The 57671-nt window shown below is 58.9% G+C and carries 53 protein-coding genes (1 of these 53 running past the window's edge); 29 read left to right on the top strand and 24 right to left on the bottom strand.

The annotated features are described in order from the left end of the window. The 3 genes from cobA to BLU28_RS20850 all read left to right on the top strand — a co-directional run. Positions 1–598: the 3' portion of a uroporphyrinogen-III C-methyltransferase gene (gene cobA, locus BLU28_RS20860; RefSeq protein WP_077987138.1), read on the top strand. 191 nt of this gene lie to the left of the window's left edge; only the last 598 of its 789 coding nucleotides appear in the window; the start codon falls outside the window, past its left edge; it ends in the stop codon at positions 596–598. Next, positions 595–1911 carry a cobyrinic acid a,c-diamide synthase CobB gene (locus BLU28_RS20855; protein ID WP_077987137.1) on the top strand — a complete coding sequence of 439 codons (1317 nt, stop codon included), beginning with the start codon at positions 595–597 and terminating at the stop codon, positions 1909–1911. The genes cobA and BLU28_RS20855 overlap by 4 nt, the downstream gene beginning before the upstream one ends. A gap of 199 nt (positions 1912–2110) precedes the next feature. Beyond that, positions 2111–3358, top strand: coding sequence for a cytochrome-c peroxidase (locus tag BLU28_RS20850; RefSeq protein ID WP_092651382.1), 1248 nt, complete (start codon positions 2111–2113; stop codon positions 3356–3358). On the opposite strand, the gene leuB is transcribed toward BLU28_RS20850, so the two are convergent. The 3 genes from leuB to BLU28_RS20835 form a co-directional block, all read right to left on the bottom strand. Beyond that, positions 3339–4451, bottom strand: coding sequence for a 3-isopropylmalate dehydrogenase (gene leuB / locus BLU28_RS20845; RefSeq protein WP_035208013.1), 1113 nt, complete (start codon positions 4449–4451; stop codon positions 3339–3341). The genes BLU28_RS20850 and leuB overlap by 20 nt on opposite strands. Before the next feature lie 264 nt (positions 4452–4715). Further along, positions 4716–5321 (bottom strand): 3-isopropylmalate dehydratase small subunit, encoded by a 606-nt coding sequence (gene leuD, locus BLU28_RS20840; protein ID WP_006698323.1) that lies wholly within the window; start codon positions 5319–5321, stop codon positions 4716–4718. Between the two features lie 161 nt (positions 5322–5482). Further along, entirely contained in the window at positions 5483–5713 is a 231-nt protein-coding gene (locus BLU28_RS20835; RefSeq protein WP_077987136.1) for a hypothetical protein, read from the bottom strand. Between the two features lie 110 nt (positions 5714–5823). Between BLU28_RS20835 and BLU28_RS20830 the strand changes: the two genes are divergently transcribed. Both BLU28_RS20830 and BLU28_RS20825 read left to right on the top strand, forming a co-directional pair. Further along, entirely contained in the window at positions 5824–6735 is a 912-nt protein-coding gene (locus tag BLU28_RS20830; protein WP_035208012.1) for an HpcH/HpaI aldolase/citrate lyase family protein, read from the top strand. Beyond that, positions 6732–6938 (top strand): DUF1737 domain-containing protein, encoded by a 207-nt coding sequence (locus BLU28_RS20825; RefSeq protein ID WP_003505258.1) that lies wholly within the window; start codon positions 6732–6734, stop codon positions 6936–6938. The genes BLU28_RS20830 and BLU28_RS20825 overlap by 4 nt, the downstream gene beginning before the upstream one ends. 19 nt (positions 6939–6957) lie before the next feature. On the opposite strand, the gene BLU28_RS20820 is transcribed toward BLU28_RS20825, so the two are convergent. Continuing rightward, the gene (locus BLU28_RS20820) at positions 6958–7398 is read right to left on the bottom strand and encodes a metallopeptidase family protein (protein ID WP_003520258.1); all 441 of its coding nucleotides are present in this window, start codon (positions 7396–7398) and stop codon (positions 6958–6960) included. A 333-nt stretch (positions 7399–7731) separates the two neighbouring features. Here BLU28_RS20820 and rplU point away from each other — a divergent pair, with 333 nt between their 5' ends. From rplU to BLU28_RS20750, 14 genes are all read left to right on the top strand, one after another. After that, positions 7732–8046: a 50S ribosomal protein L21 gene (rplU, locus tag BLU28_RS20815; protein ID WP_003492690.1), complete on the top strand. Its 315-nt coding sequence runs from the start codon at positions 7732–7734 to the stop codon at positions 8044–8046. 40 nt (positions 8047–8086) lie between these two features. Further along, the gene (rpmA, locus tag BLU28_RS20810; RefSeq protein WP_004444127.1) at positions 8087–8356 is read left to right on the top strand and encodes a 50S ribosomal protein L27; all 270 of its coding nucleotides are present in this window, start codon (positions 8087–8089) and stop codon (positions 8354–8356) included. 131 nt (positions 8357–8487) lie between these two features. After that, positions 8488–9120 (top strand): GNAT family N-acetyltransferase, encoded by a 633-nt coding sequence (locus BLU28_RS20805; RefSeq protein WP_004444125.1) that lies wholly within the window; start codon positions 8488–8490, stop codon positions 9118–9120. After that, the gene (locus BLU28_RS20800) at positions 9117–9710 is read left to right on the top strand and encodes a GNAT family N-acetyltransferase (RefSeq protein WP_004444123.1); all 594 of its coding nucleotides are present in this window, start codon (positions 9117–9119) and stop codon (positions 9708–9710) included. Before BLU28_RS20805 ends, BLU28_RS20800 begins: the two co-directional genes overlap by 4 nt. Before the next feature lie 169 nt (positions 9711–9879). Continuing rightward, the gene (gene obgE / locus BLU28_RS20795) at positions 9880–10947 is read left to right on the top strand and encodes a GTPase ObgE (protein WP_004444121.1); all 1068 of its coding nucleotides are present in this window, start codon (positions 9880–9882) and stop codon (positions 10945–10947) included. Continuing rightward, complete coding sequence (gene proB / locus BLU28_RS20790; protein WP_077987135.1) at positions 10944–12113, top strand: glutamate 5-kinase; 1170 nt, start codon at positions 10944–10946, stop codon at positions 12111–12113. The genes obgE and proB overlap by 4 nt, the downstream gene beginning before the upstream one ends. Beyond that, positions 12106–13392, top strand: a complete 1287-nt coding sequence (locus BLU28_RS20785; RefSeq protein WP_162699298.1) for a glutamate-5-semialdehyde dehydrogenase — start codon at positions 12106–12108, stop codon at positions 13390–13392. Before proB ends, BLU28_RS20785 begins: the two co-directional genes overlap by 8 nt. A 42-nt stretch (positions 13393–13434) precedes the next feature. After that, entirely contained in the window at positions 13435–14019 is a 585-nt protein-coding gene (locus BLU28_RS20780) for a nicotinate-nucleotide adenylyltransferase (protein WP_077987177.1), read from the top strand. Between the two features lie 69 nt (positions 14020–14088). After that, a complete protein-coding gene (gene rsfS / locus BLU28_RS20775; protein ID WP_006698315.1) occupies positions 14089–14577 on the top strand; it encodes a ribosome silencing factor in 489 nt (162 codons plus the stop codon). A gap of 157 nt (positions 14578–14734) precedes the next feature. Next, positions 14735–15217 (top strand): 23S rRNA (pseudouridine(1915)-N(3))-methyltransferase RlmH, encoded by a 483-nt coding sequence (gene rlmH, locus BLU28_RS20770; protein WP_004444109.1) that lies wholly within the window; start codon positions 14735–14737, stop codon positions 15215–15217. Between the two features lie 156 nt (positions 15218–15373). Further along, positions 15374–16771 (top strand): murein hydrolase activator EnvC family protein, encoded by a 1398-nt coding sequence (locus tag BLU28_RS20765; RefSeq protein WP_077987134.1) that lies wholly within the window; start codon positions 15374–15376, stop codon positions 16769–16771. After that, positions 16761–18089 carry a S41 family peptidase gene (locus tag BLU28_RS20760; RefSeq protein ID WP_004444102.1) on the top strand — a complete coding sequence of 443 codons (1329 nt, stop codon included), beginning with the start codon at positions 16761–16763 and terminating at the stop codon, positions 18087–18089. The genes BLU28_RS20765 and BLU28_RS20760 overlap by 11 nt, the downstream gene beginning before the upstream one ends. Before the next feature lie 62 nt (positions 18090–18151). Further along, the gene (locus tag BLU28_RS20755) at positions 18152–19345 is read left to right on the top strand and encodes a divergent polysaccharide deacetylase family protein (RefSeq protein ID WP_077987133.1); all 1194 of its coding nucleotides are present in this window, start codon (positions 18152–18154) and stop codon (positions 19343–19345) included. Positions 19346–19400: 55 nt separating this feature from the next. Next, positions 19401–19913: an RNA pyrophosphohydrolase gene (locus BLU28_RS20750; RefSeq protein WP_022557006.1), complete on the top strand. Its 513-nt coding sequence runs from the start codon at positions 19401–19403 to the stop codon at positions 19911–19913. A 32-nt stretch (positions 19914–19945) separates the two neighbouring features. Here BLU28_RS20750 and bfr read toward each other — a convergent pair whose 3' ends face one another. From bfr to BLU28_RS20730, 4 genes are all read right to left on the bottom strand, one after another. After that, complete coding sequence (gene bfr, locus BLU28_RS20745; protein ID WP_004444094.1) at positions 19946–20437, bottom strand: bacterioferritin; 492 nt, start codon at positions 20435–20437, stop codon at positions 19946–19948. After that, positions 20403–20714 (bottom strand): (2Fe-2S)-binding protein, encoded by a 312-nt coding sequence (locus BLU28_RS20740; RefSeq protein WP_004444092.1) that lies wholly within the window; start codon positions 20712–20714, stop codon positions 20403–20405. The genes bfr and BLU28_RS20740 overlap by 35 nt, the downstream gene beginning before the upstream one ends. Positions 20715–20980: 266 nt before the next feature. Then, positions 20981–21706, bottom strand: a complete 726-nt coding sequence (phbB, locus tag BLU28_RS20735) for an acetoacetyl-CoA reductase (RefSeq protein WP_022557005.1) — start codon at positions 21704–21706, stop codon at positions 20981–20983. Between the two features lie 157 nt (positions 21707–21863). Next, a complete protein-coding gene (locus tag BLU28_RS20730) occupies positions 21864–23045 on the bottom strand; it encodes an acetyl-CoA C-acetyltransferase (RefSeq protein ID WP_035207995.1) in 1182 nt (393 codons plus the stop codon). 243 nt (positions 23046–23288) lie between these two features. On the opposite strand from BLU28_RS20730, the gene phaR reads away from it, so the two are divergent. Further along, positions 23289–23864, top strand: a complete 576-nt coding sequence (gene phaR / locus BLU28_RS20725) for a polyhydroxyalkanoate synthesis repressor PhaR (RefSeq protein WP_004444083.1) — start codon at positions 23289–23291, stop codon at positions 23862–23864. A 61-nt stretch (positions 23865–23925) separates the two neighbouring features. Here phaR and BLU28_RS20720 read toward each other — a convergent pair whose 3' ends face one another. Together BLU28_RS20720 and BLU28_RS20715 are read right to left on the bottom strand one after the other, a co-directional pair. Beyond that, positions 23926–25302, bottom strand: a complete 1377-nt coding sequence (locus tag BLU28_RS20720) for an MFS transporter (protein WP_077987132.1) — start codon at positions 25300–25302, stop codon at positions 23926–23928. Positions 25303–25408: 106 nt separating this feature from the next. Further along, positions 25409–30169: an NAD-glutamate dehydrogenase gene (locus BLU28_RS20715; RefSeq protein ID WP_060942440.1), complete on the bottom strand. Its 4761-nt coding sequence runs from the start codon at positions 30167–30169 to the stop codon at positions 25409–25411. Positions 30170–30710: 541 nt separating this feature from the next. On the opposite strand from BLU28_RS20715, the gene BLU28_RS20710 reads away from it, so the two are divergent. Continuing rightward, positions 30711–31280 (top strand): CarD family transcriptional regulator, encoded by a 570-nt coding sequence (locus tag BLU28_RS20710; RefSeq protein ID WP_004444078.1) that lies wholly within the window; start codon positions 30711–30713, stop codon positions 31278–31280. Positions 31281–31350: 70 nt separating this feature from the next. On the opposite strand, the gene BLU28_RS20705 is transcribed toward BLU28_RS20710, so the two are convergent. Continuing rightward, on the bottom strand, positions 31351–31854 hold the full coding sequence (locus tag BLU28_RS20705; protein WP_035208077.1) for a L,D-transpeptidase family protein: 504 nt from the start codon (positions 31852–31854) through the stop codon (positions 31351–31353). A 183-nt stretch (positions 31855–32037) separates the two neighbouring features. Here BLU28_RS20705 and BLU28_RS20700 point away from each other — a divergent pair, with 183 nt between their 5' ends. Next, the gene (locus BLU28_RS20700) at positions 32038–32721 is read left to right on the top strand and encodes a response regulator transcription factor (protein WP_004444073.1); all 684 of its coding nucleotides are present in this window, start codon (positions 32038–32040) and stop codon (positions 32719–32721) included. Between the two features lie 123 nt (positions 32722–32844). Then, on the top strand, positions 32845–33300 hold the full coding sequence (locus BLU28_RS20695; RefSeq protein ID WP_077987131.1) for a cyclic nucleotide-binding domain-containing protein: 456 nt from the start codon (positions 32845–32847) through the stop codon (positions 33298–33300). Between the two features lie 32 nt (positions 33301–33332). Here the strand turns inward: BLU28_RS20695 and BLU28_RS20690 are convergent, their stop codons facing one another. The 6 genes from BLU28_RS20690 to tesB all read right to left on the bottom strand — a co-directional run bounded on the left by BLU28_RS20690 (position 33333) and on the right by tesB (position 40827). After that, a complete protein-coding gene (locus tag BLU28_RS20690; RefSeq protein WP_004444069.1) occupies positions 33333–34136 on the bottom strand; it encodes an exodeoxyribonuclease III in 804 nt (267 codons plus the stop codon). A 158-nt stretch (positions 34137–34294) separates the two neighbouring features. Beyond that, a complete protein-coding gene (locus BLU28_RS20685; protein ID WP_051634373.1) occupies positions 34295–35020 on the bottom strand; it encodes a LolA family protein in 726 nt (241 codons plus the stop codon). A 47-nt stretch (positions 35021–35067) separates the two neighbouring features. Further along, complete coding sequence (locus tag BLU28_RS20680; protein WP_037090121.1) at positions 35068–37731, bottom strand: DNA translocase FtsK; 2664 nt, start codon at positions 37729–37731, stop codon at positions 35068–35070. Positions 37732–38004: 273 nt separating this feature from the next. Next, entirely contained in the window at positions 38005–39351 is a 1347-nt protein-coding gene (locus tag BLU28_RS20675; protein ID WP_004444059.1) for an ammonium transporter, read from the bottom strand. Between the two features lie 29 nt (positions 39352–39380). After that, positions 39381–39731, bottom strand: a complete 351-nt coding sequence (locus tag BLU28_RS20670) for a P-II family nitrogen regulator (protein WP_004444057.1) — start codon at positions 39729–39731, stop codon at positions 39381–39383. Between the two features lie 211 nt (positions 39732–39942). Continuing rightward, positions 39943–40827, bottom strand: coding sequence for an acyl-CoA thioesterase II (gene tesB / locus BLU28_RS20665; protein ID WP_004444049.1), 885 nt, complete (start codon positions 40825–40827; stop codon positions 39943–39945). On the opposite strand from tesB, the gene BLU28_RS20660 reads away from it, so the two are divergent. The 4 genes from BLU28_RS20660 (at position 40791) to fdxA (ending at position 46588) form a co-directional block, all read left to right on the top strand. After that, a complete protein-coding gene (locus BLU28_RS20660; RefSeq protein ID WP_376779245.1) occupies positions 40791–42128 on the top strand; it encodes a ubiquinone biosynthesis hydroxylase in 1338 nt (445 codons plus the stop codon). The two genes, tesB and BLU28_RS20660, sit on opposite strands and share 37 nt — an antisense overlap. A gap of 458 nt (positions 42129–42586) precedes the next feature. Next, positions 42587–45670 (top strand): helicase-related protein, encoded by a 3084-nt coding sequence (locus tag BLU28_RS20650; RefSeq protein ID WP_077987129.1) that lies wholly within the window; start codon positions 42587–42589, stop codon positions 45668–45670. 4 nt (positions 45671–45674) lie between these two features. Continuing rightward, positions 45675–46091: an RNA-binding S4 domain-containing protein gene (locus BLU28_RS20645; RefSeq protein ID WP_077987128.1), complete on the top strand. Its 417-nt coding sequence runs from the start codon at positions 45675–45677 to the stop codon at positions 46089–46091. A 158-nt stretch (positions 46092–46249) separates the two neighbouring features. Next, positions 46250–46588, top strand: a complete 339-nt coding sequence (gene fdxA, locus BLU28_RS20640) for a ferredoxin FdxA (RefSeq protein WP_004444038.1) — start codon at positions 46250–46252, stop codon at positions 46586–46588. 64 nt (positions 46589–46652) lie between these two features. Here fdxA and holA read toward each other — a convergent pair whose 3' ends face one another. Genes holA through leuS form a run of 3 tightly spaced genes read right to left on the bottom strand, consistent with a single transcriptional unit; the run spans position 46653 to position 50870 of the window. Then, positions 46653–47690: a DNA polymerase III subunit delta gene (gene holA / locus BLU28_RS20635; RefSeq protein WP_004444036.1), complete on the bottom strand. Its 1038-nt coding sequence runs from the start codon at positions 47688–47690 to the stop codon at positions 46653–46655. Between the two features lie 11 nt (positions 47691–47701). Further along, the gene (gene lptE, locus BLU28_RS20630; protein WP_006698300.1) at positions 47702–48247 is read right to left on the bottom strand and encodes an LPS assembly lipoprotein LptE; all 546 of its coding nucleotides are present in this window, start codon (positions 48245–48247) and stop codon (positions 47702–47704) included. Further along, complete coding sequence (gene leuS / locus BLU28_RS20625) at positions 48240–50870, bottom strand: leucine--tRNA ligase (protein ID WP_077987127.1); 2631 nt, start codon at positions 50868–50870, stop codon at positions 48240–48242. Before leuS ends, lptE begins: the two co-directional genes overlap by 8 nt. Positions 50871–51061: 191 nt before the next feature. Between leuS and BLU28_RS20620 the strand changes: the two genes are divergently transcribed. Beyond that, entirely contained in the window at positions 51062–51721 is a 660-nt protein-coding gene (locus BLU28_RS20620) for a YggS family pyridoxal phosphate-dependent enzyme (protein WP_045533431.1), read from the top strand. Between the two features lie 57 nt (positions 51722–51778). On the opposite strand, the gene BLU28_RS20615 is transcribed toward BLU28_RS20620, so the two are convergent. Next, entirely contained in the window at positions 51779–52480 is a 702-nt protein-coding gene (locus BLU28_RS20615; protein ID WP_045533429.1) for a DUF1013 domain-containing protein, read from the bottom strand. 230 nt (positions 52481–52710) lie between these two features. Here BLU28_RS20615 and acs point away from each other — a divergent pair, with 230 nt between their 5' ends. After that, a complete protein-coding gene (gene acs / locus BLU28_RS20610; protein WP_004444026.1) occupies positions 52711–54663 on the top strand; it encodes an acetate--CoA ligase in 1953 nt (650 codons plus the stop codon). A 101-nt stretch (positions 54664–54764) separates the two neighbouring features. On the opposite strand, the gene BLU28_RS20605 is transcribed toward acs, so the two are convergent. The 3 genes from BLU28_RS20605 to BLU28_RS20595 are packed head-to-tail and all read right to left on the bottom strand — an operon-like array spanning position 54765 to position 57624. Continuing rightward, positions 54765–55772 carry a TRAP transporter substrate-binding protein gene (locus BLU28_RS20605; RefSeq protein WP_004444024.1) on the bottom strand — a complete coding sequence of 336 codons (1008 nt, stop codon included), beginning with the start codon at positions 55770–55772 and terminating at the stop codon, positions 54765–54767. Between the two features lie 39 nt (positions 55773–55811). After that, positions 55812–57089, bottom strand: a complete 1278-nt coding sequence (locus tag BLU28_RS20600) for a TRAP transporter large permease (protein WP_045533426.1) — start codon at positions 57087–57089, stop codon at positions 55812–55814. A gap of 4 nt (positions 57090–57093) precedes the next feature. Next, positions 57094–57624 (bottom strand): TRAP transporter small permease, encoded by a 531-nt coding sequence (locus BLU28_RS20595; RefSeq protein ID WP_004444021.1) that lies wholly within the window; start codon positions 57622–57624, stop codon positions 57094–57096. Positions 57625–57671 lie beyond the last annotated feature (47 nt).

The following is a 57671-nucleotide window of genomic DNA, read 5'->3' as shown; positions in this document are numbered from 1 at the left end:
CCAGGCGGAGATCGTCTTTGCCGGCAAGCGCGGTGGCAAGCCCTCTGCGACGCAGGACGATATTACCGCCTCGCTGATCGATTTCGCCCGGCAGGGAAAAAAGGTCCTGCGGCTGAAGGGCGGCGATCCCTTCATTTTTGGCCGTGGCGGCGAAGAAGCGGAGGCGCTGGTCCGTGCCGGCGTTCCGTTTCGCATATTGCCGGGCATGACATCTTCGCTGGCGGCGCTGGCTTCTGCGCGTATTCCAGCCACGATGCGTGGGATCAGTCGCGCCGTGACGCTCGCCACCGGTCATGCGGCTGGCACGGAGGAGGACCTGGACTGGCTGGCGCTGGCAAAAACACAGGAGCCCATCGTCGTTTATATGGGTCTGAAGAATATCGGCGCGATTGCAAAGCTTCTGGTGCAGGGCGGACGTGCGGCGACGACGCCGGTCGCTGTCATCATGTCGGCGACAACTGAACAAGAGCGCATTTTTATCAGCAAGCTGGAAAGTATAGCTGGCGATGCAATGCGGGAAAATTTCGAAGCGCCGGCCTTGATCGTCATCGGAGAGATTGTGTCGATGCGCGAGCGGCTGGGAGTTTCGCAGGCATGACGGCGCGGGCGATCATCATCGGCGCAGCGCGCTCGGGATCCGGCAAGACCAGCGTGACTATCGGCCTGCTGCGGGCTTTCGCCAGACGCGGTATCAAGGTACGCGGCATCAAGACGGGACCCGATTACATAGACCCGGGTTTCCATGCCTTCGCCACCGGCTCATCAGGTCTTAATCTGGATAGCTGGGCAATGAGGCCAGAGCTGCTGCGGCACCTGTTTTCACAGCACACGCAGGATGCCGATCTCATTCTGATCGAGAGCGCGATGGGCCTGTTCGACGGCATTCCGGTGGCGGAAAACCGTACCGGTTCGGCTGCGGATCTGGCACGGCTATTCGGCATTCCCGTGCTGCTGGTCCTCGATGTGTCCGGTCAGTCGCAGACCGCCGCCGCGGTTGCTCACGGTTTTGCCCATTACGATCCCGCCGTAATCATGGCGGCGGTGGTGCTGAACCGGGCCGGCAGCGAAAGGCACAGGCTCCTGTGTACGGAAGCCATCGAAAAAATCGGATTGCGGGTTGCCGGATGCGTGCTGCGCGACCCCTCCCTCATCCTGCCGGAACGTCACCTGGGTCTCGTGCAGGCGAGCGAACATCCGGAAATCGATGCACATATCGAAAGGCTCGCGGACGCAATGGAAAAATCCATCGATCTCGATGCCGTGTTGTCTCTTGCTGCACCGGTCGAGCTGCCTCCGGGTTCGAAAGCAGCAGCCATCGCGCCGCCCGGCCAGCGCATCGCGCTGGCGGAAGATGCAGCTTTTACCTTCCTTTACCCGCATCTCAAGAAGCACTGGCATGCATCCGGCGCCGAAATCGTGCCTTTTTCTCCGCTCGCCGATGAGGCTCCGGATGGGAGTTGTGATATCTGCTGGCTGCCCGGCGGGTATCCCGAGCTTTTTGCCGGAAAAGTTGCGAATGCCGCGGTTTTCAAGGCCGGCATCACCCGCTTTGCCGCGACAAAGCCCGTGCATGGCGAGTGTGGCGGTTACATGGTGATGGGGGCGACGCTGGAGGATGCCGATGGGGTGACCCATGCCATGACAGGTCTGTTGTCGCATGCCACCAGCTTTGCCACGCGCAAGATGAATCTCGGCTACCGGCAGGCAACAATTGCGGTGAATGGTCCGCTCGGATCGGCAGGGGAAGTTCTGCGCGGCCATGAATTCCATTATGCGCGGGTCATCGACCCCGGCCAAGACGGGCCTTTTGCTGAGATAGCCGACGGGCAGGGTCGCCCGCTCGGGCCATCGGGCGGCAGGCGAGGCCTCGTTTCGGGCACGTTTTTCCACGCCATTGCCCGGGGCGTTTGATCCCGGTGCGGCAAAGTGGAGCAAGCTGTGAAAGTTTGTAGGCTCCGACCGTTAGAAAGTGTTATAGGGTCCTCTCAGAGGGCATGGAAAGACGGAAATACTTCCGGCGCTCCATGTTCCGTGAAGTCCGGGCCGGAAGCCGTTCTGTCTGCCGCGGCCCGGATCTGCTATCGCGCATTTATCTCGAGCGTGCCTACCGATGACGAAACCCGGATTTTTTCTCTCCGCCGCTCTGGCTGCATCCGTTCTGCTCGCTCCTTTCGGTGTCGGGTTCGATGGTGTGGCTGCTCATGGCGGCGAAGATTATGCGACGCTGGAAAAGCTCGGTGCGGCGCTCTTTGACGATCCCAATCTTTCCATGAACCGAACGATGGCCTGTTCCACCTGCCATATGCAGGCGGCCGGTTTTTCCGATGGACGGGAAAACGACAAGGTTGGGCGCGATGTTTCGCTCGGCGATGACGGTTTCTCACTGGGCGACCGCAACGCGCCGACCGCGGCCTACGCCCGGTTCTCACCGCCTTTCGGCAGGAATGCGGCGGGAGAGTATGTGGGTGGCCAGTTCTGGGACGGCCGCGCCTCGCTGCTGGAGGATCAGGCAGGTGGACCGCCGCTCAACCCCGTCGAAATGGGTATGCCGGACAAGCCCTCGGTCGTGAAGCGACTCAAGGAGAATCCGGATTATGTCGCGGCGTTCGGCACGCAGTTCGGCAAGGATGTTTTTGAGAACGACGACACCGCCTATGCCGCAATGACGAAGGCGCTGGCGAGCTTTGAGCGATCGGACGAGTTCTCGACCTTCGATTCCAGATATGACCGCTTCCTGCGTGGCGAGGAAAAGCTGACTGATCAGGAAGAGCTGGGGCGGGTTCTTATCTCCTCGACGCAATTCACCAATTGCAATACCTGCCACGAAATCCGGGGCGCCAAGGGTCTGGAAGACGGCCTCTTCACCAACCACAAATATTTCAACATCGGTGTGCCCGCCAATACACCTGTCCGGGCCGTAAATGGCTCGAAGCCGGACGCAGTCGATCTCGGTCTTGCGCAGAATCCGATCGTCGCCGGTGATCCGGCCGAGCGCGGCAAATTCAAGGTGCCGACGCTGCGCAACGTCGCCGTGACCGGCCCTTACATGCACAATGGCGTGTTCAAGGATCTGCGCACCGTCGTGCTGTTTTACGTGAAATATAAGAGCAAGAAGCCGAGCCGTCAGATCAATCCTGAAACCGGCAGGGCCTGGGACGCGCCTGAGGTGCCTGAGAATATCGCCATGGCGGAACTGACATCAGCGCCGGCGCTGGACGACAAGCGGGTGGACGCCATTGTCGCGTTTCTGAAGACACTGACCGACAGGCGCTACGAGCATCTTCTTACGAAGGAAAACGGGCAGACGGCTATGCCGCCTGCCCAGCCTGTATCAAGCCTTACGCCGAAAGCGCCTTGAATTCGGCAAGAACCGCATCACCCATTTCGGACGTGCCGACCTGGCGGCTGCCTTCTGCCATGATGTCGGCGGTGCGGATGCCCTGGTCGAGCACGTTTGCAATTGCTGTCTCGAGTTTCGTTGCCTCATCCACCATGTTGAACGAGTAGCGAAGGCACATGGCGAAGGACGCGATCATGGCGATGGGGTTAGCGATGCCCTTGCCGGCAATGTCAGGCGCCGAGCCGTGGACCGGCTCGTACATCGCCTTGCGTTTGCCGGTCTTGGCGTCCGGTGCGCCAAGCGAGGCAGAAGGCAGCATGCCAAGCGAGCCAGTGAGCATGGCGGCGACGTCGGAAAGCATGTCGCCGAAGAGATTGTCGGTGACGATAACGTCGAACTGCTTGGGTTTGCGCACCAGCTGCATGCCGCCGGCATCCGCCAGCATATGCTCCAGCTGAACATCCCTGTACTTTGCGGCATGGGTTTCGGTGACCACCTGGTTCCACAGCACGCCCGACTTCATCACGTTGCGCTTTTCCATCGAGCAGACGCGGTTGTCGCGGGTGCGGGCCAGCTCGAAAGCGACACTGGCGATACGCTCGATCTCGAAGGTGTCATAGATCTGGGTGTCGATACCGCGCTTCTGGCCGTTGCCGAGGTCGATGATCTGCTTTGGTTCACCGAAATAAACGCCGCCGGTCAGCTCGCGAACGATGAGGATATCGAGACCTTCGACAAGTTCCGGCTTCAGCGAGGAAGCGGCGGCGAGTGCCGGGTAGCAGATGGCGGGGCGCAGATTGGCGAAAAGTTCAAGATCCTTGCGCAGGCGAAGAAGGCCGGCTTCCGGGCGATGCTCATAGGGAACGCCATCCCATTTCGGGCCGCCTACGGCGCCGAACAGGATAGCATCGGCAGCGAGCGCCTTTTCCATGTCCGCATCGGAAATCGCAACGCCATGGGCGTCATAGGCGGAACCCCCGACCAAGCCTTCGGAGACTGTGAAACCGGCACCTTCAGCGCTGTTCATATAGTCGATCAGCTTGCGGACTTCGGCCATGGCCTCAGGGCCGATACCATCACCGGGCAGAAGGAAAAGCGAACGAACTGTCATAGGAACCCTCCTTGGGCGGCGCGCCGGAAAACATCCAGAAGGGATGATGGCGAGCGCGGCGTCAAACTCATTCCGTCCTGCATCTGCAAGGTCTTATTGCAACCGGACGGGATCGGGGGCTTCTTATCTCTGCCTCAGGGGCTTTTCAAGCAAAGCAAAAGCCGATCCGGTACGGTTTTGTACGGGATCGGCTTTTTAGTCTTTTACCGTGACGCATTTCCTGACAGGCCCCGCTTGTGCGAATGCCCGGCGTAGAAAGTGGGATCAGGCCCAGGGCCGCGCGGAGGCGTTGGTCTTTTCGAAGGTATCGATTGCGCCGCGATGTTCCAGCGTCAGGCCAATATCGTCGAGGCCATTCAGCATGCAGTGACGCTTGAACTCATCGATCTCAAAACTGATCGTACCGCCGTCGGGACCGCTGATCTCCTGACGTTCAAGATCGATGGAAAGAACGGCGTTTGATCCGCGCGATGCGTCGTCCAGCAGCTTTTCCAGGTTCTCCGGGCTGACGACAACCGGAAGAATGCCGTTCTTGAAACAGTTATTGTAAAAAATATCCGCAAAGCTGGTGGAGATCACGCAGCGGATGCCAAAATCGAGCAGCGCCCAGGGTGCGTGTTCGCGCGATGAGCCGCAGCCGAAATTATCGCCAGCGACGAGGATCTGGGCGTTCTGGTAGGCGGGCTTGTTCAGCACGAAATCGGGATTGGGCGAACCGTCTTCGAGATACCGGGATTCAGCAAAAAGGCCCTTGCCGAGACCGGTGCGCTTGATGGTCTTCAGATAATCTTTCGGAATGATCATATCCGTGTCGATATTGACGACCGGCATGGGCGCGGCAACGCCTGTCAGCTTGGTGAATTTTTCCATCTGTCGCTTCCCGTGTTTCCCTGAACAAAATCTGGCGCTGGCTAAAGCCGGCCGGAGTTAACTGGGGAAATACTGCAAAAAGGGTCGATTTAGAAGCGCAAACCCGCATTCATCGGTACGCCTTGCGCGCACCGCCGGTGCTTTTTCCGAATTCATCGACCTCAGAGATCGATAATCGTACCCTTGCCGTCGTTCCAGACGCGCATGTCGTGCTGGCTGCGGGGCTTCACAGGGATCGGAGCCGGCTTCAGACGCGCGGACAGGAGGCGGGCTGCGCTAAGAACCGCGAGCACGCCAATGAAAGCGACCGTAAGCGACGCCGTGAAAAGAGCGGCCATGGCCAGAATTGCAATGCCGGATGCGGCGATGAAAAACGAACGTATGCCTTGCATGATCCAAACCTTTCTTTCCAGACGAATGTGGGCCTTCTTCTTCCGGCTTGCAAGAGGATTCAGTGGATTGTCGGCTTGCAGATGTCACAAAAGCTTGACACAAGTGCGGCATGGTCAGTTTTTCCGAAAATATTCCTGTCCGACCGCGCCGTTCGCTGCTTTCTGTCCCCGCGATCAACGTCCGGGCGCTGGAAAAAATTCGCGATCTCGATTGTGACGGGGTGATCCTCGATCTGGAAGATTCGGTAGCGCCCGACATGAAGGGCAAGGCGCGGGAGAATCTGAAAACCTTGTTTTCGGAAGCCCCTTTTTTCGGCGGCGAGACCATTATTCGCATCAATCCCCTCTCCACACCTGAGGGGAAGGCGGATCTGCAGCTTGTTCTTTCCTGTCGGCCGAACGCAGTCCTGCTGCCGAAGGTGGAACAGCCGGCGGATATCAATGACGTGGCCGATCTTCTGGCCGAAGCAGATGCGCCCGAAGCCCTGAAAATCTGGGCGATGATCGAGACGCCGCTCGGTGTCCTGAACGCCGCCTCGATTGCAGACGCGGCCCACACGCCGGATGCACGGCTGGCGGCTTTTGTCATCGGACTGAACGACCTCCGCAAGGAAACGCGCGTTCCAGCGCTGACAGACCGCATGTATCTCGTACCCTGGATGATGCAGGTTGTGCTTGCCGCCCGTGCGTACCGTCTGGAAGTCATCGACAGCGTTTCAAACGACTTTCGTGACATCGAGGCCTTCGAAGCTGAATGCGAACAGGGGCGCGCCATGGGGTTCGATGGCAAGATGTTGATCCATCCTGCTCAGATCGAGCCGGCTAACCGGCGTTTCGCCCCGGACGAGACTGCGGTCGCGGAAGCGCGTGAGATCATTGCGGCTTTCGCAAAACCGGAATATGCGAAATTGAATGTCATCAACATGAATGGTCGGATGATAGAACGGCTGCATGTAAACCAGGCCGAAAGACTGGTCGCCATGGCCGATATCATCGCACAAAGAAAGGCAAATAAGACGTGAAGGTCTATCGTTTCATCACCGGACCGGACGACGCGAAATTCTGTCACCGGGTTACCGAGGCGCTGAACAAAGGCTGGGAACTCGCGGGTTCGCCAAGCTATGCCTTTAATGCGGCAAGTGGCGTCATGCATTGCGGCCAGGCCGTGACCAAGGTGGTCGAGGGCAAGGAATACCATCCCGACATGAAGCTCGGCGAGCAGTAAGCAGTCATGGCCGCCCCGATCAGCGATCGGCGGCGGCCTCGTCGGCGCTTTCTTCAATCCGCTCCATGTCGTCATCAGACAGGCCGAAATGATGGCCAATCTCGTGGATGAGGACATGAGTGATGATATCACCCAGCGTTTCCTCGTTCTCGGCCCAGTAGTCTAGAATGGGACGTCGATAAAGCGTGATACGGTTTACCATCTCGCCCGTTTCCATGGTGAAACGTTCGGAGATGCCCCGGCCCTCGAAAAGCCCCAAGAGATCGAAAGGCGTTTCGAGCGCCATGTCTTCGAAGACATCGTCGGTCGGGAAATCGGCGATCTCGATGATGAGATCTTTCGTCAGTGCGCGAAATTCTTCCGGCAGGTGGCCATAGGCCTCGATCGCAAGCGATTCGAAGGCGGAAAGTGTCGGCGCATGGCGGTCCCGCCAATCGTCGGTCTGGTCTATGCGGGCCATTTCTGCTCCTTGTTGGAAGGCCCATATAAACACTTGCTGGGCAAATTTCGAGACCTGACTGCCGCGCCTGCCGAAAAAGCATGAAATTCTTGGCGTTACAGTTACTTTTCAAGCCGTCTTCATCTTGACATAAACCGGCGTCTCGCGTAATCGGCACCCAAATTGATGGCGTAGTGCGCCTTCTTTTAAATACCGCCCTCAAAAAGGCGGCTTCACCGGCAGACATTCAAAGGGACATCCTGTCCCGACGGGTTTCTACCAAATTCCGACTGATAAAAAGACGGCCAGCTTGCTTAGGCGGGCAGAGCCGGAACGAACATGAAAGGATAAAAAATGTTCGCAGTCATCAAGACCGGCGGTAAGCAGTACCGCGTAGCGGCCGACGCCGTGCTGACCATCGAAAAGCTGGAAGCAGAGGCAGGCGCAACTGTAGAATTCACCGAAGTTCTCGTTGTTGGCGAAGGTGCCGACGCCAAGTTCGGTGCTCCCTTCGTCAAGGGTGCCATCGTCAAGGCGGAAGTTGTCGAGCACAACCGCGGCAAGAAGGTCATCGCCTTCAAGAAGCGTCGTCGTCAGAACTCCAAGCGTTCGCGCGGCCATCGTCAGCATCACACTGTCGTCCGCATCACGGACATCGTTGCTGCCTGATCGGCGCGACACGGGAAACAAGGTTTAAAGGAGAACTCCAATGGCACACAAAAAAGCTGGCGGTTCCTCGCGTAACGGTCGCGATTCCGAATCCAAGCGCCTTGGCGTAAAGAAGTTCGGCGGCGAAGCTGTCATTCCAGGCAACATTATTCTGCGTCAGCGCGGCACGCAGTGGCATCCCGGCGCCAATGTTGGCATGGGCAAGGACCACACGATTTTCGCACTGACCGCAGGTAACGTGAACTTCCGTACGAAGGCCAATGGCCGCGTATTCGTATCCGTGGCACCGAAAGCGGAAGCCGCAGAATAAGCCGGTAAGCGTCATATGCAGCCGGTGTCCCATCGACCCGGCTGAGGCGTATCAGGTTCAGTCAAGAAAACAGGGGAGATGGGGCACCACCCAACTCCCCTTTTTCTTTAACCCCAAGGAGGGACTGAACCATGCAAGCTGAATTGTTGAGGGTTGACCAATCACGGTCACCCGAGGAACGGCCGAGGCCCGATCGGTCGAGGAGCGATTGCCCCGTTTTACTGTCGCAGAGGCTGGTTTTGCGCAAGCCTCACGAAGAAGACATCGACGCCCTTGCCCATCTTGCCAACAATGCCAATATCGCGACCATGGTATCGCGTATGCCGCACCCCTACACGGCCAAAGACGCCGCGGATTTTGTGCGACGCTCCAAAGCTGGCGAGATTGGCAAGTGCGTCTATGCGATTACCCGCATGGACAATGGCGAGTTTCTGGGCTGCTGCGCGCTCGAACCCCAGGAAGACGAAAAGACGCTGGAGATCGGTTACTGGCTGGGGGAACCCTACTGGAACCGGGGATACATGACCGAAGCGGCGCATGCGCTGATCGACATGGCCTTTCGTACGCGTGAAATCGACCAGATCGATGCCCGTTGCCGGGTCACCAACATCCCGTCGCGCCGTGTCATCCAGAAGTGCGGTTTCCAGTTCCAGGGCTCCGGCATGGTCGGTTCGCTGGCGCTCGGTGGCATGGTGCCGGTCGAATGGTACAGGCTGGACCGCAAGACCTGGGTTTCGCTGAAGAGCTGGGGGGACATGGGATGAGCACGCTCGAACTGAGCCGCCGCCGGGCGGCCCCTGCGATAGCGCCGCCAGGCCCCTGCCCCGTGATCGAGACATCGCGTCTGGTGCTGCGCCCACAGCGCCTTTCCGATGCCGGCAGCATTGCGGAATCGCTTGGCGATTTTGCGGTAACGAAAATGCTGGCCCGCGTTCCCGCGCCTTACCACAAGCAGGATGCGCTGGAGTGGCTGGTGTTGCGCACCTCCGGCACCCTGCCTGACTGGGATTTCGCCATCACCAGCGGTGACGACACGCTGATTGGCGTCGTCTCGGTGGAATTGCGGCATGGCGAATGGCATTTGGGCTACTGGCTCAACCGCTTCTACTGGGGCAAGGGTTACATGACCGAGGCGGTGGCCGCCGTCGTCGAGCGGTTCTTTCGCCGCATGCCGGGAGTGACCCTTCACTCCGGCGTGTTTGCGGATAACCCCGCCTCGCTGCGTGTGCAGGAGAAGCTCGGCTTCCGGGTGACCGGTTGTCACCAGATCTACGCCACGGCGCGTGCCGCCATGGTGGCGCATATCGACACGATGGTCACGGCTGAAGATTTCATTAAGCCGCATCGCATTTGAGGAGCATTACAAGGCCGGTTTGATCCAGACCGGCCTTGTCTCGCGCATGAGCTTCCCGCACGATAGTCTTTGACCTTGTGAAGAAGCGCTTGTATTCGAAACGACGATATTTTTGTTTGGCGCAGCACGATTGGTTGCGGTGCCCGCAAACCGACAGAACGGCAGTCCGATGAAATTTCTCGATGAAGCAAAAGTCTATATCAAGTCCGGTGATGGCGGCGCGGGTGCCGTGTCGTTCCGGCGTGAAAAATTCATCGAATTCGGCGGCCCCGATGGTGGCGATGGCGGACGCGGCGGCGACGTCTGGGTTGAGGTGGTCAACGGTCTCAACACGCTGATCGACTTCCGTTTCCAGCAGCATTTCAAGGCCTCGATCGGCCAGCACGGCATGGGCAAGACCCGCACCGGCGCCAAGGGTTCCGACGTGGTGCTGCGGGTGCCTGTTGGCACGCAGATTTTTGAGGAAGACAACGAGACGCTGATCGTCGACCTCACCAAGGAGGGCCAGCGCTTTCGCCTGGCCGCGGGCGGCAATGGCGGTTTCGGCAATGCCTATTTCAAATCGTCCACCAATCAGGCGCCGACGCACGCCAATCCGGGTCTTCCGGGTGAAGAAAAGACGGTCTGGCTTCGTTTGAAGCTGATTGCCGACGCTGGTCTCGTTGGCCTGCCTAATGCGGGCAAGTCTACATTCCTTGCAACCGTGACGCGCGCGCGGCCAAAGATTGCCAACTATCCGTTCACCACGCTGCATCCGAACCTTGGTGTCGCGACCATCGATGGCCGTGAATTCGTGCTGGCGGATATTCCCGGGTTGATTGAAGGCGCGCATGAGGGGGTCGGCATCGGTGACCGTTTCCTCGGCCATGTCGAGCGCACCCGCGTGCTTCTGCATCTCGTTTCCGCGCAGGAAGAGAAGGTCGGCAAGGCCTACAAGACCGTCAAAGCTGAACTCGATGCCTATGGTGGCGGACTGACAGACAAGCCGGAAATCGTCGCGCTGTCACAGATCGACGTGCTGGATGAAAAGGAACTGAAAAAGAAGGCCAAGGAACTGGAAAAGGCCTGCGGCCGTCCGCCGCTTCTTCTGTCCGCTGCCGCGCATATCGGCATGACGGAAGCCCTTCGCGCCCTTCGCGACATCATCGTGTCGGCAAGCAATGGCGGCGAAACCGCCCTTCCCGATCGGTCCATGCCGCATGAGAGCGAGGTCGAGGAAGAGGACGACCGCCTATGAGCCTGACGCGCAAGCCGCTGGGCAGCCACCACCAGATCGTCATCAAGATCGGATCGGCGCTTCTGGTGGACCGCAAAAGCGGCCTGAAGAAAGACTGGTTGGATGCCATCTGCGAGGACATCGCGGCGCTGAAGAAAAACGGTGCGGATGTTCAGGTGGTGTCTTCGGGCGCTATCGCTCTTGGCCGCACCGTGCTCGGCCTGCCTTCGGGCGCGTTGAAGCTGGAGGAAAGCCAGGCGGCGGCGGCTGTCGGCCAGATTGCGCTGGCGCGGGCATGGTCGGAGAGCCTGTCGCGGCATGACATTGTTGCCGGCCAGATTTTGCTGACGCTCTCCGACACCGAAGAGCGTCGCCGTTATCTCAATGCGCGCGCCACCATCAACCAGCTTCTGAAGATCGGCGCTATTCCGATCATCAATGAAAACGACACGGTTGCGACTACCGAAATTCGTTATGGCGATAATGATCGTCTGGCGGCGCGCGTGGCGACCATGACGGGTGCCGATTTGCTGGTTCTGCTGTCGGATATTGACGGCTTGTACACAGCTCCGCCGCATCTCGATCCAGACGCCAAATTCCTTGACACGATTGCGGACATCACCCCCGAAATCGAAGCCATGGCGGGCGGCGCAGCTTCCGAGCTTTCGCGCGGCGGCATGCGCACCAAGATCGATGCGGGCAAGATTGCCACCGCTGCCGGCTGTGGCATGATCATCGCGTCAGGCAAGACGCTCAACCCGCTCAAGGCAATCGAAAACGGTGCGCGCTCCTCATGGTTCGCGCCATCCGGGACTCCGGTGACGGCACGCAAGACCTGGATTGCCGGGCAGTTGCAGCCCGCTGGCGAAATCCATGTAGATGCCGGCGCGGAAAAGGCCCTTTATGCCGGTAAAAGCCTGCTTCCCGCTGGCGTGCGGCAGGTCAAGGGCAATTTCGGGCGCGGCGATGCCGTTGCCATCATCGGCGCGCAAGGCCGTGAGGTCGCGCGCGGTCTCGCGGGTTACGATGCGGAAGAGGCGCGTCTCATCATCGGCCATAAGTCCAATGAGATCGAGGCGATCCTCGGTTATGTCGGACGGGCGGCGATGATCCATCGCGACGACCTCGTCATGACCGGGGCCGCCGTGAAAGTTAAGAGTGCAGAGAAGGATGAGGTCCATGCCTGAACAGGCCGTGAAGCAGAGCCATGATATTGACGCGCTGATGATGACCATCGGCGCTCAGGCGAAAGCTGCTTCACGACCGTTGTCCATCGCCGGCGCGGACCAGAAGAACCGTGCGCTGCTTGCCATGGCCTCCGCCATTGAAGCCTCGAAAGAGGCGATCCTTGCTGCTAACCGCAAAGATCTAGCCGCGGCGGATCAGGCTGGTCTTGCGCCCTCCTTCATCGACAGGCTGACGCTCAATGATGACCGGATTGCCGGTATCGCTGAAGGCATTCGTTCCGTCGCGGCGCTGCCCGATCCGGTCGGCGAAGTCATCGCCGCATGGGACAGGCCCAATGGCCTGAAGATCGAGCGCGTGCGCACGCCGCTTGGCGTCATCGGTGTGATTTACGAAAGCCGCCCGAACGTGACGGCGGATGCCGGCGCGCTATGTCTCAAGGCGGGTAATGCCGTGATCCTGCGCGGCGGCTCGGATTCGCAACATTCATCGCGTGCTATCCATGCCTGCCTCGTGGAAGGTCTGAAGATCGCGGGTCTTCCCGAGCATGCCGTTCAACTGGTACCGGTGACCGACCGCGCCGCCGTCGGCGCGCTTCTCAGCGGCCTGAATGGCACGGTTGACGTTATCGTGCCGCGCGGCGGCAAGAGCCTCGTGGCCCGGGTACAGTCGGAGGCCCGCGTGCCGGTTTTCGCGCATCTTGAGGGGATCTGCCACATCTATGTCGATAAATCCGCTGATCTCGACATGGCGAAACGCATCGTTGTCAACGCCAAGATGCGCCGTACCGGCATTTGCGGGGCGGCCGAAACGCTGCTGGTGGATGCTGCTGCCGTTTCCACGCATTTGGAGCCGCTCGTCAAGGCTCTGATGGAAGTCGGTTGTGAAGTGCGCGGTTCGCGGGCCGTACGCGAAGTGATGGCGGGTCTCGCGCCGGCAACGGAAGAGGACTGGCGCACCGAATATCTCGATGCAATCATTTCGGTCGCCGTGGTGGATGGCATCTCCGGTGCGATCGAACATATCGGCACCTACTCTTCCAACCATACCGAGGCCGTTATCGCCGAGGATGCCGAGGTGGTGGCGCGATTCTTCAACGAACTTGATTCAGCCATTCTGCTGCACAATGCCTCGACCCAATTTGCCGATGGCGGTGAATTCGGCATGGGCGCTGAAATCGGCATCGCCACCGGCAAGATGCATGCGCGAGGCCCCGTCGGCGTCGAGCAGCTTACCTCGTTCAAATACCGTGTGCACGGCACCGGCCAGACACGGACCTGATATTTGCCGGCCGATAAGCGCCTCGACAGACGTTATCTCACCATGCCGCATGTGGAGCGCGGCATGGTTGTCGGGCTGTTCGGCGGTTCTTTTAATCCGCCGCATGCCGGTCACGCGCTTGTTGCAGAGATTGCGCTGCGCAGGCTCGGTCTCGATCAGCTGTGGTGGATGGTGACGCCAGGCAATCCGTTGAAAAGCCGCTCAGAGCTGGCCTCTCTCGAAGATCGCATCGCTGCCTGCGAAAAGCTCGTTCACGATCCTCGCATCAAGGTCACGGCTTTCGAAAAATCGCTGGGCATAAGCTATACCGCTAATACGCTCGCCAAGGTGAAGGCGAAAAATCCGCACGTGCGCTTCATCTGGATTATGGGTGCCGATAATCTCAAGAGTTTCCATCACTGGCAGAAATGGCGCACGATTGCTGAGACTTTCCCGATTGCGGTGATCGACAGGCCGGGTTCGACGCTTTCCTACCTCTCCTCCACCATGGCGCAGGCCTTCAGCCAGGCGCGGATCGATGAGGACGATGCCGGTGTTTTATGGAAAAAACCAGCGCCCGCCTGGGTTTTCATTCATGGACCGCGTTCCACGCTCAGCTCCACTGCGCTACGTAACGGCCGCAAATGACACGGCCGATCACAAATGATGTATGTGGCCGCCGTCTAAGGCTCCATATCTTGAAAAGTTAATGCTTTGATGCCACCTTCATTGTGTGACGCAGAGAATCGCGTCGCGCAGTGCCTGTTTTGTCATTCTTGGAAAGGAAAACCTCTGACAACAGTACACGCCAAGGGAAGAGCATTCGTTGCTATCCCGAAGGGCCAGGACAGTGGCGCCGATGCCGCCGGCCATGCCCTCGACACCGTCCTCGCGAGCCTCGAGGACTCCAAGGCTGAAGATATCGTCTCTCTCAACATTGCCGGAAAATCGGCGCTTGCGGACTACATGGTTGTGGTGTCCGGGCGGTCGAACAGGCATGTCTCGGCGATTTGCGAGCATCTTCTGAAAGACATGAAGGATGAAGGGTTCGGAAACGCCCGCGTCGAAGGTCTTGAGACCGGCGACTGGGTGCTCATCGATACCGGCGATATCATCGTTCATGTGTTCCGACCGGAAATCCGCGCTTTCTACAACATCGAAAAAATGTGGGCGACGCCGGACATGCCGGAAGAGACGCTGCATTGATGCGGTGAGCCTTTGAGCGAAGGCATCGTTTTTGCCGAAGATCGCCTGTGACTTCGGAGCGATGCTTCTGGCCGGAAATCAGGTCGGCCGCATAGGAATCCGCGCGCTATGCTGTTAAGAGCGTGGCCCATTGGGTTACGACACGTGCAGGTTTGCGATGCGGATTTCAATTTTTGCGGTGGGACGGCTGAAATCCGGCCCCGAAAAGGATCTTGCGACCCGTTATATCGAGCGCCTCGCCAAGACTGGCCCGGCGGTCGGGCTCGAATTTTCGCGGGTTATCGAAGTCGCGGAAAGTCGTGCATCAAACGCAGAAACCCGCAAGCGCGAAGAGGCGGCGATGCTGGAAAAGCATCTTTCCGATGGCGCAGTGCTTATCTTACTCGATGAGCGTGGCAAGGCGCTCGACAGCCCGGCCTTTGCGTCCTTTTTCGGTGATCTGCGCGACAGCGGCAAGCGCGAACTTGTTATCGCCATCGGCGGGGCCGATGGTCTCGATCCCGGCCTTTATGACAGGGCGACAGCCGTTCTCAATCTCGGCAAACTGACATGGCCGCACCAGATTGTCCGCATTCTGATTGCCGAGCAGCTTTACCGCGCCGTTACCATTCTATCCGGTCACCCCTATCACCGGGTATGACGCGGGGACGGATGCGGGTCCCGTCGCAATTTCAACATGAAGCTCGGCGACACGGCTGACATGGGATGGTCGTCGGCCGCCTTAAAGGCCTCTTGGAAGATCGCGGTAAAATCCCTAATATCGGCGCTCCCTGCTTCGGCATCAAAGAAAGTTCAGATGGACAAGAAGTCTCCAGGAAAACGGCACGCGGCCCTTGCGGGCGCGGTTCTCGCTGCTTTCGTTGTGGGGATCGGTCCGACCTATTCGCGCGATGATGCGGGCGCCATTCCCACCGAGAATGGCGATTTATCTCCAGATGAGTTGCAGTCGCTGGAGAAGCGTCGTGACCAGAACCGTCAGGATCTGGAGGAGCTGGTCGACAGTATCGGACTTTCCGAGGACAAAACAAGGAAGCTCGAGGAGAGCATTGCATCCCTCAATCAGGACAGCGCCCGTATCCGGGAAGAGTTGATTGCGTCGGCTGCGAGACGCAAGGCGCTGGAAACCAAGATCAGCGATGGTGAGGATCGCCTGGCCAAGCTTTCGGTGCGCGAGGACGGCGTCAAGGCGTCTCTACGGGAGAGGCGCGGTGTACTGGCTGAGGTTCTGGCCGCGTTGCAGCGCATGGGCAGAAATCCGCCGCCCGCCCTGCTCGTTTCGCCGGAGGATGCACTTGCTTCCGTTCGCAGCGCCATTCTTCTTGGCGCCGTTGTGCCCGGCATTCGCGGTGAAACGGACAAGCTGGTCGCCGCTCTCAAAGAATTGACCGATCTCAGACAGGCAATCGCTCGCGAAAAGGACGATCTTACGGGTATGATGACGGCAAGTCTTGAAGAGGAAAAACGCCTCGACCTGCTGATTGCCGAAAACGACCGCAAGAATTCCCAGACGGCGGCGGAGCTGGAGGCGGAGCGCAAGCGGTCCGAAGAACTTGCGAGCAAGGCGACGAGTCTCGAAGGGCTGGTCAGTTCGCTTGAAGGCGAAATTACCTCGGTACGGGAGGCGATGGAAAAGGCGCGTGCGGAAGAGCAGCGTCTGGCCCGTCTTTCGGAGGCGGAACGCGAAAAGCAGCGCGCCGCGGCCGAGGCTGGAATGCCCGATAAAAACCGTATTGCGCCCGCATATCCCTTCGCGAATTTGAAGGGAAAGCTGGAGTTTCCGGTGGCGGGCGAAGTGCTGCGGCGCTTCGGCGATGCGGATGGTACGGGCCATTTTTCCAAGGGAGTTGTCGTCGCGAGCGGCCCGGAGGCCATCGTGACGGCGCCTGCGGACGGTTTCGTGGTATTTGCCGGCGATTTTCGCAGCTACGGTCGCATGGTCATCCTCAATACCGGCGATGGGTATCACGTGGTCATGACGGGCATGGATAATGTAAGAACCCGGCAGGGCATGTTCGTGTTCTCCGGAGAGCCGATCGCCTCCATGGGGGCAAAAAGAGTAGCGAGTGCAGCAGCATTGGCGCTGGAAACCGACAGGCCAACGCTCTACATTGAGTTCAGGAAAGATGGTGTACCGGTTGATTCCCAACCGTGGTGGACCGCAAAAAATACCGGAAGGGCGCACAATGATTCGTAAGGTTTCGCTTCTCCTTATCGGTGGGCTTATGGGCGCCACGGCGATGAGCGTGATTTATTCGGCGAGCATGCCGGCACAGGCGGCCGGGCCTTCGACCTATAAGGAGCTGTCGATCTTTGGCGACGTGTTCGAACGCGTGCGTGCGCAATATGTGACGCCGCCGGATGACGAGAAGCTGGTGGAAAATGCCATTAACGGCATGCTCAGCTCGCTCGACCCGCATTCAAGCTTCATGAATGCGAAGGACGCCAACGACATGCGCACCCAGACCAAGGGTGAGTTCGGCGGCCTCGGCATTGAAGTGACGATGGAAAACGAACTGGTCAAAGTCATCTCTCCGATGGATGATACGCCAGCATCCCGCGCGGGCATTCTTGCCGGCGACTTCATCTCCGAAATCGATGGTACGCCGGTTCGCGGACTGAAGCTGGAGCAGGCGGTCGAAAAGATGCGCGGCGCAGTCAAGACGCCCATCAAGCTGACCGTCATCCGCCAGGGCGCCGACAAGCCGCTTGAAATTACCGTTGTGCGCGACGTGATTGCCGTTCGCGCGGTCAAGTCGCGTGTCGAGGGCGACAATGTCGGTTATTTGCGCGTCATCTCCTTTACCGAGAAGACCTACGACGATCTCGAAAAGGCGATCAAGAAGATCAAGGCGGATGTTCCTGCCGACAAGCTGAAGGGTTACGTGCTCGACCTGCGCCTCAACCCGGGCGGTCTGCTCGATCAGGCGATCAATGTCTCCGACGCCTTCCTTGAGCGTGGTGAGGTCGTTTCAACCCGTGGCCGTAACCCCGACGAGACCCGCCGCTTCAACGCAACGGCCGGCGATCTGACCGACGGCAAGCCGGTGATCGTGCTCGTCAACGGCGGTTCGGCTTCGGCGTCTGAGATCGTTGCCGGCGCTCTGCAAGATTTGCGTCGCGCGACCGTTGTCGGCACGCGCTCCTTCGGCAAGGGTTCGGTTCAGACGATCATTCCGCTCGGCGAGGCCGGTGCGCTGCGTCTGACCACCGCGCTCTATTACACGCCGTCTGGCAAATCGATCCAGGGAACAGGTATCGAGCCCGATATCAAGGTAGAGCAGCCTTTGCCGCCGGAATTGCAGGGTCGCGTCACGGCAGAGGGCGAATCCAGTCTCTCCGGGCACATCAAGGGTCAGAGCGAAACGGACGAAGGTTCGGGTTCTTCGGCCTATGTTCCGCCGGAGGCCAAGGACGACATCCAGCTTAACTATGCGCTTGACCTGTTGCGTGGCGTCAAGACGGATCCGTCTTTCCCGCCCAACCCGGAAAAGGCTGTAGTCAACAAGCAATAAGAGCGTTGTGCCGGCTTCCGGCACTCCATCTCGATTGACAAACCCTCTGGACGGATCGTTCATTGCCTTCGGACCTGCGAAAACCGCTTCTGGGTCGTCAGAAAAAAAGCGCCGGTATCAACCGGCGCTTTTCCGTCATTATGGTTCTGGCGGCGCTTGCGGTTCTTTCCATCGGCGGACTGTCCGTCTACACGGCGCTCTCGCCCGGCAATCTGCAGAGGACGGCGACCGGGCCGGACCTTGAACTGCAGCCTGCGCAAAACAAAGCTGAACCATCCGTACCGGCCGAGGAGGCCGAAACGGCTGGTCTGCAACCGGAAAGTGGCCGATCTGGCGCGAACATCAATCGTGCGACCATGCCCGATGGTAACATTGTTTCAGTCTATTCTCCGCGGCCCCGTGATAATGACGGGCCTGTGTTGATGAGCGGCCAGACCTATGGCCAGGACCCACGCATGGCCACGCGGCCCAACGAGGAATTGCTTGAGGATACGGCCTATGGCAGGTTGCCAGTGGTGGGCGCCGACGGATTGCGGCCGATGGAGCAATATGCGCGGCCCTGGTCGGGAGCGCGGGGCACGCGGGTGGCGATCGTGGTCGGTGGTCTCGGCCTCAGCCAGACAGGCTCGCAAAAGGCGATACGGGAACTGCCGCCGGAGGTGACGCTTGGCTTTGCCGCCAGCGGCAACAGCCTGCAACGCTGGATGCAGGAAGCACGCCGTGAGGGGCACGAAATTCTTCTCCAGATACCGCTGGAGCCCTTTGGTTATCCCGGCACCAATCCCGGCCCGGATACATTGATTGCCGCCGATCCCGCCAAGGTAAACCTCGACCGGCTGCATCGATCCATGGCCAAAATCACCAATTATACCGGCATCATGAATTATCTCGGCGGGCGCTTTCTCGCCGAGCAGGCGGCGCTGGAGCCGGTGATGCGTGATATCGGCAAACGTGGTCTGCTATTTCTGGACGATGGTTCGTCAGCGCAGTCCCTGAGTGGCGGGATTGCAAAGGCCATCTCTGCCCCCCAGGGTTTTGCCGATATTCTGCTCGACGGCGAAGTGACCGAAGCTTCCATCTTGCGGAAGTTGGACGAATTGGAGCGGGTCGCGCGCCGCAATGGTCAGGCGATCGGGGTGGCTTCTGCTTTTGATGAAAGCATTGCGGCGATCTCGCGGTGGTCCCGGGAAGCGGCGGGCCGCGGTATCGAGATCGTCGGCGTTTCCGCCCTTGTTTCGGAGCCGGCGGGGCAGTAAACCTTGCCTGCGGCCATTCCGCGCCCTTGTGGCGCTCAGACAATGCGGGAAACCCATGACAATCAAAGCAGAAGATTTGCCCTATCGTCCCTGTGCGGGGATGATGGTTCTGAACGCCGAAGGCCTGGTGTGGGCCGGCCGGCGCATCAAGGAAGGCAATTCCGAATATGATGGCTCGCCGCATTTGTGGCAGATGCCACAGGGGGGGATTGATGAGGGCGAGCGGCCTCTGGCCGCGGCCATTCGCGAGCTTCACGAAGAGACGGGAATGAAAACGGTGCGGCTGCTGGCGGAAGCGAGCGACTGGATCCACTACGATCTTCCGCCGGAACTGATCGGCATCGGATTGAGGGGTAAATATCGCGGCCAGGCACAGCGCTGGTTCGCATTCCGGTTCGAAGGCGACGAAAGCGAAATCCAGATCGATCCGCCACCGACGGGGCACGCAGCCGAATTCGATGCCTGGGACTGGAAGCCGATGGAGAGCCTGCCTGAACTCATCGTTCCGTTCAAGCGCGGCGTCTACGAGAAAGTGGTTGCCGAATTCCGGCACCTTTCCGATAAATAAAAAAGGCGGCCGCCGGCCGCCTTTTCCGTATTTTAGTGGTCTTCCGCTTCGTTGGCGGAATCCGCATTGAGCTGGCCGTATTTTTCTTCGCCGATCTTGCCGAGCAGTTCGAGCTGGGTCTCGAGGAAGTCGATATGACCCTCCTCGTCGATCAGCAGCGTTTCGAACAGCTTCATCGAAACGTAGTCGCCGGCCTCATGACAGATATCGCGGGATTTCTTATAAGACGCCCGTGCATCATATTCACCAGCAAGGTCGGCTTCGAGCACTTCCTTGACATTCTGTCCGATACGCAGGGGAGCAACGGTCTGGAGGTTGGGATGGCCCTCCAGGAAGATGATCCGGTCGATAAGCTTGTCTGCGTGCTGCATCTCTTCGATGGATTCCGCACGCTCCTTTTTGGCAAGCTTGGTGTAACCCCAGTCATTCAGAAGCCGGTAATGAAGCCAATACTGGTTTACTGCACCGAGTTCGAGAAAAAGGGCTTCGTTAAGCCGCTCGATGACTCTTTTGTCGCCTTTCAATGTCCGCTCTCCTGTTCTCTTCGTGGAATCGCTTCAGGCGGGACATAAAATCAAAAACATCAGCCTCAGTCGAGTGCCGACGAGCGTGATATTCTTCCGTGGTTTTGATAATCAGGTCGACAACGGTCGGAAAGCAGCCACAGCAGCGACCGCGCTTTTCCATGGCATGATACACTTTTGCGGGAACGATAAGCTGCCAACAGTCCTCATCGAGGAGCTCGTTGATAACGTCCTTGATCTCATGATCGGTGATGTAATTGCAGCTGCAAACCAGCATGATGGACTGCCTGTATGACGCAACACGTTGTTTTCGTTCTTAAACCAAAACAGGACAGCGAATGTCAAGAAAAACCTCTTTTCAAATTCATAACGATTTTCTAGACTCGTTCTAAACTATACGAAAAATGTCGTATTTTCATTGGTTTAGCTGTCTCTTTTTTACGTCCTGTCTCGCTCAAGTTTTCGTGCGCGCCAAAATGTGCTGTCACGACATCACGAGAAGTTTACTGATCTGAACCGGCCGGAGCAGCAGGCATGTAAATGTCAGGCGAAATATTGACCGCCATTCGCCGTCATTGTGGAACCGGTGATAAAGCCAGCCTCGTCCGAGACGAGAAACAGGACGCAACGCGCGATCTCCTCCGGTTCCCCAAGCCGTCCAATGGGGATTTGTGGCACGATCCGCTCGGCCAGAACCTTCTCCGGGATCGCTCTCACCATTTCCGTGCCGATATAGCCGGGGCAGATGGCGTTGACGGTGATATTGCGGCTTGCGCCCTCCTGCGCGAGCGCCTTGGTGAAGCCGATATCGCCGGCTTTCGACGCGGAGTAATTGACCTGGCCCGCCTGACCCTTCTGTCCATTGATGGAGGAAATATTGACGATGCGGCCGAAACCGCGCTCCCGCATGCCCGGCCAGACGGGGTGGGTCATGTTGAAGACGCCGGTGAGGTTCGTGTCGATGACGTCACGCCACTGCTGCGGTGTCATCTTGTGAAACATGGCGTCACGGGTGATGCCGGCATTGTTGACGAGGATTTCGACCGGCCCGAGGGTTTCCTCCACCTTCGCGATACCGTTGACGCACGCGTCGTAGTCGCGCACGTCCCACTGGAACGCAGGAATGCCTGTCTCCGTCTGGAATGTCTCGGCCCGGTCCGTCGTGAAGGCATAGTTGACGGCCACCCGATAGCCTGCTGCCTGCAGGGCGCGGGCGATGGCGGCACCTATACCGCTCGTCCCGCCGGAAATCAAAGCAACCCGGCTCATCTAGGCCTCCATGACCTGTCATTGAAGCGCCTGCAGTTGTGCAGGTGCTTGTTCGTCGTGCTCAACCGCCACAGAAATGCGGCCAATGGGAGGCCGCTTCTATCCTATTGTCCGCTGAACCGGAATTGCTTTTTGGCAAGTGCGGGCGGCCCGCGCGTCAGAGCGCCTCGATGCACATGGCTACACCCATGCCGCCGCCGATGCAGAGTGTCGCAAGACCCTTGGATACGTTACGGCGGCGCATCTCGTAAATCAGGGTGTTCAGGACGCGGGCGCCCGAAGCGCCGATCGGATGGCCGATGGCAATCGCTCCGCCGTTGACGTTGACGATATCAGGATCAAGGCCAAGCTCGCGCACGACGGCACAGGACTGGGCTGCAAACGCTTCGTTGGCTTCGACGAGGCCGATATCGCCTATCGACCAGCCGGCCTTGGCCAAGGCCTTGCGGGAGGCGGGAATGGGGCCGGTGCCCATGATCTGCGGATCGACGCCCGCCGTCGCCCAGGAGGCAATACGGGCCAGTGGCTTGATGCCGCGCTTTTCTGCTTCCTGTTCCGACATCAAAAGCGTGGCGGCTGCGCCGTCGTTCAGACCTGAGGCGTTCCCCGCCGTCACGGTGCCGTCCTTGTCGAAGGCAGGGCGCAACTTGGCCATTGTTTCCAGCGAGGCGCCGGCGCGGATATGTTCATCGGCGTCGATGACGATATCGGCCTTGCGGCCCTTCACGGTGAAAGCGACGATTTCGTCCACGAAACGTCCGGCAGCCTGTGCGGCTTCAGCCTTGTTTTGCGATGAGACCGCAAACTGGTCCTGCTCATCCCGGGAGAGTTGCCACTGGCGGGCTATGTTTTCAGCGGTGATGCCCATGTGATAGCCGTAAAAGGCGTCGGTCAGGCCGTCCTTCAGCATGGTGTCGATCATCTTGAAGTCGCCCATTTTCACGCCGCCACGCAAATGGGCGCAGTGAGGTGCCATGGACATGGATTCCTGACCGCCGGCAATGACGATGTCCGCATCACCCGTCAAGATTTGCTGCATGCCGAGGGCCACGGCGCGCAGTCCCGAGCCGCAGAGCTGGTTGAGGCCGAAAGCGGTCGCTTCCTGCGGAATGCCTGCCTTCATTGCCGCTTGCCGCGCCGGGTTCTGCCCTTCGCCCGCGGTGAGCACCTGACCGAGAATGACTTCATCAATTTCGTTCGCCGCAACGCCGGCACGTTCAAGCACGGCACTGATAACGGTCGCGCCGAGTTCGTGGGCTGGCGTATTGGCAAAGTGGCCATTGAAAGAACCGACGGCGGTGCGCGCAGCGCTGGCAATCACGATTGAAGGCAGGGTCATTTGTTTTCTCCTCACTTGCGGGCGGAGACTGGCAAAGCTTTCAATCCAAGTCAAATGACGAAAGTTGCTTTAAAAGATATTGCTAAATCACGTTGGAATCTTGCTAAAAATTGCTGCGCAAAAAACAAACTGCTGCGATGCACAAAACATTTGTCAGACAGCGCATTTTGCGCATACACTTTGCGCCGGGAAGAGCAATAACACCAAAAAACAAAAAAATACCATCATCGCGAGGAGGCGGGCATGGCGAAACACGACGGCGAAACGATCATTAAAAAATACGCCAATCGGCGGCTCTACAATACCGGCACCAGCACCTATGTAACGCTTGATGATCTGGCGCAGATGGTCAAGCGTGGTGAAGACTTCAAGGTTCAGGACGCGAAGTCATCCGAAGACATCACGCACGCCGTGCTGACGCAGATCATCGTCGAACAGGAGGCCAAAACCGGCAATACGCTGTTGCCGACGGCGTTTCTGCGTCAATTGATCTCCTATTATGGCGACCAGATGCAGATGGTCGTGCCGACATTTCTCGAACATTCCATGAAGACCTTTTCCGACCAGCAGAGCCAGATGCAGGAGCATATGGCCAAGGCTTTCGGTGACGGCTCGCTTGCCCGCAATTTTCAGGCGCCATTGCAGATGATGGAAGAGCAGATCCGCCGAAATACGGAACTGTTCCGCCAGGCAATGCAGGGTTTCACGCCTTTTGCAATGCCACAGGCGCCGAAAGAGGCCCGCAAGCCGAATGCATCCGAAATCGATGAGCTGAAGGCGCAGCTGCGCGCATTGCAGCAAAAGCTCGACCAGCTCTGACGATATCCTCTGCGCGCCGATGCCGGATTGACCAGACCGCATCGGCTGCTGCCTCGCGCTTTCAGCTTTCCGTTCTTTCCGGCACGCGCAGCAAAAGCAGAAACCCGGACCCCAGAAACAGGATGAGCGAGGCCATGCCAATGTGAGCAGAGCCGCTCATATAGGTTGCCATGGAAAACGACAGCGTCGCCATGAAGCTGGTCGCGCGTCCGGAGAGCGCGTAAATTCCGAAGTAGCGGCCTGCCTCCGCCACGGTGATATTGCGAGCCAGATAAGAGCGGGATGACGCCTGAACCGGGCCGAAGGCAAGGCCGATCAGTACTCCATACAACAGATAGGCTTTTTCGGCGCCGGTCGCGAAAATACTGCCATCGTCCGCCGTCGACAAGTGTATCAGGCCGAACAGGGCGGAGTCCTTTTCGGTGGAGACGATGCCGAGCGTGGCTGCGAGCAGAAGCACGAGGCTGATGAGGATGGTGACGCGCGATCCAAGTCTCTGGTCAACTCGCCCGGCGGCAAAGCACCCCGCGATGGCGACGACGTTGAGCAGAATTCCAAAGAGGCCGATTTCCATCGTCGCCCAGCCGAACATGCCGGCGGCGAAGGCGCCGCCGAGAATGAGAACGCCGTTGACGCCATCCTGATAAAGCATGCGTGCGATCAGAAACCGCGACAGCATCGGGCGGTGGCGCAATTCGCGCAACGTAATCTTCAATTCCCCCAATCCCGAGCGGATTGCCGCTGCAAAGGGCAGACCTTTTTCAGCATCGGGGGTCAGCAGAAACATCGGCAGGATGAAGATGAGATACCAGAGCGCAGCGAGCGGACCGGTTATTCTCGCATCCTCACCGGTTGCGGGATCGAGGCCGAACAGAGGCTTGATGCCGGCGATGGTTACACCGGTTTGTGGATTGGCCGCCATCAGCGTCACCACGGCGATCAGCACCACCATACCGCCGAGATAACCGAGCCCCCAAGCGAGATTGGAAATGCGCCCGACATTTTGCGGGTTGGTGAGCCGCGGCATCATGGAATCGTTGAAGACGATCGAGAACTCCGCCGCGATGGAAGCGAGGATCATGCAGACGATTGGCAGGATGAGCGGCGAACCGGGTGCGGCAAGCCAAAGGAAAGAGAGGCTGACGATCTTGATGGCGGCAAAAAAGGCGATCCACGGCTTGCGTGCGCCGGACTGGTCGGCAATGGAGCCGAGGATAGGGGAGAAGAGGGCGATGATGATCGACGATACCGTCGCCACATTGCTCCACGTCGCCTGGGCCGCAATGGGATCGTCGGTGAGGCGGGCGACGAAATAGGGCCCGAAAACGAAGGTCGTGACAACCGTGAAAAACGGTTGCGCCGCCCAGTCGAACATCACCCAGCCCCAGATGCCGCGTTTGGTAACGACTGCTTGCGCATTTGGGGCAGGGCTAGTCATTCATCGTCCTATCGGAAATTGGGACATAAACGGCGCGATGCCGGTGCATCGTCTTGTCTGGCGCCATCCGGGTGGTGACCCGGATGGCGTTTTTAAAGGCGGCCAATCAGCGTGCCTGAACGATATCGCCAAGCAGGCCCGCGGCCACGGTGAGCCGCGCGAGGTTTGTATCGCCGCTCTCGCTGAGCGCGCCGAGTTCGGAGACGATACGATTGACCCGCACGCGATCCGCCGCATACCAGGCCTGAACCGGATCCTTTTCCCTGGCATATTCTGTCAGGGCGGAGATAACGATCCGGCGTCTCGATGAGGAAATCTGGTCCTGGCTGCGCAGGAGAGCCAGGCTCTCGTAGTGATCCGCCGGTGTGATGCGCTGGCTGGCATCCAGCAGGCGCGCGACACGGAAGGTCGAGGAGACGGTGGCGTAGCTTTCAGCGGCGCGCGCGAGCGTTGTGCCCGCACTCTCGGCGATGCGCATGATTTCAGGCACATAGACGAGCAGCGAGAGCGTATCGAGTTCCTCCAGAAGAGCGGAAGGAACCCCGTCGATTTCCGTGATGCCGAGTTCGCGGCGATATTTCGCCGCTGCCGGTGACAGCGTCTTGATCGCGGTTTTCAGGCGCTCGATTTCCGTCGCCATGTCGCCCGGGGTCGCACCCGCGCTCCCGGTTTGCAGATAGAGCCTGCTCGCATCCGTGAAGATACGCGTGATCGTGGCATAAAGCCCATTCTGAACTTCGCCCCCGATCTGGCCGTCAAGCGCATCGACCTCGCTCCACAGTCGTTTGAGACCGAAGCCATCTTCAACGATTACCGCTGCCTTGACGACATCGGCCGCAAGCAGACCACTTGCATCGGCAAGTTTCTGCACGAAGCCGGGGCCGCCGCGATTGACCACGGCATTGGCAAGTGCGGTCGCGACGATTTCGCGATGCAGGCGATGCGATTTGATATCGTCGGCATAGTTCTTCTGCATCTTGGCCGGAAAATAATCGACCAGCAAATGCTGGAGATAGGGTTCGTCGGGAAGCGTGCTTGCCACCAGTGCATCAAACAAAGTGAGCTTGGCATAGGACAGGAGCACGCCGATCTCTGGCCGGGTCAGCGGTTTGCCGGTGGCGTATCTCTCGCTGAACTCGGCATTGTTGGGCAGGGTTTCGACCTTGCGGTTCAACTGCCCGGTTGCCTCCAGTGCGCTCATCAGGCGGCCGAGTTCTTCCCGGTTTGAAAGGCCCAGCCGCTCGGTCAGCGAGATCGCAAGCGATTGCAGGTAGTTGTTGCGCAATACCAGCTGCGCCACCTCAGGCGTCATGGAGGCGAGAAGCTGGTTACGCTTCGGCATCGTCAGGCGACCGCTATTGACGGCGGAGGCGAGTGCGATCTTGATATTGACCTCGACGTCGGAGGAGTTCACGCCTGCCGAGTTGTCGATGGCGTCGGAATTGCAGCGCCCGCCCGAAAGCGCATAGGCGATGCGCCCCTTCTGGGTGATACCGAGATTGGCGCCTTCGCCGATGACCTTGGCGCGCACCTCCGTGGCGTTGACGCGGATGGGGTCGTTTGCCCTGTCGCCCACCTCGGCATTGGTTTCCACCGCCGCCTTGATGTAGGTGCCGATGCCGCCGAACCAGAGGAGATCGGCCGGGGCCTTCAGGATGGCGGTCATGATTTCGAACGGTGTGGCGACTGACTTGTCGATGCCGATGGCCGCCACAGCTTCCGGAGTCAGCGTCACCGATTTTTCTGAGCGCGAAATGATCATCGCACCGGCAGAGAGAGCCGAACGGTCATAATCCTGCCAGCTGGAACGCGGCAATTCGAACAGCCGCCTGCGCTCGGCGAAGGATTTGTCGGTATCGGGATCCGGATCAATGAAGATATCGCGGTGGTCGAAGGCGGCGATAAGCCTGATTTTCTCCGACAGCAGCATGCCGTTACCGAAGACGTCGCCGGACATATCGCCCACACCCGCCACCGTGAAGGGTGTGGTCTGGATGTCGGTGTTCATCTCCCGGAAATGGCGCTTGACCGTCTCCCATGCGCCACGCGCGGTGATGCCCATCTTCTTGTGGTCGTAACCGGCCGAACCGCCCGATGCAAAGGCATCGTCCAGCCAGAAGCCGGCTTCATGGGCAAGGCCGTTTGCCGTATCGGAGAAGGTGGCCGTTCCCTTGTCGGCGGCGACGACGAAATAGGGGTCGTCACCATCGAGCCGCAATGTGTCAGCCGGCGGCACGATGGCGTCGTCGACAATATTATCGGTGATGGACAGCAGTGTGCGGATATAGGTCTTATAGGCCTCGCGGCCGGCATTAAAGACCTCGTCGCGGGAGCCGCCGGCGGGCAGGTTCTTGGGGAAGAAACCGCCCTTGGCGCCGACGGGCACGATGACCGCGTTCTTCACCTGCTGCGCCTTGACAAGACCGAGCACCTCCGTGCGGTAATCCTGGCCGCGATCCGACCAGCGCAGACCACCGCGTGCAACCTTACCGAAGCGCAGATGCACGCCTTCGACCTCGGTTCCGTAAACGAAGATTTCGCGGAAGGGGCGCGGATCGGGCAGGCCGTCCAGATGTTTGGGATCGAATTTGAATGCCAGAATGTCACGCGGCGTGCCGTCGGCATTTTTCTGGAAGTAATTGGTGCGCAGGGTTGCATCGATGGCGTTGACGTAACGCCGGAGGGTGCGGTCCTCATCGAGATTGGGAACGCCGCTCAGGGCTGCTTCGATTGCCTTATGAATTTCCGCGAGTTTCTTCAGCCGCTTCTTCTCTTCGATGGATGGATCGAAGCCGGCCTTGAACAGCGCGAAAATATTCCTGGAGATGTCAGGATATTTATAGAGCGTTTCGGAGATATGTTCCTGCGAATAGACGATTCCGGTCTGGCGCAGGTACCGCGCGTAGGCGCGCAGCACCGAGACTTCGCGCACCGTGAGACCGCAGGCAAGGATCAGGCGGTTGAAGTTGTCATTGTCCACCTTTCCTGAAAAAGCAGCAAGGAAAGCTTCTTCGAGTTTCTGTCCGTAATGCGGCAGGTCGAGTGTCGTGCTGGCCGCGACCGACAGTTCCATGTCGTGCAGCACGATGTCGTGCTTTTCGCCATCCGCCACGACGCCGATATCGAAAGTGCGCTCGCTGATGACGTTAAAACCAAGATTTTCGAGCAGCGGAACACGTCGTGAAAGCGGAAGATGGCCTTCGCGGTGGAAAATCTTCAGGGATAGCGTTCCCGCCGGCTGGCCTTCCTGCTGATAGAATTCAATGCGGACCGGGTCGCCTTTCACAGCGGCCAGAATATCAGGCATGTCGCCGATCGCCTCTTCGGGCGTGAAAGCTTCCTGATAGGCCTGATCCACTTCCAGCACCGGTGCGCCCGGTTCGGACAAGGAGACGAAGTGATCTATCCAGCGTGCCGCAATATCGCTGACGGCATCTTCGAGCTTGTCCTGGGCGATGCGGGGCGTCTTGCCTTCCGTGCGGCCGACAATGAAATGGACGCGAGCAACGGCGCCTTCGGGGAAGGCGGGATAATAGGCCGATATATGCCCGTCATAGACCCTGCTCAGATAATCGCCGATCTTCTCGCGCACATAGGAATTATACTCCTCGCGCGGAACGAAGATGATGGCCGAAACGAAGCGGTCGAAACGGTCTATACGTGCGAGCACGCGCACACGCGGACGGTCGCTGAGCTCCATGATCTGCTCGATGAAGCGGATCAGAAGGTCGGTTTCGATCTGGAAAAGATCGTCACGCGGATAGGCTTCCAGCGTGTTCTGCAGGATGCGGCCCGAATGGCTGTTTGGATCGAAGCCGAAATGCCGCTCGACTTCCGCGACCTTGGCGCGCAGCAAGGGAATTTGCTTGACCGAACGCGTATAGGCGGTGGCGGTGAAAAGGCCGACGATGCGCAGCTCACCAACGACATTGCCGTCCTCGTCGAAGCGCTTGATACCGATATAGTCCATATAGGCGCGACGATGCACGATGGACTTCACATTAGCCTTGGTAACGATGAGGAAATCCGGGCCATCGAGGAAGGCAAGGATTTCCGGTGTCGTCGTCACGGCATTCTTGCCGAGGCGCAGCACACGGACATCCGGGTCGCTGAGGCTGCCGAGGCCGACGCCGTCACCGCGCTCGATCTTCGCGTTCTTCCCCTTGCCCGAATAGGTGTAGTCACGCATGCCCAGGAAGGTGAAATTGTCGTTGCGAAGCCAGTTGAGGAATTCGACCGCCTCCGTCCGTTCGGCCTTGCGCCGCGACGAGCCGCGTTTCGACAGTTCATCCAACGCCTCGTCTAGCTTCGCCAGCATGGGCCGCCAGTCGCGATAGGCCGATTCCACCTGCTTCAGCACGAAGCGAAGCCGCTCCTCCAGAGCCGAGGCTCCCTGCTGCGAAAGCGGTGCGATGTGCAGCTGGATAAGACTTATATTGCCGGCCGGATCATCATCGGGCTCGGCAAGGCGGTAACCACCCTTCGCATCATCGTCTCGGACGAGGATCGGGTGCACGGCAAGATAAAGACCGCGATAACTGCTGGTGACTTCGCCCATAACAGAATCGTAGAGGAAGGGCATGTTGCGGCCGATAATGGTCAGAACCGTTACCGGCACGTCCCGCGGGGAAACACCCTCGACTTGGGAAATGCTGATATGAGGGGTGTCCCCGGTCCATCGCGAAAGCGCCTGGAAACTGTGGGCGGCACTCGCCGCCAGCATCTCGGCGGAATAATATTCTATATCGTCGACACTTGCCCTTCCATAAAGAATACCAGGATCAAGAAATTCGACATTTTCGGCAATTGCCTGCTGGCGCGCTTTTTCGATCTGTTTTTCGCGTTTTGGATTGTTTCTGTAGCCCATTTGACGTGGATTCCTCCAAAAATCACACTTTAATATAAAAAAGCATCGCCAATTTGCGGATTTTGCCTTTTCAGTCGAATCGGATATTGGCGTGGAATTACGAAGAGTTTAAGAGGCTATCGTGTTTCTTCAGGCGGTAAGTGAAATTTTTTTGCTTCTTTTCTCGCGAGGCTCAGTTTAGAAGCATACGACAGTATTTTTGCGGCTAATTTTTAAGCGGTTCTTGAGCCGCAATGTGATGTTGCGGCCACGGTTGAAGCAAATTATTGATTTGCGCCTATTTTTGTGGTACACCAACAACACTGATCCACAGCGCGGCATTTGTGTGCCCAAAAACACCACGAAAGCAACACCTCTTTTGCACGCGGTTTCCGTGACATATCGAGCGTTTACGTTATCGAACCCCGCGAGGCGGGAAGGTGTATTTTTGCGTGCACGGCTGGACCAGTGCGGAATCACCTGACGGTTCCCCCGTCTCATCAGGGCCTGACCGACCCAACCCCGGCATCCCCGGGTATGTAACAGGGAGTTTTTAGAACGAATGACGACCCAGCAGAAGAAATCTCCAGCACATCACGGCTTTAAAACCGGTGAAGCGATTGTGTATCCCGCTCATGGTGTCGGTACCATTTCTGCCATCGAGGAACAAGAAGTCGCCGGCATGAAGCTTGAGCTTTTTGTCATTGATTTCGAAAAAGACAAGATGCGTCTTAAAGTTCCCGTCGCCAAAGCCGTCAGCATCGGCATGCGCAAGCTTTCCGAAGGCGATTTTGTCGAGCGGGCGCTGAAAGTGGTGCAGGGCAAGGCACGTGTGAAGCGTACCATGTGGTCGCGCCGTGCGCAGGAATATGATGCGAAGATCAACTCCGGCGATCTCATCGCGATCGCGGAAGTCGTTCGCGATCTTTACCGCGCGGAAAACCAGCCTGAGCAGTCCTATTCCGAGCGCCAGCTTTACGAAGCCGCTCTCGACCGCATGGCGCGCGAAATCGCCGCTGTCAACAAGATGTCCGAAACCGAGGCTGTTCGCCTGGTGGAAGTCAACCTTGCCAAGGGCCCCAAGCGCGGCAAGGCTGTCGAGGAAGACGATTCTCAGGACGAAGCCGCGTAATCGCCGGTTTCTTCCTTCTAAAAAACCCGCCTTTATGGCGGGTTTTTTGTTGTCCAAGTGCCGGCTTAATTCACAAGATGCGGATTTTCGTGCCTTTGCGCAGATGCGGCAGGACGCGCCGCATGTCGCGGGGATGCAGTGCTACGCAACCTGCTGTCGGTTCATATCCCGGCCTAATCATATGCATGAAGATTGCCGAGCCGCGGTTGCGGCTTCTTGAGGTGACGTTCCAGTCCAGCACGAGACAGACATCGTAAAGGCCATCTGTGCGCATCATGTCCTCGTGGCTCGGCGCGAAAGGTGCCTTGACCAGCCTATTGTAATTGGGGTTGCCGGGCTCATCACACCACAGCATCGATTTCCGCGTACGTTGCATCGGCAGGGCAGTCGTGATGGCGGACATGCGGTCGCCGCGATAAAAGCCATGCAGCAGGCGGGTCAAGGAAATCGGCGACTTTCCGTCACCTTCCCGTTTTCGTGCGGTCCGGCCATTGCGCCCGATGGCAGCCGGAAATGTGAGATGGCCGAGCTGAACGATGGCCCGGTTGATTTTCAAAGGAGCTGGCCGAACCATGAGCGTTGATGCGCGTTTACGTTGTTCTACGGGACGTTTGCTCATGTTTTTCACGAGATTTTGCTTTGCAGGTTATTTAACGTGAAGTCATAGCACTTCATCATGTGATGGCAATGGGTTGACCTTTTACCGGCAAACCGCTGAATTGGCTGACGATTAAAGTAAGAAAGGCTGAGAATCCGAATGACGGCTCGCACTATCCTTCTCGTGGACGATGACGACGATCTTCGGGAGACGCTGACCGAGCAATTGTCTCCCTATGAGGAATTCTCGCTGTTGAGCGGCGCAAACGCCGCACAGGCGATGCAGACCGCCAAAACTTCGCAGGTCGATCTACTCATCATGGATGTCGGCCTTCCCGACATGGATGGCCGCGAAGCCGTGAAGCTTTTGCGCAAGGGCGGCTTCAAGGCGCCCATCATCATGCTCACGGGTCACGATACGGATTCGGACACGATCCTCGGCCTTGAGGCTGGCGCCAATGACTATGTGACAAAGCCTTTCCGCTTCGCCGTGCTTCTGGCGCGCATCCGGGCCCAGTTGCGTCAATATGAACAGAGCGAGGATGCGGTCTTCACCGTTGGTCCTTATCAGTTCAAGCCCAGCCAGAAGCTCCTGACGACCGAAGACGGCAAGAAAATCCGGCTGACGGAAAAAGAGGCCGCGATCATTCGTTATCTCTACCGGGCAGGCAGCACGGTCGTGACGCGTGACGTCCTGCTGGAAGAGGTCTGGGGTTACAATTCCGGGGTCACGACACACACGCTCGAAACGCACGTTTATCGCCTGCGTCAGAAGATAGAGCGGGATCCTTCCAATGCGGAGATTCTCGTAACCGAGAACGGTGGTTACAAGATCGTCCCCTGACAGGCCCCCCCCGGGGGGAGTCGCCCCGAGTTGTTGAGCATTGCTCTAGCACCTTGTGTTTTGAAGGCCGATATTGGAAAACCGCTATAGCAATGCAGGCGGTTTTCCGGAGTAACAATCGACATGGCCTTGACCGACGATATCATGCTGCTGGGACAAGTGCCGTTGTTTGCGGGCTTCAGTGATGATCAGCTGCGGCTCATCGCCTTCGGCGCAGAACGCCGGCGTGTGGCGGCGGGGCAGACCTTGTTTCGCGAACACTCCCCCGCCGAATGCGCCTTTGCCGTGACGTCGGGTCATTTCGAGCTTTTTTCAGCCGGACGGGACGGCAAGCCCGTGCTGCAGGCTACGCCCGGAAACGGCGCCCTGCTTTCGGAACTTGCGCTTTTTACCCTTTGCGAAAGAAAATTTACTGCCGTGGCTGCGGAGGATTCCGAAGTCATCCGGATAACGCGCATTCTCTTTCACCGCCTGGTGGAAGAGTTTCCTGAGGTCGCCGACATCGTTTCGGCGCGCATTCGCGACAATATCGCGTCTCTGGCCGCCGGTGCGGCCCGTTTGCAGAACCGCTTCATGTGACCGCGCGCCAGATCACCGCGTTCGGCATTGGTTCAAAATCGGAAATGGGCGGTGACTGGAACGTGATCCGATGGTCGGTTCCAGCCGCGGGCTTCCCGCAATATCTCGATCCTGTCAAGCGACGGGCCAAGATCCTGAGACGACCAGATGTGATCGAGGCGGCGGCCGCGATCAGCCGCTTCCCAGTCCTTGGCGCGGTAACTCCACCACGTATAGATTTTTTCCGTCGCCGGCACATTCAGCCGCATCAGATCAAGCCAGTTGCCCTTCTTCATGATGTCCAGCATACCCTCGGTTTCCACCGGCGTGTGGCTGACGATCTTGAGAAGCTGCTTGTGCGACCAGACATCGTTTTCGAGCGGCGCTATATTCAGGTCGCCGACGAGGATGGAAGAGGTGCCGGGCACGCCATCGGCACGCAATGCCTTCATTTCCTCAATGAAATCCAGCTTGTGGCCGAATTTCGGATTGATTGAGCGATCAGGTTCGTCGCCGCCTGCCGGAACATAAAAATTATGGAGCCGGATGCGGCGCGATCCCACCTGGACAATCGCGGAAATATGGCGCGCGTCGCCAATTCCGCAGTAATCCTGCCGATGATCTTCCGTCAGCGGGATTTTCGAGGCGATGGCGACACCATGATAGCCCTTCTGGCCGTGAATGATCACGTGCTCGTAACCCAGCGCCTTCAACGGCTTCATCGGAAACTCGCCATTCGGGCACTTGGTTTCCTGCAGGCAGAGAATGTCGGGTTTGTAACGCACCAGAAACTGCTCGACGATCGGCATTCTGAGCCTGACGGAGTTGATGTTCCAGGTAGTTATCGAAAACGACATACATGAGCTCCGCTTTTATCGCCTCGAAGCATGGCCTCAAGGCTGTTTCCGGGGCGCAGGCTTATAACATCGTGATGAAAACGGGAATGTATTTTAGCGGCAAAATCAAAAAGGCGGCCTGAGAGCCGCCTTCACAGAGCATACATCGATAGGGAGCGTCAGCCGCGCTTGCGTACTTCTTCATAATTGATGCTGAAGACGCGTTCATCGAGGTTCACGCCGGTCTGAACGTTGAAGATCATGACTGTCGTGTCCTTGTTCTGGGCGTCCGTCGTGGTCCATTGCCGCAGATCGAACGTCTTCGGGTCGAACATCAGCGTGATGGTGGAATCACCGAACACGCTCTTGTCACCGAGGACGATGGTGGTCAGGTCAGATTCTTCCTTCACATCCCGGACCTTCTGGTTGCTGAGATCGATCTTGTCGGAGAGAAGCAGGCTGAGCGGAGTCTTCGACAGTGGATAGAGATCCCATGTCTTCAGCTTCATATTGCCGATGACGACATTCTTGCCGTCGGAGATGACGCGCATCGGCGAGGGGTCTTCATAATTGAAGCGGAGCTTGCCTGGCCGTTCGATGTAGAACTTGCCGCCGGTCTGTTCCCCGCGCGGGCCGAACTGCACGAATTCACCCATCATGGTTTTTACCGACGAAAAGTGGTTCGCGATCTTCTGTGCCGTTGCGGTATTGCCGGCTGCCTGGGCAAAGGCGTCGAGCGGCGAGATGCCAGCGATCACGGCAGCCATGGAAAATGCCGTCAGCACCCCACGCCGCGTCACGCCATTTTGCGCTGCGCTTGCATTGGCCGTTTCGCCGGTGGTCAGGTCGTTCATTCTGTTCTCCTTCATCGCAGCGATTGTCCGCGAAAAACGCGGCGGCTTCATGACGTGAAAGCGTGTAATAACGCTTCTCGACGCCGCTTGGTTGCGGATTATCGCTCGATGATATCTGCTTCCGTGGGAACGAGGATTTCGCGTTTTCCGGCGTGGTTGGCGGGGCCGATAATGCCTTCCTGCTCCATGCGTTCGATCAGCGATGCCGCGCGGTTGTAACCGATGCCGAGACGACGCTGCACATAGGAGGTGGAGGCTTTGCCATCGCGAAGTACGACCGCCACGGCCTGATCGTAGGGGTCCTCGGAATCCGAGAAGCTGCCGCCGCCGGCCGGGCTTGCGCCAGCGCCGTCCTCGTCTTCTTCTTCGGTAATCGCTTCGAGATACTCAGGCGACCCTTGTGTCTTCAGATAGGAAACGATCTCTTCCACTTCATTGTCGGAAACGAAGGGCCCGTGCACACGCTGGATGCGTCCGCCGCCCGCCATGTAAAGCATATCACCCATGCCGAGCAGCTGTTCGGCGCCCTGCTCTCCAAGGATCGTGCGGCTGTCGATCTTCGAGGTGACCTGGAACGAGATGCGGGTCGGGAAGTTGGCCTTGATCGTGCCGGTGATGACATCAACGGAGGGGCGCTGGGTGGCCATGATGACATGGATGCCGGCAGCACGCGCCATCTGCGCCAAACGCTGCACCGCGCCTTCGATATCCTTGCCGGCGACCATCATCAGGTCGGCCATCTCGTCGATGATGACGACGATATAGGGCAGGGGTTTCAGATCGAACTCTTCCGTTTCGTAGATTGCCTCGCCGGTCTGGCGGTCGAAACCGGTCTGCACCGTGCGGGTGAGGATTTCGCCCTTGTCGAGCGCCTGCTGCACGCGGCTGTTGAAGCCGTCGATATTGCGCACACCGATCTTCGACATCTTCTTGTAGCGTTCCTCCATCTCGCGCACCGTCCATTTGAGCGCGACGACCGCCTTTTTCGGATCCGTTACGACGGGAGAAAGCAGGTGCGGAATGCCGTCATAGATCGACAGTTCCAGCATTTTCGGGTCGATCATGATCAGGCGGCACTGTTCCGGCGACATGCGGTAAAGCAGCGACAGGATCATGGTGTTGATGGCAACGGACTTGCCCGAACCGGTGGTGCCTGCAACGAGCAGGTGCGGCATCTTGGCGAGATCGGCGATGACGGGTTCGCCGCCGATGGTCTTGCCGAGCGCCATGGCAAGCTTGGCTTTGCTGTTTTCGAAATCGCGGCTACCGATCAGTTCGCGCAGGAACACGGTTTCGCGGGTCTGGTTCGGCAGTTCGATGCCGATGGCATTGCGGCCGGGAACAACGGCCACGCGGGCGGCGATCGCGCTCATGGAGCGGGCGATATCATCCGCGAGGCCGATGACACGCGACGATTTGATGCCGGGGGCCGGTTCCAGCTCGTAAAGTGTGACGACCGGGCCTGGGCGGACATGAATGATTTCACCCTTGACGCCGAAGTCTTCAAGAACCCCCTCGAGAAGACGGGCGTTCTGCTCGAGCACCTCTTCGCTTAGCGTATTGTCGCGAACAATGTTCTTGGGCTCCGCCAGAAGATGAACGGTAGGAAGCTGGAAACCGTCTGCGGCGATGAAAGAGGCCTGTGCTTCGCGTGCCACACGCTCACTGGGCTTCGGGCGTGCCGAAGGAGCGGTTATTTTCGTCTGTCCGCGTCCCGGCGCCTGTCGGGCAGTGAATTTCTGGTCGACGTCGTCATCGGAAAGGATGCCACTTGGCAGGCGGGCCTCGTCAGTACCGAAGGACGGTTCGCCGTCCCCATCGTCTTCATGACCGGGCGCGATGGAGGGAGGAGACATCTGGCGACGCGATGCAGTTCGTTCTTCGAAAGAGGGTTCCGCGCGCTGGTCGAGACGGTTGATCGCCGTCTTGAGGCGCGACGGCTCGTTTAGCGTGCCGAATTCATACTCGTTGAAATCATAGGGATGTTCGAATTCGTCATGCAGCGATTTCGACTTCAGGCCGAAGAGGCGACGAAAACGGGCCTGGGTGATGTACCAGTAGTGCGTCAGTGCGCCGAAGGCGAGAATGTTGGCGAAGAAACCCTCGCCATCATCCTCGTCGTCCTCTTCCGCCTCGCGGACGGCGCGGGCCTTGCTGACGGCCGGTGCGGGTTCTTCACGCTCCAGTTCATCGTCCAGACCGCCGACAATGCCCGCGGCAAACAGCATGAGCCAGGCAGCCGGCGCGGCGAATATTACCCCAAGTATCGTCGCAACGGTGCCAGTGGGATAAGCGCCGATGAATAGGGCGGGGAAGCGAAGGATCATGTCGCCGATCACGCCGCCGATACCGTTCGGCAGCGGCCAGGTGACGGGAGCCGGAAAGCAGCCGAGGGAGGCGGCGCAGACGATCGCGCCCGCGATCCAGGCCACGAGGCGGGCGGGTATGCGCTGCAGCTTGCGGCCGGCGATCAGGGCGATCGCCCATGCAATGACCGGCAGCAGGGAAATGATGGCCGAAAGCCCGAGGAACTGCATAACGATATCCGCGAAGATCGCGCCGCCGTAGCCCAGGAGATTGGTTGGTTGGTTTCCTGTGGCATAGGACAGGCTCGGATCCGCCACATTCCACGTCGCGAGCGCGGCGATACCGAGTGCAATCGTGGCAAGCAGAGCGAAACCGGCCAGAGCCATAATCTGCCGCACGAAAAACGCCGTCAGCACAAAACGTGTGTGACGACCATCGAATGTCGGAGAATGCATTCTGCCCATGTCCCTGAACCCGTCATTTTTTGGTTTCGGCGAAATCCGGCACACGGCCTGATCCCGGATTGACAGGGAAAACTAACCGCCAGCTGGTTAATGTCGTGTTAACCATGCGGTTTTTTGAGGAGATCAGAGCATTTTCGGGTGAGCGTTCGAGCGGATTTGTGCTTTGAGACGGCTGCGTTACGGCGGGCTGGCGGCAAAGAAAAAGGCCCGTCGAAACGGGCCTTTCTTTCGGGGATGGGGATGGAGAACCCCATTTTCCCGGAATCAGGAGTGGTAAGCGGCTTCGCCGTGGGTGGCGAGGTCCAGACCTTCGCGCTCGGCTTCGACCGGGACGCGGAGCCCGACGATCACATCGACGATCTTGTAAAGGATCGCCGAGACGATGGCGCACCAGACGATGGTGATGGCGACGGCCACGAACTGCGTCCAGAGCTGCGAGGCGATGGAGAATTCGGGCTTGCCGGTGCCGCCGAGTAGCGGCGAGGTGAAGATGCCGGTGCCGAGTGCGCCGATGATGCCGCCGATGCCGTGAACGCCGAAGACGTCAGCGGTATCGTCGTAACCGAACTTGTTCTTCACCACGGAGACGAAGAAGTAGCAGATCGGCGAGACGATGAGGCCGAGAACGATGGCACCCATCGGGCCAACCGAGCCTGCAGCAGGTGTGACGGCAACGAGGCCGGCGATCATGCCCGAAGCGGCGCCCAGCATGGATGCCTTGCCACGGGTGAAGCTTTCAACCAGCGACCAGGAAACAATGGCGGCTGCGGTTGCGAGGAAGGTGTTCATGGTTGCGAGAACCGCACCACCCGATGCTTCGAGGTTGGAGCCGGCGTTGAAGCCGAACCAGCCGAACCACAGCATGGCTGCACCGACGAGTGTCAGTGTCATGGAGTGAGGAGCCATCATGTCCTTGCCGAAGCCGGTGCGCTTGCCGACCATGATCGCGCCGATCAGGCCTGCGATACCGGCATTGATGTGGACGACCGTGCCGCCGGCGAAGTCGAGAGCGCCCATGCCGAAGATCAGGCCGTTTGCGTCCCAGACCATATGGGCGACCGGGAAATACACGAAGGTGGCCCAAAGGATGGTGAAGAGGATGACGGCGGAGAACTTCACGCGTTCCGCGAAGGCACCGATGATCAGCGCCGGGGTGATGGCCGCAAAGGTCATCTGGAAGGCGATGAAGGTATATTCGTAGATCACGACGCCTTGCGAGAAGGTTGCCGAGGTGCTGTCAAGCGAAACGCCCGACAGGAACAGCTTGCCGAAGCCGCCGAAATAAGGGCCGGTGCCGCCGCCGAAGGCGAAAGAGTAACCGTAGATGACCCAGATGAGCATCATGACGGCGGTGATGACCGTGCACTGCATGAGAACGGAGAGCATGTTCTTCGTGCGGACAAGACCGCCGTAAAACAGCGCCAGGCCCGGGAGGATCATGAACAGCACGAGGATTGTGGCGACATACATGAAGGCTGTGTCGGCCTTTTCCGGAACAGGCGCTGCGGCTGCGGCCGGCGCTGCATCCTGGGCAAAGGCGATGGCCGGGGCCATCAGGGCCGTCGCTGTTGCGCCCAGCTTGCCGAGCGTCAAAAACTTGTTGAGTTGCATAGCTAGAAAACTCCCCTGTCAGCCGTGCTTCAAAGCGCTTCTGTGTTGGTTTCGCCGGTACGGATGCGCACGGCCTGTTCAATTGAGTAAACGAAGATCTTGCCGTCGCCGATCTGCCCGGTCTTTGCCGCAGATGCGATCGCTTCGACGGCCTTGTCCACGACGTCGGATGGAACAGCGATCTCGATCTTTAGCTTGGGAAGGAAGCTCACCGCATATTCCGTGCCGCGATAAATCTCGGTATGTCCCTTCTGGCGCCCGTAACCCTTTACTTCGGTCACGGTCAGGCCCTGGATGCCGACGCCGGTGAGTGCTTCGCGCACTTCATCCAGCTTGAACGGCTTGATAATGGCCATCACAATTTTCATCTGGTTTCCCATCCTTTGTTTGTCCTCGGCACGGAGCCGACTCTCCTGCCGCTGGCAGATCAGTAACAGCGACTGCGGACATACATTCAAAGGGCGTGCCAGTTTTGAGTGTGTAACTAACTTATTGAAATGTAATGTTTATATGACGGACGTCTGAAAAAGGGGCATTTGTCGGCGAATTTTGCGTCTATAAAATGTGCGATTTTTAGAAAACGCACTTTATTTAATCATTTGCCCTTTTGCGGATCAAACCTTCCTGCGCCACGGAGGCGACCAGTTCACCCTGTCTGGTGAAAATATTGCCACGGGTCAAACCGCGCGCGCCCGAGGCGCTGGGGCTGTCCTGTGTATAGAGCAGCCAGTCATCCAGCCGGCAGGGACGATGAAACCACATGGCGTGGTCCAGGCTTGCCACCTGGATCGAAGGATCGAAGATCGTCGTACCATGGGCATAGAGCGAGGTGTCCAGCAGCGTCATGTCGGAGAGATAGGCGAGAATGGCGGATTGCAGGCGCGGATCGTCAGGTACGCTTCCAACGGCACGGACCCAGATATCCTGCTGCGGCTCCAGCTTTTCTTTTGAGATGTAGTGGGTCAGCGAGACCGGCCTGATCTCGATCGGCCGCTTGTTGCTCCAGTAGTTGCGGATCGAAGCGGGCGCCTTTGCGAGGAAAGCCGCCTGCATCTGTTCCTCGCTCATCAGTTTTTCAGGCGGCGTCACATCAGGCATCCTGATCTGATGGGTAAAACCGTCCTCGAATATCTGGAACGACGCCGACATGGAAAAAATGGCTTTGCCGTGCTGGATGGCGACCACGCGACGGGTGCAGAAACTGGCGCCATCGCGGATACGCTCGACCTGGTAGACGATGGGCACCAGCGGGTCGCCGGGACGCATGAAATAGGCGTGCAACGAATGCACGAAGCGATCGTCATCCACGGTTCTTTGCGCGGCGATCAGGGCCTGTGCAATGACCTGACCACCAAAAACCCGTTGCCAGCCGATCTGCGGGCTTTCGCCCCGGTAAAGGTTCTCTTCCAGCTTCTCAAGATCGAGCGTGGCGATGAGATTTGCCATCGGGTCTGACGATTGCAAGGGATGCGACATTTTTTCGGCCTGCTCCGGCTGTAGGAAGACGTCACATGGTCTATAGTGCGCCGATGATGCGTGCACAAGATTTGAGGAGAAGCGCGATGCTGGACGTTGTGGTGGCAGGCGGCGGATATGTCGGTCTTTCCGTTGCTGTGGCAATCAATCAGGCGGCCCCGCATCTGAATGTGCAGGTAATTGAAGCCGCTCCTGAGGATGTCTGGGCGAAGGATGTTCGCGCGTCCGCCATTATCGCAGCGGCTACCCGCATGCTCGATGTTTTCGGCATCTGGAACGAGATCGAGCCGGAAGCCCAGCCGATCCACAAGATGATCGTTACCGATTCGAAAACCGCCGATCCGGTACGTCCCGTGTTCCTGACGTTTGACGGCGCGGTGGAAGAGGGCCGGCCCTTTGCCCATATGGTTCCAAACGTCGCTCTGGTAGGCGCGTTGCGGGGCCTTTGCGCACGCCTGGGCATAGAAATCCGCCACGGCCTCAGTGTTTCCGATTTTACAGCAGGACCGCAGTCGACGGCTATTCACCTTTCCGACGGATCGACGCTCGAAGCGCGATTGCTGATTGCCTGTGATGGTGTTCGCTCGGCTCTTCGGGATATGGCTGGCATCAAGACGGTGCACTGGGCTTACGATCAGTCAGGCATCGTGACGACCGTTGAGCATGAGCGACCGCACGAAGGCTGCGCCGAGGAGCATTTCCTGCCATCCGGACCCTTCGCCATTCTGCCGTTGAAGGGAAACCGGTCTTCGCTTGTCTGGACCGAACGCACCGCCGATGCCGACAGGCTTGTGGCCGCCGACGACCTGGTGTTCGAGGAGGAGCTTGAGCGCCGGTTCGGCCACAAGCTCGGCACGATCCGCCCTGTCGGTCCCCGGCGCGCCTTTCCGCTGGGTCTCACTTTGGCACGGTCCTTCGTCGCGTCGCGTTTCGCGCTCGCCGGTGATGCGGCCCACGGTATTCACCCGATCTCGGGTCAAGGCCTCAATCTCGGTTTCAAGGATGTGGCGGCTCTGGCCGAAACCGTGGTTGAAGCTGACCGTCTCGGCCTCGACATCGGCTCCCTCAATGTTCTGGAGCGGTATCAGTCCTGGCGCCGGTTCGACACCTTGCGGATGGGGGTGACCACGGATGTGCTGAACCGGCTGTTCTCCAATGATGTCGGTCCCATTCGCATCATGCGCGATTTCGGTCTCGGCGTGGTGGATCGTTTGCCGGGTCTCAAATCCTATTTCATTGGCCAGGCCGCCGGTACCACGGATGCAAATGCGCCGCGTTTGCTCACCGGTGAGGCACTCTGATCTCGGCTTGTGGAGCCGGCTTCGGAACGGCTTTTCGGGGATTGGCGCTTGACAGCCGATTCCCGGATTTTCCGACCGGCGGTTTTACCGTAATGCCGAATCCGGCCAAGGACTTATCCGGATTCATAATCTGGTAGAGGCCGTGACTTCGCCAACCAGATATTGCGGAGAACAAAAGCTGAATCACGAGGAGTCAGCGATTCGTATTCGATTCGTTCGCAGACTGTTCCGCAGCCGAATCGATTTCATTTTCGCCGGATTCTTTTTTCTTGTTCAACTATCTGAATCGAAATGGAAAATTTCGTTGACTGGTCGCCTTGTAGCACTTTGCGGGTGAGGCCTATTGCCTTTGTCGGCAGGCATTGCCATGTGTGGTGCGTGCGGCCCATACCGTTGATGTGGGTGGCACGCCAAGCAGATGAAGTCGATTCGCGGATAGTACGTTGAATTTTCGCCCCATGATCCTGAGCGGCCGCGGTGTCACGGCCGTTCTCGGCCCCACCAACACCGGCAAGACCCATTACGCGATTGAGCGTATGGTGGCGCATGGCAGCGGTGTCATCGGCCTGCCGCTGCGCCTTTTGGCGCGCGAGGTCTATACCCGTCTGGTCGAAAAGGTGGGGGCGCCCAATGTGGCGCTGATAACCGGCGAAGAAAAAATCTCACCCCCAAAAGCCAAGTATTCCGTTTGCACAGTGGAAGCCATGCCGCGCGAAACGACGGCCGCCTTCGTTGCAATCGATGAGGTGCAGCTGGCAGGCGATCTCGAACGCGGGCATATCTTTACCGACCGGGTTCTGCATCTGCGCGGTCGGGAGGAAACGCTGCTGCTGGGGGCGGGCACGATGCGCCCGATCCTCGAAAAGCTGCTGCCGGGAATTACCGTGGTGGAGCGACCGCGTCTGTCGCAGCTTTTTTATGCCGGCCAGAAGAAGATAACCCGCCTGCCGCAGCGCACGGCGATTGTCGCTTTTTCCGCCGATGAGGTCTATGCCATTGCCGAACTGGTGCGCCGCCAGCGGGGCGGCGCGGCCGTTGTGCTAGGCGCGCTTTCGCCCCGCACGCGCAATGCGCAGGTGGGTCTCTATCAGTCCGGCGATGTCGAATATCTGGTCGCGACGGACGCTATCGGCATGGGCCTTAACCTCGATGTCGATCACGTCGCTTTCGCGCAGGACCGAAAATTCGACGGTTATCAATTCCGCAATCTCAATCCGGGCGAAATCGGCCAGATCGCCGGCCGCGCCGGCCGCCATCTTCGTGACGGCACCTTCGGGGTGACAGGCCGTGTCGACCCGTTCGATGACGAACTGGTGGAGCGGATCGAGACGCATCAGTTCGATGCGGTGAAGGTGTTGCAGTGGCGGACGAAAAACTTCGATTTTTCCTCTATCGCCAATCTGCGTGCGAGCCTTGACGCTGCGCCGGCGATCCAGGGGCTTTCGCGCGCCCTGCCGGCCATCGACCAGCAGGCGCTGGAGTATCTGTCCCGTTATCCCGAAATTATCGACGTGACGACGACCGATGCACGGGTGGAAAAGCTCTGGGAGGCCTGCGCGCTTCCGGACTATCGCCGTATCGCCCCGGCGCAGCATGCGGATCTGATCTCCACGCTCTATTTCGACCTCGTCAAGCGCGGTACGGTGAACGAGGATTTCATGGCCGAACAGGTGCGTCGCGCCGACCGCACGGATGGAGAGATCGATACCTTGTCTGCGAGGATTGCGCAGATCAGAACATGGACTTATGTATCGAACCGCCCAGGATGGCTTGCCGATCCGACACACTGGCAAGAAAAGACTCGGGAAATCGAGGATCGATTGTCCGATGCGCTACATGAAAGGTTGACGAAACGCTTTGTTGATCGCAGGACATCTGTGCTCATGAGGCGCCTGAGAGAGAATGCGATGCTTGAAGCTGAAATCAGTGTAAATGGTGATGTCTTCGTAGAAGGTCATCACGTCGGCCAATTGGCCGGGTTCCGGTTCACGCCGGTGCCGGGAATGGAAGGGCCGGATCAGAAGGCCGTGCAGGCTGCGGCGCAGAAGGCGCTCGCGCTCGAATACGAGGCGCGTGCCGCGCGTCTGCACGCCAGTGGAAATGGCGATCTCGCTTTGAGCTCCGATGGTCTGGTTCGCTGGCTGGGCGAGCCGGTTGCCCGTCTTTCGGCCGGCGACAATATCATGAAGCCGCGGGTGATCCTGCTGGCCGACGAGCAGTTGAGCGGTAATGCCCGTGATCACGCGCTCGCGCGGATCGAGCGTTTCGTCAACCACCAGATCGCAACCGTGCTGAAACCGCTGGATGATATCTCCCGTGCGGAAGACCTTCAGGGTCTCGCAAAGGGTCTCGCTTTCCAGCTGGTTGAAAATCTCGGCGTGCTGTTCCGTCGTGACGTCGCGGAAGACGTGAAGTCGCTGGATCAGGACGCGCGTGCTTCCATGCGGCGTTACGGCGTGCGTTTCGGCGCCTATCATGTCTTTTTGCCTGCGCTCCTGAAGCCTGCTCCGGCAGAACTTGTGACGCTGCTCTGGGCCTTGAAGAATGATGGTCTTGGCAAGCCGGGTTATGGCGACCTTATTCCCGTGCTGGCTGCAGGCCGCACCTCGGTCGTTACGGATGCCAGCTTCGAGCGCATGTTCTACAAGCTTGCCGGTTTCCGTTTCCTCGGAAAGCGCGCGGTGCGTATCGACATTCTCGAGCGTCTGGCCGATCTCATCCGTCCGCTGCTGCAGTGGAAGCCCGGCCAGCAGCCGCGCCCCGAAGGCGCTTATGATGGCCGTCGTTTCACGACGACGACCGCGATGCTTTCCATTCTCGGCGCAACGCTCGATGACATGGAAGAAATCCTCAAGGGCCTCGGTTACCGTGCCGATCAGGTGACGGCGGAAGAGGCGCAGGCCTTCCTCGCCGGCCAGGCAGGCGCCACCGCGCCGGCTGCCCCGGAAACGACGGCGGGCGAAGAGGATAGCGCTGAGACCGAGCAGGACGAGCCGGCTTCCGAAGAGCAGGCCTCCGAAGCGGTTGCTGTTGTGGAAGGCGACGTTACCGAGGCGCCGGTCGCGGAAGCCGCCGGTGAAGAGGCTGCTGCAAATGAAGCGGCTCCGGCGGAAAGCGGTGAGGCCGCCGAGCCGAAGCCCGTGCTTCTGTGGCGTCCGGGTGGCCGCAATGAAAACCAGCGTGGTGAAAACCGTCGTCCCGGCAATCGTGGCCAGGGTCGTGAGCAGGCAGCGCGCGAGCAAGGCGAGCGACGCGGCGAAGGCCGCCGTGACAATCGCGACGGGGCAAACCGCGATGCAGCCAATCGTGGCGGCGAGGGCGAGCGCAAGCGTGACGGCGGCCGTCCCGATCGCGGCAACAACCGCAATAATGATCGTCATGATCGTGGCGAGCGCAAGGACAGGCCGGAGCGCAGCGACCGTGGCGGAAAGCCGCAGGGCCAGCAGCGTTTCGAGGCCAAGCCACCGCGCAAGGAAAAGCCGCTGGACCCGGATTCGCCTTTCGCAAAGCTCGCTGCCCTCAAGGAGCAGCTGAAGAAGTAAGCCTATGGGAAACAGCGAACAGCCACTGGAAAGCACGCGTCAGCGTCTGGACAAGTGGCTGTTCTTTGCCCGCATGGCTAAATCCCGTTCGCTCGCCCAGAGCTACGTTCAGTCGGGACAGGTGAAGATCAATGGCGTCGTCGTCCGCCAGCCCAGTCATGCGGTGAAGCACGGCGACAGGCTGGAAATAAGCTTCGAGCGGATGGACAGGGTCGTGGTGGTGAAGTCGGGCGGGACGCGGCGCGGCCCCTATGAAGAAGCCAGACTTCTCTATGACGATCAGACGCCGCCGAAGGAGCCTTCCGACAGGCTGACACTCCTTGAGCAGGCAATGCGCCAGCCGGGCAGCGGACGCCCGACGAAAAAGGAGCGCAGAGCGCTCGACAGGTTTCTGTCCGACAGCGACGGCAGTACAGATTAGAATAAACCTCCAAGTCAGCACCGTTTTTCAGAATTGTTTATCCTTGCTATCTGCAAGCAAAGGCATTACGTCACTTGCGAAATTGCCCTGTCTGAATTCCGGGCGACGGCTTGTGTTCCGAAGCCCAAAGACCCGGCCTGCATATTCTGGAGTTCATCATGACATATGTCGTGACCGACAATTGCATCCGCTGCAAATATACCGATTGCGTAGAGGTCTGCCCTGTCGACTGCTTTTACGAGGGCGAAAATTTCCTCGCCATCAATCCCGACGAATGCATCGACTGTGGTGTGTGCGAACCGGAATGTCCTGCCGAGGCCATCAAACCCGATACGGAGCCGGGTCTCGACAAGTGGCTGAAGCTCAATGCGGAATATGCCGCGATCTGGCCGAACATCACCATCAAGCGCGACCCGATGCCGGAAGCCAAGGAAATGGATGGTGTCGAAGGCAAGCTGGAGCTTTATTTCTCTGCTGAGCCCGGCAAGGGCGACTGACCGCAGATTTGCGACGGTCTCGCACTAACATTTGAAAAGCCCTCGTCTGCACGAGGGCTTTTGTTTATCCGCCGCGGCCGGATTGCAGCGTGGTGGATAATAGTGTCAGTAGGGCCACGCTTTCCTCCAGACTTTGGCGCTGGCGGCTTTGCAGGATGGCCGCCTGCAGTCGGTTCATCTCGCGCGCGATCGCCGCTGGCTGCCATGTGCGCAGCGCTCTTTCGATGACCGGTTTCCGGCGAAAATGGATATGACGTCCAAGCGTCTGCATGACCTGACCGGCCTGCTGCTTTTTCTCGTCCATCTCGGCGCGCATCTGATCGAGCAGCTGGAATTGCTTGAGGCACCCCTGAAGCACGAGGAAGATCGGCGTCTTGGAAGAAATGATCTTCTGGGTGGCATGGAAAAACGCGTTTCTGTCACCCTTCAGGATGGCGTCAACAGCGTCATCGGCTGAAACCGTACTGGCATCACCGATGATGGCCAGGACATCGTCTTCCTCGATTACCTCTGCGCCGCGGCAATAAAGTGCCAGCTTGCGGATTTCGTTTCGTGAAGCGATACGGTCGCCCCCCAGCGATTCGATAAGCCGTTGCCGCGCGGCAGGCGCGATACGCAAATTGTCGCCCGAAAGTTCCTGGTCTATCAACGCGTTCAGTGCGCGCGCATCGTCCGCGTAACAGGGAATGGCTGCGATGGATCGAGCCGGTTCCGCGATCTTGCGCAGCCCCGTGCCCTTCTTGATGTCACCTGCTTCGATGATGAGAAAGCTCGCTTCCGGCGGCGTTTCCGCCAGAATCTGGAGGGCATCCACCAACGCCTTTTCAGCTGACGCGCCCTTGACCCAGACAAGTTTCTCGCCGCCGAAAAGACCAATGGCGTTCACCTCGTCCAGCAAACGCCCCGGGTCGCCCTGGAGATCGGACGCAGTCAATTTCAGCGACGCAAAAGCGTCGTCGGGATCTATCCCCGTCTTTTTGGCGATGAGGGTTGCGCGTTCTGATACGAGACCGCGATCCGGCCCGTAGAGTACGAAAACGCGAAAGCGCTCCGCCGGATTCTCGGCGAAGCGCTCAAATTCATGGGACTTTATCTCCGCCACGGCCGCCGCTCTCAGCGGCCGAGGGTGGCGGCGATATCGGTGCGGATGATTTCGGCAAGTTCGCGCGCCGCACGGTTTTCGGCGTCGCGGGTCGCCCGGATCTTGGCGAATTCCTGCTGTGGCAGATCCACCTGCGCCGTCACGCTGCGGCGTGCGGAGCGCAGGATCTGACCGTCGGAAATGCGCGTCAGCACGTATTGGCCGCTCATGATGACACGGCCTGGATACGGCCCGTCGTAATTGTTGTTCGTCCGTGTGGTTAGGTCGTAATTCTGCACCTCTGTCGAGGAAGCGCTCGAGCTGACCGAAACCTTGACGTTATATTGCGCCGTCGTCGGCTGCCCAGCGCCGCCAGCCAGAAGGAAGATTAGCTGGTTGCGAACTTCCTGTCCAACTCTGCCGCCGATATCGGAGACGCTGACGGCCGCCAGCCTTTCCTTGGTCCCGGAAGCCTCGCCATAGAGCGGGCGCACCTGGCAGCCCGCCAGAAGACCAGCCATCATCACGACGGAAATTGCTGCCGCGACGCGGCTCCATCTCGAAAAAACGTCAGACAACAATGTTCACAATCCTCTGCGGAACCACGATGACTTTCTTGGGCTCGCCGCCGGCAAGAAGAGATTTGACGGCGTCCAGAGCAAGGGCAGCCGCGCGGACCGCATCTTGATCCGCATCGCGCGCGATTGTCAATTCACCGCGCTTTTTGCCATTGACCTGCACGGGCATGACCACGTCGTTTTCTTCGACCAGCGACGGCACGAAGGTTGGCCACGGCGTCTCAGCCACCAGGCCTTCATTGCCCAGCGCCGACCAGCATTCTTCCGCCAGGTGTGGCGTCATGGGGGCGATGATGCGGATCAGGATTTCGACGGCGTCACGCGCTGCTGCCTTGACGTCGTCGGACTTGCCGCCCGCAGCGACATCCGCAAGCGGACCGGCGAGCGCGTTGACCAGTTCATAGATGCGGGCAATGGCCTTGTTGAAGGCGAGCTTGTCCAGATCTTCCTGAACAGCCTTCAGCGTCTTGTGGGCCGCCTTGGAGGCCGCCAGCCCTTCACCCTCGGCTGCAGGCTTCGGCCTGACGGATTTCAGCTCTTCGGCAGCTTCACCGATGATGCGCCAGACGCGTTGTACGAAGCGGTTCGCGCCCTCGACGCCCGATTCGGACCAAATCACATCACGATCCGGCGGCGAGTCCGACAGGACGAAAAAGCGTGCGGTATCGGCGCCGTACGATGCGATGATATCATCGGGATCGACCACGTTCTTTTTCGACTTCGACATCTTCTCGATCGAGCCGATCTTCACCTCTTCGCCGGATGACAGCAGGAAGGCGCGGCGTGTGCCGTCGGTTTCCTCAATCCGCAGATCTGCAGGTGGCACCCATTCGCGTGCAGTGCCTTCACCACGGCTGTAGGTCTCATGAACCACCATGCCCTGGGTGAACAGGCCCTTGAAGGGTTCCTTGACATCGACATGGCCTGTTTCGCGCATCGCACGGGTGAAGAAGCGCGAATAGAGCAGGTGCAGGATCGCGTGCTCGATGCCGCCGATATACTGATCCACAGGCAGCCAATGATTGGCGACCTTCGGATCGGTCGGTGCATCTTCCCAGGGTGCCGTGAAGCGCGTGTAATACCAGCTGGAATCGACGAAGGTGTCCATCGTGTCGGTTTCACGACGCGCGTCATGGCCGCATTGCGGGCAGGCGACGTGACGCCAGGTCGGATGCCGGTCCAGCGGGTTGCCGGGCACGTCGAAGGTCACATCGTCGGGCAGCTTGACGGGCAGGTCCTTTTTCGGGACCGGCACGACGCCGCAGACTTCGCAATGAATGACCGGGATCGGGCAGCCCCAGTAACGCTGACGGGAAATGCCCCAGTCGCGCAGACGGAAATTGACCTTGCGCTCGGCCTGAGGCGCGTTGCCCAGCGTCTGCGCAGACAGCTTCTGCACGACTGCCTCGAAGGCATCCGTCGTTTTCATGCCATTCAGGAAGCCGGAGTTAATCATCACGCCGTCGTCGGTGTAGGCGGTGTCATCGACCGTGAAGCTTTCCGCATCCGGGCCCTCAGGGGCGACGACCGCCACGACCGGCAGGCCGTATTTGCGGGCGAAGTCCAGGTCGCGCTGGTCGCCGGAAGGGCAACCGAAGATCGCGCCCGTACCGTAATCCATCAACACGAAGTTGGCGACATAGACTGGCAGTTCCCAGGTCGGATCCAGCGGATGGACGACCTTGACGCCGGTATCGATGCCCTTCTTTTCAGCCGTTTCCAGCGCGGCCAGAGACGTGCCATGGCGGCGGCATTCATCGCAGAATTCGGCGATCGCAGGATTTTTTTCCGACAGTTCTTTCGCCAGCGGGTGGTGGGCTGCAATGGCCAGGAACGAGGCGCCGAACAGCGTGTCGGGGCGTGTGGTGTAAACCGTGATGTCAGAGAAGCCTTCCGGTGCCGTGTCAGCAACAGTCTGCCAGCGCAGCGACAGGCCTTCGGAACGGCCGATCCAGTTCTTCTGCATCAGGCGCACTTTTTCGGGCCATTGGTCGAGCGTGTCCAGCTCGTCCAGCAGGTCCTGGCTGAAATCGGTGATGCGGAAGAACCATTGCGTCAGCTCGCGTTGTTCGACCAGCGCACCGGAGCGCCAGCCGCGGCCGTCGATGACCTGCTCGTTGGCCAGAACGGTATGGTCGACCGGGTCCCAATTGACCTTCGACTGCTTGCGGTAGACCAGACCCTTTTCCATGAAGTCGACGAACAGCGCCTGCTGGCGATGATAATATTCCACGTCGCAGGTCGCGAATTCGCGTGTCCAGTCCAGGGACAGGCCCATGGATTTCAGCTGACCGCGCATGGTGGCGATGTTCTGGTAGGTCCAGTCCTTGGGATGAACCTTGTTCTGCATGGCCGCATTTTCGGCCGGCATGCCGAAGGCGTCCCAACCCATCGGGTGCAGGACGTTGAAACCGCGGGCGCGCTTGTAGCGGGCGACGACGTCGCCCATGGCATAGTTGCGGACATGGCCCATGTGGATGCGACCCGACGGATAGGGAAACATCTCCAGAACGTAATATTTCTCACGCGGATCGCTGTTGTCTGTCACGAAGACCTTGTCTTCGTTCCATTTTTGCTGCCAGCGCGGCTCGGCGTCGCGAGGATTGTAACGTTCGATGGCCATTGTCTAAAATTCCGGGTATCGAGGGGAAAAATGTGCGCTGACCTTCACCATGAAACGACCGGGGCGTCAAGTTTGGCGGGGCGTTCGGACGTTCAATCTTGGCCAGCGTGCCTCAAATGGTGCTAAAGCCGCTTGGCATCAAGGCGATCGGCGTCTAGTTAGCGGTTCGAACGGTTAAAAAAGGTCTTGTGATGGAAATCGAAGCACGTCTTCAGGATGTCAGGCAGCGCATTGCGGATGTGGCGGAAAAATCCGGCCGCAAGGCGGCAGATGTTGCCCTCGTCGCGGTATCGAAGACCTTCGAAGCGGAGGCGATCCAGCCGGTCATCGATGCTGGCCAGCGCGTGTTCGGAGAGAACCGCGTGCAGGAAGCGCAGGGTAAGTGGCCGGCGCTGAAAGAGAAGACTGATGGCATAGAGCTGCATCTGATCGGCCCGTTGCAGTCCAACAAGGCTGCGGACGCCGTGGCATTGTTTGATGTCGTCGAAAGCGTCGACCGCGAAAAGATCGCCCGCGCGCTTGCCGAGGAATGCGGTAAACAGGGCCGCAGCCTTCGTTTTTATGTGCAGGTCAATACCGGGCTCGAGCCGCAAAAGGCGGGCATCGATCCGCGTGAGACCATCGCTTTCGTGGCCCTTTGCCGGGATGAGCTGAAATTGGCTGTCGAGGGGCTGATGTGCATTCCGCCGGCAGATGAAAATCCCGGTCCGCATTTTGCGCTGCTGGTGAAGCTTGCCAAGCAATGTGGCCTAGAAAAACTCTCCATGGGCATGTCCGGGGATTTCGAAACGGCTATCGAATTCGGCGCGACCAGTGTTCGTGTGGGCTCGGCGATCTTCGGCACGCGATAAGGCCATAAACAAAAAACCCGGCACTCAGGCCGGGTTTCGAGCATTCGAAAACGTCGATCAGTACTGATCGTCCTCGTCTTCATCCTTCTGCGTGGATTTCAGCGAGGAGAGCTTCTTGAAGACTGCATCGGCGTCGATCTGTTCGTCTTCTTCGCGCTGGAAGTTGTAATCCAGACCTTCCGTTGCCGTCGCCGGCTGCAGTGTATTGTCCAGTTCTTCGGCGGACGGCAGCGGACGGCCACGCGAGGCGCGTTCAACTTCGAGGTCGAGATCGATCTGGCTGCAGAGGCCGAGCGTGACCGGGTCCATCGGCGTCAGGTTTGCCGAGTTCCAGTGGGTGCGGTCGCGGATTTGCTCAATGGTCGACTTCGTGGTGCCGACGAGACGCGAAATCTGCGCATCCTTCAGTTCCGGGTGGTTGCGAACGAGCCAGAGAATGGCGTTCGGACGGTCCTGACGCTTGGAAACCGGTGTGTAACGCGGACCGCGACGCTTGGATTCGGGCACGCGCACCTTTGGCTCGGAAAGCTTCAGCTTATGGTTCGGATTGGCTTCAGCGCGGGCAATCTCGTCGCGGGAAAGCTGTCCGGTGGCGATCGGGTCGAGGCCCTTGATGCCCTGCGCGGCTTCACCGTCGGCAATTGCCTTGACTTCAAGCGGGTGCAGTTTGCAGAACGTGGCGATCTGATCGAACGACAGCGCGGTGTTGTCAACCAGCCATACAGCCGTTGCCTTTGGCATGAGCAATTGTTGAGCCATAGATACAGTCCTTCTGTCCGTCCGCGCCGGTGTCGCGGGCGTGGTATCAACCACTGATTTCCGGGATATTGCCGCTCTATAACCGGATTGCATCATAATTGCAATTCTTTGCGAAACAAATGACCTTTGTCTAATTGCCGTGCGCAATTGACCTGCTATGAATTCAACACATGCCTGAGGTGGGAGTCTCGGGCCGCGTCAGAAGCCATACCCGGTTCCAGGAGGAGTTCATGTCTGCCAAAATCTACCCGGTGCTCAAGTCGGCGAAAGCCCGCACGCTCATCGACAATGAGCGTTACCAGAAATGGTACCAGGAGAGCGTCGAGGATCCAGAAAAATTCTGGGACAAGCATGGCCGTCGGATCGACTGGTTCAAGCCTTACACCAAGGTCAAGAATACGTCCTTCAAGGGCAGGGTGCCAATCAAGTGGTTCGAGGACGGCCTCACCAACGTCTCCTACAACTGTATTGACCGGCATCTGAAGACGCATGGCGAGCGCACGGCGATCATCTGGGAAGGTGACAACCCCTATATCGACAAGAAGATCACCTATAACCAGCTTTATGATTATGTCTGCCGTCTGGCGAATGTGCTGAAGAAGCACGGCGTCAAGAAGGGCGACCGCGTCACCATCTATATGCCGATGATACCGGAGGCAGCCTATGCGATGCTCGCCTGTGCGCGCATCGGGGCGATCCATTCGGTCGTCTTCGGCGGCTTCTCGCCGGAAGCGCTGGCGGGCCGCATCGTTGACTGCCAGTCTACCTTCGTCATTACCTGCGATGAAGGGGTGCGCGGCGGCAAGCCGATACCGCTGAAAGAAAATACCGACAAGGCGATCGATATCGCCGCCAAGCAATACGTCATTGTCAACAAGGTTCTTGTCGTTCGCCGAACCGGCGGCAAGACCGGCTGGGCGCCGGGCCGCGACATCTGGTACCACCAGGAAATCGCCACGGTGAAACCGGATTGCCCGCCTGTGAAGATGCGCGCGGAAGATCCGCTGTTCATCCTCTATACGTCGGGCTCTACCGGCAAGCCAAAGGGCGTGCTGCACACCACGGGCGGCTACCTCGTCTATACGTCGATGACGCATGAATATGTCTTCGATTACAAGGATGGCGAGGTCTACTGGTGTACGGCCGATGTCGGCTGGGTCACGGGACATTCTTATATAGTCTATGGACCGCTGGCCAATTGCGCGACGACGCTGATGTTCGAAGGTGTTCCCAATTTTCCGGATCAGGGCCGTTTCTGGGAAGTCATCGACAAGCACAAGGTCAATATTTTCTATACGGCGCCGACAGCGCTCAGATCGCTGATGGGTGCGGGTGACCAGTTCGTCCAGCGCTCGTCGCGCTCCAGCATCCGTCTTCTCGGCACCGTGGGCGAGCCGATCAACCCGGAAGCATGGGAGTGGTATTACCATGTGGTCGGTGAGGACAAGAGTCCGATCGTCGATACATGGTGGCAGACGGAAACCGGCGGCATTCTCATCTCGCCGCTGCCGGGTGCGACCGATCTGAAACCCGGCTCGGCGACAAGGCCGTTCTTCGGTGTGCAGCCGCAGCTTGTCGATGCCGAAGGCAATGTGCTGGAAGGGCCGGCGGACGGCAATCTCTGCATCATCGACAGCTGGCCGGGCCAGTCGCGCTCCGTCTATGGCGATCATCAGCGCTTCATCGACACCTACTTCTCCACCTACAAGGGCAAGTATTTCACCGGTGATGGCTGCCGGCGCGATGAGGATGGTTATTACTGGATCACCGGCCGCGTCGATGACGTGCTGAACGTTTCCGGTCATCGTCTCGGCACGGCCGAGGTGGAATCGGCGCTGGTGTCGCATCATCAGGTTTCGGAAGCGGCCGTGGTGGGTTATCCGCATCCGATCAAGGGGCAGGGCATCTATTGTTATGTCACGCTGATGGCGGGGCAGAACGGCGACTATGCGCTGCGCGAAGAGCTGGTAAAACACGTGCGCAACGAGATCGGACCGGTTGCGACACCCGATAAGATCCAGTTCGCGCCCGGCCTGCCGAAGACCCGTTCCGGCAAGATCATGCGGCGCATCCTGCGCAAGATCGCCGAGGATGATTTTGGTGCGCTGGGAGATACGTCGACGCTCGCTGATCCTGCTGTCGTCGAGGACCTCATCGCCAACCGGCAAAACCGCACGGCGTGAACTGAGAGGCTGCTTCGGCAGCCTTTTTCTATTGACTGTCCTCACAAACAAAAACACCCGGAGGCGAACCTCCGGGTGTTTTTCATCGTAGGCTGTAAGGTTTACTGGCCGCGGATCTTCTTGAGGTCAGCCAGAACGGCGTCAACGACGTCGGCGCCGATTTCAGCCTTGTGCTTTTCGTAAACGACCATCGACTTTTCGCGGATACGCGCCTGCTCTTCGGCAGACAGCGAGTTCACCTCGAGGCCGGCAGCCTTGATCTTTTCCAGCGACTTCTGGTTCAGTTCGCGGATGACCTTGCGCTCTTCGTCGCGACCCACGACTGCGCATTCGCGCAGGGCTGCCTGTTCTTCCGGCGTGTAGCTGTCGAAGATCGGCTTGGAGAAGAGGAAGAGGAACGGCGTGTAGGCGTGGTTCGTCTCCGTGATGTACTTCTGCACTTCGTAGAACTTCGAGGTGTCGATCGTCACATAGGGGTTCTCCTGGGCATCGATCGCGTTGGTCTCAAGCGCCGAGAAGACTTCGCCGAAAGCCATCGGCGTAGCGTTTGCACCGAGGTTCTGGAAGGTGTCGAGGAAGATGTTGTTCTGCATCACGCGGACCTTGAGGCCCGAGAAATCTTCCCACTTGTTGACGGCATGCTTGGAGTTCGACAGGTTGCGGAAGCCGTTTTCCCAGTAAGCGAGGTTTACGAGGCCCTGTTCTTCCAGCTTCTTGTTCATCATGTCGCCGAAGGCGCCGTCCATGACGGCATCGGCTTCCTTGGCATTGGCGAAGAGGAATGGCAGGTCGAAGACGCCAAGCGACGGGATGAGACCGACGAGCGGCGAGGACGACGTGACGACCGCTTCCTGAACGCCGGAGCGCAGGGCCTGTGTCGCCTGAAGGTCACCGCCGAGAGCGCCACCCCAGAATGCCGTCAGTTTCAGCTTGCCGCCGGACTTGTCGTCGAGGCAGGCCTGCATGGCCTTGATGCCGTTGCCGACGGGATGATCCTGGTTGATACCGTTCGAAACGCGGATGTTGCGGCTGTTGAATTCGGCCATTGCCGGCGCTGCCGCGCCAACTGCGAAGGCGATTGCCGTGGTGGTCAGAAGAAGCTTTCTCATAATATCCTCCCTTGGATTGTGGTCGAGAAAAAGTTTCACTTAACGTAGGTACTGCAGAGGCACGAGGACGATGTCCGGGAAAATCACCAGCAGCGCCAGCACGATGGTTTCGGCGACGAGGAAGGGCCAGACACCGATCGTGACCTTGCCGAGCGGGATGCGGCCGACGCCGCTGACGACGTTCAGCACCACGCCAACCGGCGGGGTAATCAGGCCGATGGCGTTGTTGATGATGAAGAGAACACCGAAATAGACCGGGTCGATGCCCGCCTGCTTGATGATGGGCATCAGAACTGGCGTCAGGATCAGGATGGTCGGCGTCAGGTCAAGCGCGGTGCCGACGACGAAGACCAGCACCATGATTACAGCCATCAGCAGCATCGGACGGTCGATCAGCGGCTCGATGTAACCGGCAACTTCGTTCGGAATGTTCGCAGCTGTGATAAGCCATGCGGAGACGAGGGCCGCGCAGACCAGGAACATGATGATCGAGGTGCTCTTGGCGGCGCGCAGGAGCACGTGGAACAGGTCCGCCGGCTTCAGTTCGCGGTAGATCACCATGCCGACGAAAAGCGCATAGGCGGCAGCCACGACGGCGGCTTCCGTCGGCGTCATGATGCCGGCCTTGATACCGCCGAGGATGATGACGGGCATGCCGAGCGCCCAGCCGGCGCGGGCCGTGGCTGTAACGCGTTCCTTGGCCGTGGTTTTCGGCAGCGGCTTGACGTTATCCTTGCGCACCACGATCAGCCAGGCGACGATCAGTGAGATGCCCATCAGAATACCGGGTACGATACCGGCAAGGAAAAGCTGGGTGATCGAAACGTTAGCGGCGACACCGAAGACGATGAACGCCATGGACGGTGGAATGACCGGGGCGATGATACCGCCGGCTGCGATCAGGCCGCCGGAGCGCGGAATATTGTAACCGGCCTTCGCCATCATCGGGATGAGGATTGCGGCGAGGGCTGCGGTATCGGCTGCGGCCGAACCGGAGATGCTGGCCATGATGATGGCAGCGACGATGGCCACGATGCCGAGGCCGCCCCTGATGTGGCCGACCAGCGCGATCGCAAAGTCGATGATGCGGCGGGACAGGCCGCCGGAATTCATCAGTTCGCCAGCGAGGATGAAGAAGGGGATGGCAAGCAGGGTGAAGGTGTCTGCGCCCGAGATCATGTTCTGCGCGATGATAGCGGTGTTGAACATGCCCATGTACCACATGAGCACGACGCCACAGAACATCAGCGAGAAAGCGACGGGAACGCCAATCGCCATGGCTCCCAGAAGAGAGCCGACAAAAACGAAAAGTGTCATGGTATCAGCGCTCCGAAAGCTGTTCGATCGTCAGGTTCTCGCCCGCAAACTGGGCGATTTCGTCTTCCGTCACGCGGCCCGTCAGAAGGCGGTACAGGCGTTCCAGCGCGATGACGAACATCAGGCCGCCGGTGAACATGCCGATGCCATAGACCCAGATCATGGAGAGCTTGGTGACCGGGGCGTGCATGCTGGCGTTGATGCCGGACTGTTTCCAGGTGCCCCAGAAGAAGATGGCGGAACAGGCCAGGATGATGATGTTCGAGATGATCATGCAGACGATGCGGGCGCGGCGCGACAGAAACATCACGAGCGTTTCAATGCCCATATGGCTGTTCTCGCGGAAGGTCAGTACCGCGCCGAGGAAGGTCAGCCACACGAAGAAGTAGCGTGACAGCTCTTCCGAGACATTGATGCCGGAATTCATCGTGTAACGCATGACGACGTTGACGAAGACCATGATCGACATGCCGGCAAGCAGCGCGACGAGAATGATTTCGAGAATCCGGTAAAAGAGATTGATGGTCTTTTGCATTTTCCCCTCCCGAAGAAATATCTAGAGCAGCCCTCGTTTCGCCAGGT

Source organism: Agrobacterium pusense, assembly GCF_900102105.1.
Taxonomy (GTDB): Bacteria; Pseudomonadota; Alphaproteobacteria; order Rhizobiales; family Rhizobiaceae; genus Agrobacterium; species Agrobacterium pusense.
Note: the sequence above shows the minus strand (reverse complement) of the source record. Positions and strands in the feature narration are given on the sequence as shown.

Excerpts from the sequence above, each read along its gene's own strand:
- BLU28_RS20855 (WP_077987137.1), top strand. The coding sequence starts at position 595 with ATGACGGCGCGGGCGATCATCATCGGCGCAGCGCGCTCGGGATCCGGC.
- BLU28_RS20850 (WP_092651382.1), top strand. The coding sequence starts at position 2,111 with ATGACGAAACCCGGATTTTTTCTCTCCGCCGCTCTGGCTGCATCCGTT.
- leuB (WP_035208013.1), bottom strand. The coding sequence starts at position 4,451 with ATGACAGTTCGTTCGCTTTTCCTTCTGCCCGGTGATGGTATCGGCCCT.
- leuD (WP_006698323.1), bottom strand. The coding sequence starts at position 5,321 with ATGGAAAAATTCACCAAGCTGACAGGCGTTGCCGCGCCCATGCCGGTC.
- BLU28_RS20835 (WP_077987136.1), bottom strand. The coding sequence starts at position 5,713 with ATGCAAGGCATACGTTCGTTTTTCATCGCCGCATCCGGCATTGCAATT.
- BLU28_RS20830 (WP_035208012.1), top strand. The coding sequence starts at position 5,824 with ATGGTCAGTTTTTCCGAAAATATTCCTGTCCGACCGCGCCGTTCGCTG.
- BLU28_RS20820 (WP_003520258.1), bottom strand. The coding sequence starts at position 7,398 with ATGGCCCGCATAGACCAGACCGACGATTGGCGGGACCGCCATGCGCCG.
- rplU (WP_003492690.1), top strand. The coding sequence starts at position 7,732 with ATGTTCGCAGTCATCAAGACCGGCGGTAAGCAGTACCGCGTAGCGGCC.
- rpmA (WP_004444127.1), top strand. The coding sequence starts at position 8,087 with ATGGCACACAAAAAAGCTGGCGGTTCCTCGCGTAACGGTCGCGATTCC.
- BLU28_RS20805 (WP_004444125.1), top strand. The coding sequence starts at position 8,488 with ATGCAAGCTGAATTGTTGAGGGTTGACCAATCACGGTCACCCGAGGAA.
- BLU28_RS20800 (WP_004444123.1), top strand. The coding sequence starts at position 9,117 with ATGAGCACGCTCGAACTGAGCCGCCGCCGGGCGGCCCCTGCGATAGCG.
- obgE (WP_004444121.1), top strand. The coding sequence starts at position 9,880 with ATGAAATTTCTCGATGAAGCAAAAGTCTATATCAAGTCCGGTGATGGC.
- proB (WP_077987135.1), top strand. The coding sequence starts at position 10,944 with ATGAGCCTGACGCGCAAGCCGCTGGGCAGCCACCACCAGATCGTCATC.
- BLU28_RS20785 (WP_162699298.1), top strand. The coding sequence starts at position 12,106 with ATGCCTGAACAGGCCGTGAAGCAGAGCCATGATATTGACGCGCTGATG.
- BLU28_RS20780 (WP_077987177.1), top strand. The coding sequence starts at position 13,435 with ATGCCGCATGTGGAGCGCGGCATGGTTGTCGGGCTGTTCGGCGGTTCT.
- rsfS (WP_006698315.1), top strand. The coding sequence starts at position 14,089 with ATGCCACCTTCATTGTGTGACGCAGAGAATCGCGTCGCGCAGTGCCTG.
- rlmH (WP_004444109.1), top strand. The coding sequence starts at position 14,735 with ATGCGGATTTCAATTTTTGCGGTGGGACGGCTGAAATCCGGCCCCGAA.
- BLU28_RS20765 (WP_077987134.1), top strand. The coding sequence starts at position 15,374 with ATGGACAAGAAGTCTCCAGGAAAACGGCACGCGGCCCTTGCGGGCGCG.
- BLU28_RS20760 (WP_004444102.1), top strand. The coding sequence starts at position 16,761 with ATGATTCGTAAGGTTTCGCTTCTCCTTATCGGTGGGCTTATGGGCGCC.
- BLU28_RS20750 (WP_022557006.1), top strand. The coding sequence starts at position 19,401 with ATGACAATCAAAGCAGAAGATTTGCCCTATCGTCCCTGTGCGGGGATG.
- BLU28_RS20740 (WP_004444092.1), bottom strand. The coding sequence starts at position 20,714 with ATGCTGGTTTGCAGCTGCAATTACATCACCGATCATGAGATCAAGGAC.
- phbB (WP_022557005.1), bottom strand. The coding sequence starts at position 21,706 with ATGAGCCGGGTTGCTTTGATTTCCGGCGGGACGAGCGGTATAGGTGCC.
- BLU28_RS20730 (WP_035207995.1), bottom strand. The coding sequence starts at position 23,045 with ATGACCCTGCCTTCAATCGTGATTGCCAGCGCTGCGCGCACCGCCGTC.
- phaR (WP_004444083.1), top strand. The coding sequence starts at position 23,289 with ATGGCGAAACACGACGGCGAAACGATCATTAAAAAATACGCCAATCGG.
- BLU28_RS20720 (WP_077987132.1), bottom strand. The coding sequence starts at position 25,302 with ATGACTAGCCCTGCCCCAAATGCGCAAGCAGTCGTTACCAAACGCGGC.
- BLU28_RS20715 (WP_060942440.1), bottom strand. The coding sequence starts at position 30,169 with ATGGGCTACAGAAACAATCCAAAACGCGAAAAACAGATCGAAAAAGCG.
- BLU28_RS20710 (WP_004444078.1), top strand. The coding sequence starts at position 30,711 with ATGACGACCCAGCAGAAGAAATCTCCAGCACATCACGGCTTTAAAACC.
- BLU28_RS20705 (WP_035208077.1), bottom strand. The coding sequence starts at position 31,854 with ATGGTTCGGCCAGCTCCTTTGAAAATCAACCGGGCCATCGTTCAGCTC.
- BLU28_RS20700 (WP_004444073.1), top strand. The coding sequence starts at position 32,038 with ATGACGGCTCGCACTATCCTTCTCGTGGACGATGACGACGATCTTCGG.
- BLU28_RS20695 (WP_077987131.1), top strand. The coding sequence starts at position 32,845 with ATGGCCTTGACCGACGATATCATGCTGCTGGGACAAGTGCCGTTGTTT.
- BLU28_RS20690 (WP_004444069.1), bottom strand. The coding sequence starts at position 34,136 with ATGTCGTTTTCGATAACTACCTGGAACATCAACTCCGTCAGGCTCAGA.
- BLU28_RS20685 (WP_051634373.1), bottom strand. The coding sequence starts at position 35,020 with ATGAAGCCGCCGCGTTTTTCGCGGACAATCGCTGCGATGAAGGAGAAC.
- BLU28_RS20680 (WP_037090121.1), bottom strand. The coding sequence starts at position 37,731 with ATGCATTCTCCGACATTCGATGGTCGTCACACACGTTTTGTGCTGACG.
- BLU28_RS20675 (WP_004444059.1), bottom strand. The coding sequence starts at position 39,351 with ATGCAACTCAACAAGTTTTTGACGCTCGGCAAGCTGGGCGCAACAGCG.
- BLU28_RS20670 (WP_004444057.1), bottom strand. The coding sequence starts at position 39,731 with ATGGGAAACCAGATGAAAATTGTGATGGCCATTATCAAGCCGTTCAAG.
- tesB (WP_004444049.1), bottom strand. The coding sequence starts at position 40,827 with ATGTCGCATCCCTTGCAATCGTCAGACCCGATGGCAAATCTCATCGCC.
- BLU28_RS20650 (WP_077987129.1), top strand. The coding sequence starts at position 42,587 with ATGATCCTGAGCGGCCGCGGTGTCACGGCCGTTCTCGGCCCCACCAAC.
- BLU28_RS20645 (WP_077987128.1), top strand. The coding sequence starts at position 45,675 with ATGGGAAACAGCGAACAGCCACTGGAAAGCACGCGTCAGCGTCTGGAC.
- fdxA (WP_004444038.1), top strand. The coding sequence starts at position 46,250 with ATGACATATGTCGTGACCGACAATTGCATCCGCTGCAAATATACCGAT.
- leuS (WP_077987127.1), bottom strand. The coding sequence starts at position 50,870 with ATGGCCATCGAACGTTACAATCCTCGCGACGCCGAGCCGCGCTGGCAG.
- BLU28_RS20620 (WP_045533431.1), top strand. The coding sequence starts at position 51,062 with ATGGAAATCGAAGCACGTCTTCAGGATGTCAGGCAGCGCATTGCGGAT.
- BLU28_RS20615 (WP_045533429.1), bottom strand. The coding sequence starts at position 52,480 with ATGGCTCAACAATTGCTCATGCCAAAGGCAACGGCTGTATGGCTGGTT.
- acs (WP_004444026.1), top strand. The coding sequence starts at position 52,711 with ATGTCTGCCAAAATCTACCCGGTGCTCAAGTCGGCGAAAGCCCGCACG.
- BLU28_RS20605 (WP_004444024.1), bottom strand. The coding sequence starts at position 55,772 with ATGAGAAAGCTTCTTCTGACCACCACGGCAATCGCCTTCGCAGTTGGC.
- BLU28_RS20600 (WP_045533426.1), bottom strand. The coding sequence starts at position 57,089 with ATGACACTTTTCGTTTTTGTCGGCTCTCTTCTGGGAGCCATGGCGATT.
- BLU28_RS20595 (WP_004444021.1), bottom strand. The coding sequence starts at position 57,624 with ATGCAAAAGACCATCAATCTCTTTTACCGGATTCTCGAAATCATTCTC.